This window comes from Paenibacillus monticola (genome assembly GCF_009664975.1).
Taxonomy (GTDB): Bacteria; Bacillota; Bacilli; order Paenibacillales; family Paenibacillaceae; genus Paenibacillus_AQ; species Paenibacillus_AQ monticola.
Genome location: NZ_WJXB01000014.1, coordinates 1 through 57,671, shown reverse-complemented (window position 1 = coordinate 57,671; position 57,671 = coordinate 1). Strand labels below are relative to the sequence as shown.

The window sequence follows — 57,671 nt, the reverse complement described above, 5'->3', positions numbered from 1 at the left end:
AACAGTAGATACGCCGACGGCCCACCCTGGATTACAAATTGGATGGAAAGCTGTTTGCCACGAATAAGAAACATGGATTGCGGATCTAAGCGGCATAATTCCTCAAGGTTTCTTAGAACCGCATAGAGATTGATTGCTGCTTTGGTGTAGCTGACCGACACATAGATTCCTCCCTTTTCAACCCAACATTTTATAACGAGGTATCAAGATAACCCCATTCCGGAACCTGTGTGAACACGCGGGTCTTGATGACCAAGAAGAGCAGTCCCGCTCCGAACCATATCCCTCCCACAAGGAACGCTTGATGGCTCAGGTTAGCGAGCAGCCAGGCGTTGCAGAGTATTCCGCAAAGGGGCAGCAGCAGATTCAGCAGCGTGGCCTTCGGTGAACGAAGCTTGTTTTTGAAATAGTAATGAACAATAACGGATAAATTCACAAAAGCAAAGGCCACAAAAGCGCCAAGGTTAACCAGCGAAGCCAGTGTGACTAAATCAAACAGCATCGAAGCAGCAACGGTCAACACGCCGATGAATACAATCCCACCTACAGGGGTCGCATATCGTGGATGCATATAACAGAATAGCTTCTGCGGGAAGACACGATCTCTACCCATCACAAACAATAGACGCGATATTCCGGCTTGCTGCGAGACGATAAGTGTAAAGATAGAAGCTGCAGTAACTACCAGAAACAGGGTCTGAAAGACCGACCCACCCAGAAATCCAACAAGCTCTAGCGCCGCCGTCTCCGAAGTGGTAAAAGCATGGCCTTGGTACGCAAGCCCGCCTAAATAAGCAATCAATATAAACACAATACCGTTCAGCAGCGTCACGATGATCAGCGTTCGAGGGATGGTCTTCTCCGGCTTCACCGATTCTTCAGCAATGGTAGTCACTGCATCAAAGCCGAGAAAGGATTGGCAGACCAAAGCTGTACCGGCAATGACGCTGATTAAAGTGAAATCCGAGTTCCAAAAAGGGGTTGCTGAGATTAACGAACCTGCCGATGAATGATTGACAATCTTATAAATACATACGCCGAAAAATACCAGTATCACGGAAAACTGCAGGCCGACCATAATCTGATTGACTTTGATCGCCATTTGCATGCCTCTGATATTAATAAAGGTGCTAAGTGTAATAAATAGAGCAACCCAGACTACAATGGGTATCGCCGGAATCATCTCATGCAGAGCTAAACCCAGAAACAAAACCGATAACATCGGCACAAAAGCATAATCAAGCAACAGCATCCAGCCCACTAAAAATCCGGCGTAGGGGTGAATCGTCTTTTGAACATAACCATAGGCAGAACCTGAGGTCGGGTATACCTTAACCATTTTGCCGTAGCTGTAAGCCGTAATCAGCATGACTAGAAAAGCTAATAAATAAGCGGTAGGCAACATCCCTTTGGAGATTTCGGTGGCAATGCCATACGTCCCAAAGATGGCGATCGGCGCCATCAAAGAAATACCAAAGATGATTTGTTTGCCTTGCGTCATGACTCTAAGCGGAACCCTCACTTCTTCTGCCTTCTCCAAACGGAATCACTCCTCTTCAGCACGATGGTTTAATGGCATTAATTCTAACATGATTATTATAATACAGAGTAAACCTTACTGGAATCTTACCGATTTAGATCTAAACAGGGGAATATAGATAAATTTCCACATATGCCTTACACAAAAAGGTCTAAATGTCACTAGTTGTGTACATATATATAACATGAAATCAGAAGAAATACTCTTCATCAAAAAAGACCAGTAACCCAGTGAGGAACATCCCCAACAGGTACCAGTCTCTTTTTTCCAAATACACTACTACTTCTTTTTCGATTTGGCTTCTGCTTTCTTGATATTCTCAGCCACTCTAAATTGAACGATCCTGCTAATTAATTCAAAGGGAAGCGGCTGGTCTAAAGGAAACTGCACGGACCCTTTTGCTCCCTTATATACCGATAATTCTTCTTTAAAAGCATCGATTCCTCGAGGAGCCGGATAAAATCCGATGTGTTTCTTAAAGGCTGCAAAATGCACCAAATTTCCATGCATAGCGAAAGTGGGCATTTGATAGCTTATCTTTTCTTCCGCATCTGGGGCCGCTTCTTTTATAACGGTTCTTATCATTTTCAGTTTGTCCTGAACCTCAGGAGAGAATTGTGAAATGTATTCATCGATTGATTCAAAGGTTATTTTGTTGTCTTCCATGAGTCCTCCTTTCGATGTTCTGCATCCTATCATAGTTTATTCGAGCTCCATGATGAAAAATCCTACCTGCTATTTGCCCGATAAATAATCCGCTATTTTCTGGATATCTATAGTAATTTCTGATTGTTTGGCGCCTTGTAAATAACTGAAATACGAAAAGGTTAACAGGTCACCCTTTACTGATAGTAAATGAAGAATTGGTATTCGTATCCAGAATCGCTGCTTGGCAGCTTATTATCTCAGCTCGGTCATCCTACGTTACCTCAACGCTCGCAGAGCGGAACTTCCTCCAGCGCGCGGGACGAGGAATGCACACGGAACGTCTTAAACTCAAATCCGTTCAGGCTGACTTCATGGCGAATGCCGAGCGCCGGGAGGCTGACCATAGTTGTGCCGCCGTTGCCAGTCGGCTCGAACAGGCGCAGGATGTAACCGCCGTCCTCTTCCTCCTTCTTGAAGGCGCTAAGCTGAATACTGTCATCCTCCAGAATTACACATGGGCCAGGCTGCTCGCCTTCCCCTGAGGGGAAGAAGGACAAGGCATAAGGCCGCTCATTATGAATAAGCGCTTCGCGGTCCACCCGCGTTCTTCGCTCTGCCAGCCTGCCCGCGTTCAGCCAGAAGGTATAGCTTCGCTCTCCTTGGTCCATGCGTGGCAGGAAGCGGTCCTGGGCCATAATCGGACGATCGCTAATCGGATGCGCGCAATATCCGGCGCTCCGCAAAAGTGATAAGCGCACCTCACCAGCGTGGAAATCCCCACCGTAGATCCCGTTATTGATGCAAGTGATCGCGAGATGCTGTGCAGCATCCTCCACCGAAATCCATTTCTGCGCCACCGTCTCCTGGCCTTCCCGGTTCAGCGGGTTCACGCCGAAGGCGGTTTGGCCCATGTAATCACCCTGCTCCAGAACAGTAGGGATGGACAACTTGAGCAGCTTATCCTTCTCATTCCAGTACACACGCAGTTCTATCTCAATCTCCGTCCCCTGCTTGGGCAGCTTATAGACCTGGCATATACTGGAGCTGCCATACTTCAGGACCGCTTCGATCACAGTGCGGACCTCGCCGTCCTCGATCACCCGCACAGCCGCAAGCGGATGCTTAACGCCGGAGAACACAGCGCTTTCTTCAGCATTCATCAGTGTGAACCTGCCTTCGACTTCATCGAAAGCCGTAACGTCCATTCGCCATGGATCTTCGTTATCCTTCAGCACAAGCGGTGCAAAGGCATTCGGACGCAGGCAACTAGTCCCGCCCACAGTGTACTCGTCCATAAGTCCGGTCTGAGCGTTAATGACCACCAACAGCTCTGCGGTCTCAAACCGGAAGCAGCCGTTCTGCTCCGTAAGCAGAGGCAGCGGTTTAGCGGGCAGCATTTCAATCCGGCAATCGAAGCGGTTCATGGAGGAGGGGGCCAGCTCAGCTGTAAAGGCCACTCTTTTTCTCCAATCCAGCGGGATATTGCTGCGCTCCTTCTCTGACTGGCAGGCGAGGCGTTCTTCACCTTGATAGACCACAGGCATAGAGAACCCTTCATTCCAGTTCTGATCCTCCAGCATGAATTCGCATTCAAAAATACCCTGCACCGCAAATGGATGCGGATTATAGATCAGGACCGGGTATTCTTTCAGCGCGGCCTTTGCTTGCCCTGTGGACAGAGCAAAGAAGGCTCTGGCCTTCAGCCGTGCGAGGATTTCAAGCCCATGGTCGATCTGGCGAAGCGAAGCTTCTTCGGCATTTTGCACCGAGGACCCCGGCAGGATATCGTGAAATTGGGCGGTCAGCAGATCACGCAGAGCTTCATGCAGATCACGGGCAGGATATACCAGAAGACCGTGAAGGGCAGCGGTGGAGAGCATTTTTTCCGTCAAAAATAATTCATTCTCCAGCTGGCGGTGCTTCTGTTTGATGCGGATCATGGAAGTATAGCAGCCGACAAACCGGGGGTTCAAGTCTCCCGCATAGGAGGGTAATTCCTTTGTCCGTATCTCTGCAAAATAAGCTTCCACTGTGGAATGCACGATCTCCATATCCTGCCGCTCCTGCATCAGCTCCTTGATCTGCGTAAGATCGATCCGCGAAGGGCCTCCGCCGTGATTGCCCACGCCCCACAGCAGTAGACCCGTTTCTTCATCCGGATGATCTGTCAGCCACTGCTCGATCTTCCCACGGGTTTTGCCCATGAGCGTGTTATATCCGCCCTCAATTTTGTGCGCCATCACTTTGCTACCATTGTAGCCTTCCCACTGGAACACCCCCGCAGGCAAGCCCTCCATCTCGTCAGGACGCATAAAAATATAGGAATCATACCCCGCCTGTTGGAGAATCTGCACTAGCCCTCGGGTATGGCCGAAGGAATCGAAATTGATCGCCGTCGTTGGTTCCACCCCGAACTTCTCGCGGAAATAGGCCTTGCCCAACAGAATCTGGCGGACAAAAGACTCGCCGGATATCATATTGCAATCGGGCTGTAAATACCAGCCGCCCATGATCCTCCATTTACCTTCCTGAACGAGCCGCTGGATGCGCTTAAACAACGCAGGCTCATATTCTTCGATCCACTGATAGAGAATAACCTCATTATGATTAAAAATGTAACCCTCATACTCCTCGCAAAATTCTGCCGCCGCGCGGAAGGTCGATACCGCTGCCGCCGCCCCTTCCTCCCATTCCCACTGCCATACCGGGTCCAGATGGGCGTTGCTGAGCAAATGCAGTTTTTTCATGTATTGTGGCCTCCTCTTACCTATAGGAATCGTGACTCTTCTTCCTATATTGTGAGGCAGGACATCAGCGGAGTACATTTCTAATTCACGCGTTTATTTGTCCGATTATGATATAATGAGCAGAATCAAACGAAAAGACGCGCGGAAGGGAAGAGCCACGAGAAGATGGAAATCAATGAATGGAAAACCATTCTGCCTCCCGTATTCAATACATTATGCCATGAAGTCCGTATTCAGGATGCTGTCATTGAATGGGTCGATATCATTTTTGAACAAATCGGCACGGCTAGCAAATGCCCGCCCCATGCCCATACCTGGTTTGAGTTCAACTATGTGCTGGCCGGACAGATGGAGACGCGGTTTAGCGGGGATTCCATCACAGTGCAGGAGGGGGAATTCTTTCTCATTCCTCCGGGTATGGTGCATTCCCATGTCTATACCCGCGGCAATCCGCATGAGGGCATGTGCTTCCGCTGGCGGCTAGCCTGCGCGGAACTGGAGGATGAGAAGGCGGAAGATTCATTGTATGCCCGGCTGCACCGGCTGCATAACTGGCGGCCCGGATCGTACCGGGATGAAGATGGCTTCGGAAGATTGCTGATACAGTTCCTGGAAGAGGCAACCGTGAGCCGCTCGGAGCTGGGACTGCAGCTTCTGCTCGTCCGGTTGCTGGACCAACTGAGTCTCCTACAGCAAGACATGGAGGGAGATGCTAAATCCACCCGAATCACACAAGATCCAATCGTCCGCAAAGTAGAAATCTACCTGGAGGACTTTCAGGGCAGCCACTTGAATGTAACCGAGCTGGCGGCTTCGCTGCATATGAGCTACGGGCATTTGTCCCGCCAGTACAAGAAGCTCAGCGACAACACCATCGTCGAACGGATGAACCAGATCCGCCTGGAAAAAGCCCGGGATCTCCTCCTCCTCCCCGGCTCTCTCATCTCCGAGGTGGCAGAGCAGGCCGGATTTGCGGATTTAAGCTATTTCAGCAGGGCCTTCAAGAAACATTATGGACAAGGGCCGCAGAGTTACCGGCGGGAGTATGACGGAAAAGAATAATGAAATAATACAGCAAAGAAAAAAGGCGCTATTCCTAAGTCATTTTACTTCGACTTAAGATAGCGCCTTTTTACTGAATATGCGTGATATTATATTACCTACGAACAAGCGAACGGTACATGAGAAACAGGAAATACGGAGCGCCGATCAGCATAATAATTAGACCTGACGGAATTTCTGTCGGTGCCATGATGGTTCTTCCGATCGTATCGGCAATGACGAGCATCAATCCGCCAAGCAATCCTGACAAAATAATGGAGCGTCTCGTATGATGTCCAATCATCATCCGCACCGCATGTGGCGCCATGAGTCCGAGAAAACCAATCGTCCCTACGCTCGCAACAGCTCCTGCGGCCAGCAAAACGCCGAGAATCATAGCCCAGAGCCGCGTCCCCCGAACCGGTAAGCCAAAACCTGTGGAACTCTCGTCGCCAAAGGCCAACAAATCAAATTTCCGCCCCAAATAATAAGCTAACGGCACCAGTACAAGCAGAAAGATAAATAGGCTATAAAATTGATCCCAGCCCCGTCCATAGGTCGAACCTGTTAACCAAATAAAGGAACTACTGCTCCATAGACTAGCCTTGACGATCATGACCTGTATGCCCGCAGAGAAGATTGCCGATATTGCGATTCCGAGCAGGATAAGCACAGACGGATTTAAAGATTTGCGCCACGCTAGAAAAAATACAAAAGCCGCTGCAACAACCCCACCCGCAATCGCGGCAAACGGAAGTGCAAATATCGTTAACCCTGGCCATGCGACAAGCACGATCATCGCCCCAAACCCGGCTCCCGAGGTCACGCCGATAATGGAGGCGTCTGCCAGCGGATTTCGGACAGCACTTTGAATTAAGACACCGCTGATCGCAAGCGCAATACCGCCTTCAGCCGCAACGAGTGTACGCGGAAGCCGTAAATTCAGCAGAACCGAATACGATTGATCTCCTCCGTGGACAAGGCTGCCCAGCAAGTCAGCAATCGGTATTCTCGTCCCCCCAAGCGACAGGCTCACAAGGATAATAACGATAAGCAGTATGGTCATGAATATCGCAGTTGGAGCAAAACGCATTCTCAGCGCTGCTCCCCCAATACTCATGGAGGACTGCCCAGAGCCTGAACCGGATATATTTTTCATCTTGGTGAGCACCAGCCAAATGAGCCAAGGCGCTCCAATAATCGCCATGACCGCACCAACCGGCATCTCCCCCACATTGCTCCGCACCATACGCGCAAGCGTATCCGCAGCCGTAATGAGCAGGGCTCCCCACAACGCGCTCGCGGGAATGAGCAGACGGTGCTTGCGGATACCGCTAAGCCGGACAAGATGGGGGGCGACCAGACCCACAAAGCCGATCGGTCCAACTACGCTGACCACGACCGCAGCCATTAACACCGATATGCCAAGGCCCACCGCCCGAGTTAAGCCTACACGCTGTCCGAGTGAGCGGGAGGTTGACTCATCAAGCTCAAGCGCATCGAATTGCCGTCCTGCGAACACCGCTACCCCAAGGAGTGCAACGACGAAAGGCCAAGCATACTTAACACCATCCCAGTCAAGCTGAATCAGGGAACCCGCGCCCCATAGGAATAAATTTTGCGTTTCTGTTTTATAGAAAATATGAAGGGCCGATGTAAATGCTCCAAGCACCATAGACACGATCATACCTGATAAAGCCAGTCGCACGGGCGTAGCGGTCTTGCCTCCGCTCAGGAAATAAGCAGCTAGTGCGGCCAGCAAACCTCCTGCTGCGGACAGCAACAATGGGTACTGATGCTGCATAGCCGGGAAAGCAACCATACCAAGGACAACCATAAAGTAAGCCCCGGCATTGATCCCCAGTGTATCTGAGGAAGCTAGCGGGTTCTTCGTTATCGTTTGCAGCAAGGCGCCAGCCGCAGCAAGAGCAGCCCCGGCCAGAATGCCAATAACCGTACGTGGCATCCGGATATCCCACAACAGATTATGCTCCATCACATCTTGGCGGCGGTGAAGTAACCCCTCCAATACGGTAGTTGCCGGGATCTTGGCTTCTCCGAAGCAGAGGCTAAGAATGAATAGAACAAAGAGGACGGCTATGCCGCCCCCAAATATTCCAATTATCCGCCAGGTCATTCCGATTGAGGCTTCTTTGTTGCTCTTGATGTTCATCGAAGTACTCATTTCGTTAATGTTTTTACAACTTCATCAACGATAACTTTGGAGGAGACCGGACCGCCGAACACCCAAGTTGCACTGTCCAATCCGAAGGTACGTTTCTCCTTAACGAAGGTAAGACCATTCCAAACAGAGTTATCCTTTAGCTCTTTCGTGAAAATATTATCATCCTTTTGGACGATATAGAGCAGATTAGTATCTTGAACCGCAGGCAAGGATTCAACTGTCGATGTACTAAATCCGTAAATCTCGAATTTTTCAGGGTTCCAGTCATTCTTCAGGCCAATCCGATCCAACGTTTGTACGGCCAGTGAATTGTTAGTAAAAAGACGCATCGTCGCAGCATTCTGATAACTGTATGCTTGCGTCAGTACATAATTCAAGCCTTCCTTGCCTGCTGCGGCCAGCTTCACTTTCGCATCCGCATAATGCGTATCCAAATCAGCGAGGACCTTGTCGCCTTCTGCTGTTTTGCCAACAGCAGCTGCAATTGTTTTGAACATTTCTTCCATCTGCGTGTATTGATCCCCTTGCCCTTCAAGCGGATACAGACTAAAAATCAGCGTTGGCGCAATACCCTTCAATTGTTCATAAATCGCTTCGTGGCTATCGGTATTAGCAATAATCAGATCTGGCTTTAAAGCAGCAATCGTCTCCAGATTCGGTTCGTCGCGAGCACCGACATCAGTCACGCCTGCATCGAGTGGTGCTTCAGAAGTCACATACAGCTTATAGTTTTCGTTATCGGCATTGCCCACCGGCTGTACACCGAGTGCAATAACATCTTCCGTAAAGGTCCACTCCAGTACCACAACCTTTAGCGCTGGCTTATCTAACTTCAACTCGCCTTTAGCATCCTTTAGTATAATAGGACCGCTTGCAGCTTCAGTGCCTGCATTTGTAGCCGTTGCATTTGCAGCAGCAGTTGCGTTGCTAGTTGCTTCTCCGTTAGCGGCCGAATTATTCGTGTTGTTAGATCCACAGCCTGCTGCAATCAGCATGACGACGATAACCATAATTAAACCCATTAACCTTTTGTTCATTTTGTATATCCCCCTATTATGTATAAACTAATATTAATTATGTGATAATCATTATCGTTCAATTGATAATGATTATCATTTTTAACTCTATTAGCTATAATATAATCGATTTCCTTAAAAGTCAAAGTTAAAATTTAATATTTCATTTACTAGACCCAGATAATTGAATAATAAGGGGGCAGCTAGCCTTGGAACTCTCACGCCACTGTATGTGCCGTTCATCCTAACTTTCAGGAGAACTGCATACGATCTGATTACATCCTGGCTTGCTAGATTACTACGATTAGAAATGAAAAACAACTTATAAAGCACCCTATTTGAGGGAGATTTATAAGTTGTTTAATTAGCATGAATTCCTTGATCATCAGGACTGATTATCGTCTAGCAATACCAGCTTATCCGGCCTGTAATATTGAATGTAATATCAGACAGAGTTCTACGCTTCTTCGAATATACTAATATATTCTTTGTATTTTTTTAAATCCTCTATGGCCTTATCTTTTAAAGTATCCAGATCGCCATATATACCTTCAGTAGCCAAATAATAACCGTCATCCAATCGATCTATTGCGTGATGTAATTCTTCGTTAATTGTAAATACACTTCCCTCTGACAGTATTCTATTAAGGTATGTAAAAAAATCATCATTAGTGATTTGATCATCTTCTAGATTCTGTACTAAAAGCCCTAATAGTTTATATAAGGGTTCATTCAAGACATCTTTTGCGTAAATTGATTTTAGAATAGATGCTATATAATTAAGGGATCTCCCTTTGGATAGAGATAATTCAATGAGCTCATATGGGAATTGAAACTCAGCTATACACCTATCAGCCCATTCAATAATATCTTGTTTTGAGTAATATCCAGTAATCAAACAAAGATAGTAAAACGCAGATATTTCTTTAATGTTTTTCATGTCTTCTCCTAATCTTAGAATATCGTCTAACGCTCTTAGGTAGCCTGCATAGTTCTTATAATTAAACATAAATAAACCCGATGTATCAAAGATTCCAGACACATCGGGTTTGGCTCTATTGTGACAAATATACGATTCTGAGATAAAAATTCGCGTCTCAATAATACTGAGAAAAAGCCCTGAAAACTTGAAAGAAACTGGTTCAATTGTGAACGAAAACGACTAATAATTCGTGTCCCTGAAAGGATAGAGAAGTGCCTGAGAAAAGCAAGGATCGGCATTTAAAACTCCTGAATAAGTGCCTGGGAAATGCCTGAGTAAAACCGTCTCTGCTTACCCCGAAATCCTTGATTTGCCTGGGTTTCTGCTTGAGTAGTAATTCGGTATTTGGATGAGGAATCCCTGCTGTAGTGCTTTAAGAGGAGAGAAAAAGACTGTAGAAATGGTTGGGTCAATCGTCAACCAGGCTCCAGTCTTTGGTGGTTTGGGGACAGTTAATTTTAGTTAGGGACAGTTATTTTGAAATTGGACAGGAATTTTTTATTTGTTAAACCCCCGCTGCCGCATCCCCTCAAACAATAAAATCGTCGCCGCCATCGCCGCGTTCAGTGACTCAGCGCGGCCGGCCATCGGGATGATGATGCTCTTGTCGACGAGTCGGGCCGTTTCTGGCGAGATTCCCTTACCTTCGCTGCCGATGAGCAGCCACTGACTGCCATGGAAATCATGGCTGTAGCACGTTTCTTCTCCCTGCAGCGAGGTGCTGACCAGCAGCGCACCACGTTCTCGCGCCTGCGGCAGGATTTCACTTAAATCCCCCTCCACTACGGGGAGGTGGAACATCGAGCCCATCGTGGAGCGGATGGTCTTCGGATTATAGAGGTCGGCGCAGCCAAGGCCGAGGATCACTCCGTCCGCACCCGCGGCATCTGCACTGCGGATGATGGTACCAACATTACCGGGGTCCTGGACTCCGTCCAGAACAACGACAAGGGAATCTTTTTTCGACAGGATAGCCTCCGCTCCCTGCTGCTCTTTACGCACAATAGCAAAGACCGGCTGCGGCGTATTAGTGCTGCTGCACTTGGAAATTACCGCCGCCGAGACCCCGATAACCTCCATACCCTGAACCGACTGCAGCAGTTTTTTCAGTTCACTGGGCATTCCTCTTTCCAGGTCATAAGCCAGACATTCTACCTCAGCCTCGGCAAGTAATGCTTCCTGTACCAGATGAACTCCTTCGAGTATATATTTTTGGGCTTTGTCGCGATGCTTCTTCTCCTGCAGCCCAGCCCATTCTTTAACCCGTGTATTTTGCGGAGATATAATTTCCATAAGGTATCCTCTCGTCATATCTTGTCTATTTATTAAGGCTCAGAACCAAAATCAGCGGTTGACCGTTTGTGAATCAAGCTGCTACGGGTTCGGAGGGTTCTTACGATCGCTGTTAAAGCCCGATTTTTTGATTAAAGATATTTATTGGTTGAAATCGGGCTTTAAAGGCGAACACTTCCGTTTCTCCAGAATCCCCCCCGACCCTTCGCTTACGTTAGCACGTAAAGCCAACCTCTGATTTTGCGAAGGAGCCTTTATTGATAAGCCCTTTCGAGCTTGGTTAGATTGTCCTTATGGCCAACGATAACGAGAATATCCCCATCGACCAGACGATCCTCGGCCCGGGGAGAGATGTTCATCTCTGCATCCTTCCGAATTGCCATTACGTTGCAACCATACTTCGCCCGGATATCGAGCTCCTGCAGATTCTTGCCCAGCATTGAACCCGACACCTTCATATCCAGAATGCTGTAATCCGGTGACAGCTCAATATAATCAAGAATATTAGGTGAGGCCAGATGATGGGCAACCCGCAGTCCCATATCCCGTTCAGGGTAAATCACTTTATCTGCGCCAATCTTGCTTAGTACTTTACCATGCAGCTCACTTTTGGCCTTGACTATAATAGAGGGCACCCCAAGATCCTTCAATATAAGGGTTGTCAAGATACTCGCTTGAATATCCTCACCGATGGCTACCACCACTACGTCAAAATTACGGACACCCAGTGCGCGCAGCGCCTCTTCATCCGTAGAATCTGCGGATACGGCGTGGGTTACAATGTTCGATATTTCCTGTGTCCGTTGCTCATCCGTATCAATTGCCAAGACATCAAACCCCATGCCGCTGAGCGCTTTAGCTACACTGGACCCGAAACGCCCCATTCCAATGACGGCATATTGTTTTTTAGCCATGTCTATGTACCTCCCAAAAGCATTTCTATAACTCCAACAAGTATATCATAAGGTCTGAAAAACTTGAATTTTCCGATCTTCTCCAGGGCATCTTATAACGAAGTGTTTCAAGAAGAAACGGCTTCGCCGTCCTTTTATGGACGGTACCCGCTTCTTCGAGAAATATAAGGATAATTTATCGTGTGAAAATTCTTATATTTCACCAAAATATCAAGGAGGTGTGTAATGCCAGTTACAATTGATTTACGCCAGGCGATCATTCATAAAGTGCATGGTCAGTCTGAGGCCGATCTACGGCATATGATTGAGGGCTCCGTGGATGGGCCAGAAGCAGCGCTTCCAGGGCTTGGGGCTGTATTTGAAATCATGTGGAAGAACCTCGACACGGCCAAGCAGGATAAACTTGTTACTTTGCTGCATGAGCATCTGAAGACGATCACTTTAGGCTCCATAACATCCTAGGAAGCCATAACTAGCACAAAACCTCCGTAACTCAAGGTGCAGCTGCACACATGAGGCGGAGGTTTTTGGTAGTGAGCTATCGTTTCAAAGTCTTGAGTGTAGTCTATATTGCAGCTAACCTAGCGATCCCTGCTCAAGGAGCTGTTTCCAGGAACTTAGCCGTCGGGTTCTTCTCCATCGCGGTGCGCATGGCATATTCGTTCTCAAACAGCACAACGTAGTTGCCCTTCTTATCCGTCACCAGCGTTGAGTTAATGCGGAATTTACCTGGATCAGGCTTATTCACATCATCTACAATCCAGCGTGCGAACTGGTAGGTCATCCGTTGCAGCTGGACATCCACGCCATATTCACCCTTCATGCGGTATTCGAACACCTCGAATTGCAGCTGTCCAACTACACCCAGAATCGTATCATCAAAGCTGGTCGTGCGGAACACCTGAATCGTGCCTTCTTCGGTCAGTTGGTCAATGCCCTTCTGATACTGCTTCTGCTTCAGGGCATTCTTGACGGTTACCTTGGCAAAAATCTCCGGTGAGAAGGTTGGCAGCTCATCGAACTGAATATCTCCGGCTTGACTCAGTGAATCTCCAATACGGAAAATCCCTGGATCAAACAAACCAATAATGTCGCCTGGATAGGCTTCTTCAACGATGTCGCGGTCTTGAGCCAGAAATTGCTGGGGTTGGGACAGCTTGATGTCCTTGCCGATACGGACATGCTTAACGCTCATCCCGCGCTCGAACTTACCCGATACAATACGCAGGAACGCAATCCGGTCACGGTGAGCGGGGTTCATGTTGGCTTGAATTTTGAACACATAACCGGTGAATTTCTCATTCGTCGGCTCGATCGTACCCGCTGAGCTGCGACGTGGTTCCGGCTTCGGAGCAAGTTCCAGGAAATTGTCCAAGAATGTCTGTACGCCAAAATTATTGATCGCACTGCCGAAGAACACTGGTGTGATCTCTCCCCGCAGCACTTTCTCATAGTCAAAAGGATCGCCAGCTACGTCAAGCAGCTCTAAATCCTGGCATAGCTGGTCATGCAGATAATCTCCGGCCATTTCGCGAATAATCGGATCGCGGTAGCCCTCAACCTTCTGGACTTTGATCACCGAGTGATCATCTCCCTGGAACAGTTCTACCTGACTCTTCATCCGATCATATACGCCGCATAACTCACGGCCTCCACCTATCGGCCAGTTCATCGGCACCGCACGAATACCCAGCACCTGTTCCAGCTCTTCCATCAGATCAAACGGGCTGCGACCTTCGCGGTCCAGCTTGTTAATGAAAGTGAAGATCGGAATGCCCCGCTTGGCGCAGACCTGAAACAGCTTGATCGTCTGTGTTTCCACACCCTTAGCCACGTCAATCAGCATGACGGCGCTATCCGCAGCAGTCAACGTACGGTAGGTGTCCTCACTGAAATCCTGGTGACCTGGTGTATCCAAAATATTAACTCTGTGGTCCAGGTAGTCGAACTGCATCACTGAGGAAGTAACGGAGATCCCACGCTGTTTCTCAATCTCCATCCAGTCACTGGTCGCATGCTTGCTTGCCTTGCGGGCTTTAACCGAACCCGCGAGCCGGATGGCTCCGCCGAACAGCAGCAGCTTTTCCGTCAAAGTTGTTTTACCCGCATCCGGGTGGGAAATGATCGCAAAGGTTCTGCGTCGATCCACTTCCATCTGCAGTTTCTGATCCGGTGCTTTGTTCATTACACATATCCCTTCATCTATAAATTCCTGCTTCTGCTTCAATTAGACTACAGTTCTCATCAAATCGGCGCTTTGCTCATTGTACATATCCCTTCATTTCTGAATTAATATCTATTTTAAATTTCGCTACAGGCCGCTTCAAGTGCATCCTTTAAAGTATACCAAAATCCGGCAAGCATTATCTACAAAAAAGGCCGTAGCGTAAAAATTTAATGTCAGCAATAGGTCATTTGGCCTTTTGGCTCCCTTATTCCTCAAAAAAAACTCCCTGCAGCCTCTGCAGGGAGTTGGTAATTTACGTGTGCTGGTTAGTATTAGCTATTAACCTGCCATACTACATTATCTTCTTCCTGGCCGTTTACTGGCCACCAATGGAATCCATCCTCAGCGAGCATTTGATCCGCTTCAACTGGACCCCATGAACCTGCCGGATAAGAAGCCAAATCACTGGATTCTTCCTTCCACGCCTTAGCAATACGATCCACGAATGACCAAGCTGAGGATACCTCATCCCAGCGGGTGAAATAAGTGGAATCGCCACGCGCTGCATCATGCAGCAAGCGTTCATAGGCTTCCGGCGAGTTAATGCCGACCATACAGCTCTGGCAGAAATCCATCGCTAGCGGCTGAATTTCCGATTCTGAACCTGGCTTCTTGGCATTAATCTTAACGTAGATGCCTTCCATCGGATTGACGCGAATAACGAGCAGGTTCGGTTCCAGTTTATGCTTTTGACCCAAATAGACATTGGTTGGCATACCCTTAAACTCCACTACCACTTCCGTCGTCTTCACAGGAAGACGCTTGCCGGTACGAATGTAGAAAGGAATCCCCGCCCAGCGGAAATTGTCCACAAACACACGTGCAGCAAAATATGTCTCTGTATTGGATTCCGGATCTACTTTTTCCTCCTGGCGGTACGCCGGAAGGGTCTTGCCTTTGTGAAGTCCCTGAGTATATTGTCCACGCACTACATGGCTACGAACTTCATCTGGTGAAGCGTATGGACGCAACGAACGTAATACCTTCACCTTCTCATCACGAATATCTTCAGCCAACAGACGGCTAGGCGGCTCCATAGCAATCATCGTCAGCAGTTGCAAAATATGGTTCTGTCCCATATCCCGCAGAGCTCCGGCATGATCGTAGTAGCCCCCGCGCTCTTCTACACCTACAGTTTCACCAAGTGTAATCTGAATATTGGCAATATGCTTATTGTTCCATAGCGGTTCAAAGAAAGCATTCGCAAAACGGATAACTTCAATGTTCTGCACCATTTCCTTACCCAGATAATGGTCGATCCGGTAGACTTCCTCTTCCTTGAACACCTCACGAATTTGTCCGTTCAGCGTCTCCGCCGACTCCAGATTGTATCCGAAGGGTTTCTCAATAACAAGGCGTTTCCAACCTTTACTATCCAGCATGCCACCAGCCTTAAGGTTGAACGATACACTCCCGAACAATTCAGGAGCAAGTGCAAGGTAGAACATACGGTTGCCCGGAATATGAAATTTCTCTTCAAGTGCCTCCGTTTGAGCTCTCAGCTCACGGAAACCATCAATATTGTTGATGTCCAGCGATTTATATTCAAAATGCTGCACGAATTCGTTCCATTCACTCTCGTCCCCTGCCTGATAACGACAGAACTCAAGGATAGATTCCTTCACATCAATTCTGAACTCTTCCTGAGTACGCGGGCGTCGCGCCACGCCAATTACCGCAAAATCATGTGTCAGCTTACCTTCACGGTACAAGCTGTAAATCGCCGGGAAAAGCTTACGCCGGGCTAAATCTCCGGTTGCCCCAAAGATAAAAAATACAGCACCGGGTGTATGCAGTGTATCAAGGGTTTGATTTTCAGCCATGGCTCCTCATCTTTCTCTATGTAATATAGTTGTCATTTATTCTCAACGTCGACTACATCATAAAATTTTACGACGACGTTATGTCATTTTATCATATTCATAAAAAGGATGCTATCACATTCCTGACAAATACCCTCGGGATTTCGTAAAGTTTGATTACTCTTTCTTATTAGAAACCATATCTAAGCTTATATTAAGCACTATGTGCTAATATTCGATGGTTATTAAAGGAAAACCAAGCGTGATCCGATTACGTTCGTCATTGCCATTCTTATGAACGGCTACCTGTAAGGCGATGGAATGATCACCGCTGCTAACGTAGCGTTCAAGGCCAGGTACAGTATAAGATCTGCTAGACGTAGTCTCATCTTCATAGCTTTCTACTGCCATGATCCCAGACATCAGACCGACCATGGACTCCTCTGAATGATTCAAAGCTGTTTGGGGAGTTCCTTGCGCTTTGGCTATACCTTGCAGGGAAACATTCCACTCAGCTGCAATTCCATCTTTGTGCATAGTTACTCCGGCTTCTTCTGCCGCAGTCTGAAGCCCGGTTGCCTGGAGCAAATCTGCAGTCTCCAAAGTCACGATAATATAACTGCTGCCATTCCCAAGCTCACTCCAGAACATCGAAGTCTGGTAGGATGAAATCGGAGCAGCGACAGCGCGGTAGGTCATATGGCCATCCTCTTCGGCATGGCTGACTTCCCCGAGTCCTAGCTCCGCAGATAGCTTTCGTGCAGCTTCTGCAGTATCCGGGGTATCCTGACTGTATTCTCCTTGCCATTTCATGACCAGCCGGAGTGGGGTTCCGGACACTGTAACATCCTGGCCCAGAGAGCTTAGTAACGGAAGCGATTCCTTAAGTCCGGCATCAGCAGCTAGAGAAGCATTCGCCGCAGCCACTGTGGTCGATATACCGGCAGCGTAGCGGAATCCAACCAACATAGCTATTGTAATGAACATACACAGGAGCAGTTTACCTTTAGCACCTTTTCTAGTTCCATTTCTCTCTCTCACTATTAATCTCCCTCTCTAATCCGGTCTAGTAATCTACTAAACAGGATGTCCTAAGAGAGAGATTTTAAACCTTACATTTACGGATTATTCCGCCAGTCCATTTTTATATGCATAAATTGCCGCTTGGGTCCGGTCATCCACACCCAGCTTGGCGAGAATATTCGTCACATGGAATTTCACTGTTTTGATACCAATAATTAATTGATCGGCGATATCCTGATTCGATTTGCCCTTTGCGAGCAATTTTAGCACTTCCATCTCACGCTCTGTAAGCTCTTTATATGCCGGTGTCTCGCCATTAGCATTCGTACGGAAGCGATTCATCATTTTGGAAGCTACCTGGGATTCGAGTACTGATTGTCCTCTCGCCGCAGCACGGATCGCATCCGCCACTTCAATTGCGCGTGAGGTCTTCAGCAGATAGCTAAAAGCGCCGGCTTCAATGACCGGATACATCTTTTCATCATCCAAATAACTGGTCAGCACAATCACTCGACATTCCGGGTACAGCTTCATCAGCTGTCTCGTTGTTTCAATACCATCCATCCCGTCCATCACGAGATCCATCAGCACAACATCAGGATTATATTCCTTAGCCAGACGTATGCCTTCTTCTCCGCTTCCCGCCTCGCCCACCACTTCAATTCCGTCCTCGGTACCGAGGACTGCAGCCAGTCCGATCCGCACCATTTCATGATCATCTACCAGCAGCACTTTAATCGGTCCTTCCATCCCCATGGTTGCCCTTTCCTCCTATTCATTGATTAATTCATTCACTAACGGAACCGTAATCTCAATCCGCATACCTTTACCTGGAGCGGTGATAAACTGAATTGAACCTCCGGTTTCAGTAATACGCTCCTTCATGTTCGATAAGCCATAGGATGTCTGCTTGCTGTCATCCATTTCAAAGCCGATCCCATCATCACGCAGCGTTAACCGAACGGTATCCCCTCTACGATGCAAGCGGATCTCCATCTTCTCTGCCTTGGCATGCCGGAGCGTGTTGGAAATAGCCTCCTGCACTATGCGAAACAAATGGTTCTCGATACCTTTTAACATCTGCACGTCAGGGTCCATCTCAAACACAATTTCAATCGGAACCTTAACCTTCAGCTCCCTAATCAATTCTTGCAGACCTTGTGCCAGCCCTTTACCTTCCAGATATACCGGTCTTAAATGTAGCAGTAGCGCTCTCATCTCTGATTGAGCTACGGCGGACATTTCCTCAATAAGCGCTATCTGCCGCTGGGCTTTATCGAAATCTTTATCGAGCGTCCGTCCTACCGCTGTTGCGGTCATGGAGATGGCGAACAGCTGCTGGGAGACAGCATCATGCAACTCGCGGGCCAGCCGCTGCCGTTCCTCAATGATGGCTGTGACACGCGCCTGCTCAGCGAGCTTCGCGTTATTCGTGGACAGCCGCTGCAGCGTAGACACCTGATTCTCCCATTTCTCGCTGATTCGTCCCAACTGCTCTCCGAGCCGACCCAGCTCATCGTTGCCAAGCTCCGGCATGGATAACGTCAGATTGCCCTTTTCCCACAGCACCAGCGTTTCTCGCAGCCGCTCCAGCTTTAGCTTTACACGGAAGCTCTGATGGAATCCAAAACCGATCCCAAAAGCCATAGGCAGCAGAATTAACGTAACTGCCGTCCGAACGCCTATCTTCCAGTCCTCAAAGGGCTGCAAATAACCATATGTATACATGATGTACAATATTACGAGCAGCATGACTAAAGAGAAAAGAGCCCCCTCACCCATGCTGCGCGCTACCATATTTGTATGTTTTTTTTCCACCTGGGGGGCCCCCCTTCATATATTAAGCAGTTTAGGACAACCTTACATCCAAATCTCCCATCAGGTAAGAGATGCTTATTTTCAATTTCTGTTCGCAGCTTTCGTAATTGGCTGATTTCCAATTCAATCGGTTCAGCATGCCTGTATCGCGCTGATTGCCGAATTCAATCGAACCAAATAGGACAAATGCCTCAATCTCCACAGCATACTCGTCAGATAAGTGGATATCCATATCACCAAATATCCCCTGAAACAGCATCACTGTCTCCTTATCCTCCGCCATAGCGAGTGAAAGATCAAGATTAGCCTCACCAAGCACATGCCATGCGCTGAGACTGTGCATTACCCAAGGTGCACGATCCCAGTCAAATCTGGACGAGAAGTTTTGCTTCTGCATAAACCCTTCTCTGCGCTGCACTCTTTTGGATTTGGTAAAAAACATTCCCAATGAGATTAAACAAATTCCGAGCACGAGCAGCAAATGATCCAGCAGGAGCAGCACTGCACCAATACCAAGCAGCTTATACCCTTGCTTCACTTTGCCTGACGTCGTACGGTAAATCCCCAGCAGCAGGAATAGAAGCGCGATAATGGAGAAAGAACCGATCCATCTACCAAAAATCATCACGCAGCCAATCCCAATTAGTCCGATGGCAATCAAACGGTTTCGTTTATCCATTTCGCACCTCCTAAAAGTTTTGCGTAGCAAAACTGACTTCGTAAGCATTAACTTTAAGTTTTGCGGAGCAAAACTACTTCGTAAGCATTAGATATCCGGTGCAATAGCCGTTACTGCGAGGAATGTTTGGACTTCCGGTCGCTGTTGTCCCCAGATTTTGTGATTTAGACCGCTTATAGCGGATAAAATCCAGGGACAAAGGCGAACGCTAACGCTCCTACAGTTCCAAAATTCCTCTCCGTGACTTTTTCACCGATTATAGCATTGAAAATCCTAACTTCCGTACACTTCAACGAGAAGTGATGTATAAAATACAATATTTCTAGTTCTGTCCACTCTGCAACGACTAAATGATGTAGTAAATACAACATCCGCACGTTTAAAAGTCCTTATCTTAATGCAATGTTGTATTTAATACATTACTTTCGCTTTAACGGACTATTAGGGGATGGAATGTTGGGAAAAATACAGGATTTAACCGATTCTGTTGTAATAATAGCTCCGCGGCACCCATCATCCTATACCGCTGGAAAAGCCATACCGGTATGGGAATCCCCTACCGTATGGCTTTACCTTGTTCAGCATATCATATTCACTTAAGTTTTAGAAACAAGCAATTACTTTTCTTCTTTATTTAAAGAAGGTGCTGCGGCACTATCATTCAGCTTGCTTTTGAGAGCAGCGAGTTGTTCTTCCACTTTCAGCTGTTTCTCGGCATCAATCGGTTTGCTGTAGGCAGCAGCCGAAGGGCTGTAAGGGGCACGCATAACATCGGCTTCTGCTTCAAGCTGCATGATCTTTTCTTCCATCCGATGGAAGCCAAGCGATGCACTACCGCTCTCAATAGCATGCACACTGCTGATCTGTGACATTTGCTTCTTGGCTTTAGCCATTTGGGCACGGGACACTAGCTCATTACGCTTGTTGCGCAGCTTGTAGAACTCATCTTTCATTTCATGCAACTGAGCTACCAATTCCTTAGCTTGCGCTTCGGCTTGGCCGTGCAGCTCGCTGTATTCGGCATGCTTTTGGTCGAAATAGATTTTTTCCTCCAACAGCTTGCGTGTAACTTCCTCTTGACCATTCTTCAATGCCAGTTCAGCTTGTGCCGCACGTTGTCCGGATACTTTGGCAGCCTCATCTACACGCTGCTTCATCCGGCGTTCGTTCGCCATTTGCTTCGCTACAGTGACTTCAGCTTCGTGAATTTCGGCCTCCATATCGCGCAGATATTGGTTCAGCATTACGATTGGGTCCTCTACTTTATCCAACAAGTCATTTACCGACGCTTTAGTCATATCCTTAATTCTCTGAAATACTCCCATGATTACATTTCTCCCTTCTCGTATTTAGACAGTTTTTGTTTGAGTTGTTCTACTTCTTTTTGCAGTGCTTTTTTCTCAATATCCTTCATCATGGCATCCAGACCGGAATCTGGAGCTGAATATGCGTTGTTCGGGTCAAAACCGGGATTCTGGTTAGGCTGACGTCCATAAGGGCCGTATCCTCCATGTCCCTGCGGTCCGCGTCCATGCTCAGGTCTGCCGGAGAAATGACCGCCATAAGGGCCGCCCGGCGCACCGGGACCAGGACCGAAGGGATTATACTGAGTAGGCTCTTTGGGAATAATAAGCGCGGCGATAAGGTACACGAAGATCGTGGTACCGCCTGTAAAAGGGATGCTGACCAACAACAGAATCCGGAACAGCGTAGAATCAATCCCTAATGTTTCTGATAATCCTCCAGCCAGCCCTGTCATTACCCGGTTACGGGTAGAACGATACAATCGGGTCATTGTGCTACTCCTTTCCGCCATTGTTCAATTTCTCCTTTAGGCGAGCCATTTCTCTTTCGAGTATAGTTGCTACTGTCTCTCCAGCCTGCACTACATATTCCTGCCCCATCCGGCGCAGGTCGCTCAGACTCTTCGCTTCAAGCTCCCAGTCAGTCAACCGGTCTTCCAGCCGTCCGAACATTTTGGGAACGTCACCGCTGTTGCCGTATGCTGTAGCTCTTTGATTCATGCGCTGCTGCAATCGCAGCGACTCCATTCGTGCTGCATAATACTGACGTTTGCTGTACACCGTCTGATACTCTAGTTTCAGCTCATTCAGCTGACCTTCAAGATCAAAAAGTGATTGTTGACTCTGCTCCAAAAGCCCGCTGTACTGCTCCAGCTTTTCCTCGTGAATGATCTTTTCCTGCAAAGCCAGCTTCGCCAGATTATCCTCACCGGCCTTCAATGCCAGCAGTGCCTGCTCTTCACGTTTGTTTCTCATGGCTGTCGCCTGATTCACCTGCTGCTGCAATTGCTTCGTATGGGAAGCGTATTGCTGATACAATCTCTCAGCCTCACCAATTTCCTCACGGGTTGAATGGAGAAACTGATCAATCAGCTTTACGGGGTCTTGGCTTTGTTCCAGACGTTCATTTAGATTAGCTACGGTAATATCCCTCATGCGGCGAAAAACACTCATGATTTCCTGCTCCCTCCCTGCTTCTAAGTTAAGTAAACTTCTACATTATTGATCTTCTTAATAAGTACCGCGTCTCTTGCCCTTCAATACTGAGATCCCCCAAACCACCAGCGCTATACCGAGCAGTGGTCCGATGATCCAGGAAAGCTTCGAGATCAGAGTCATGATACCAATGAACAGCACCACCCAGCCGATAATTTTGTGTCCGCTCTTAATTCCGTAATATCCGAGAGCCACCATCAATACCGGGAACAGGATTCCGAAGATTCCGTGAATTAGATGAGGTAATACTCCCATCAGCATAATTGCTCCGATTGCAATCAGCACAATCGCCAATCCGTTTCCATTTCTTCTTTGCATTTTTCTCACCGCCTTTCGTTGTCCTCAACCTTATAACCTTATTCTAGAGCAATCCATTGATTTTCAAAACAGACCACAGACGGTTTTTAGTACTGGACCTTAGTCGGGGAGGCTATGAGACTGCAGACCACATGGGAGCATTAAATAGCATTTCCGAAGAAATATTTGGAAGTGTATACTTACTTTAGATATCTGATGCAATAGGATTTACGTATTACGAAGGAGAGCCGCCTATGAAGACAATACTGATTGTTGAAGACGACCGAAGTTTGAATAAGGGAATCGCCTTAACGCTTTCTCAGAATGATCTAGTTATAGAACAAGCCTATTCTTTAGCTATGACGGAGCAATTCCTCTCATCCATTAAGATTGATTTGATCATTCTGGATATCAACCTTCCTGACGGTAGTGGTCTGGATTACTGCGAGACTATCCGCAAAACATCAAAGGTACCGATTATTTTTCTGACCGCTAATGATATGGAGTCGGATATTGTCATGGGATTTGAACTGGGGGGTGATGATTATATCACTAAACCGTTCAGCCTGATGATCCTGCGCGCCAGAGTATTGGCTGTTCTCAGAAGAACAGATCTGCACAGTGAGAATAAAGCTGCGATAGGTCCTCTAACCTTTGACTTCGCAAAGATGGAATATTACAAGCACAACCGCCAGTTGGTACTGAGCAAAACCGAGCAGAAGCTGCTAAAGATTCTGGTGGTTAACTCCGGAAACATTCTAACTAGAGAACAACTGATCGACAAGATCTGGAGCCAAGAAGCGGAATTTGTGGATGAGAATGCCCTGACGGTAGCCATTAAACGGCTGCGGGCCAAAATTGAAGACGAACCCTCTACTCCAAAATATATAAAAACCATCTATGGCTTGGGTTATATGTGGGCAGAGGGGCAAAATTAATGAACAAAGATGGGCAAGTACGTCACTCCAAACAGGTCAACTTTATATTTTCGCTGCTTTTAATGTTGCTTGTCTTCATTTACACAGGCACTATCATTATTCTTATTGGATTCAATCTCAGAATTTTATGGATATCCTCCCTGTTTATAGCTTGCATCATAGCAGCCGGAGCCACATGGGTCTGGTCACTCAGACGACAGATTAACGCCTTCACGGAGAGTATGGATGATTTGGTTGATAGTGCTATCAATGGCCGGAAAATAAGTAACCATTATGAAGAGACAAACCTGTCCTTAATGGAACATAAACTAATGCGGTACATAGACATTTCAAGATCCAATGAACAGAACATAATCATAGAAAAGAACAAAATCAAAGGACTTATCTCCGATATCTCTCATCAGACCAAAACACCTCTGTCCAACATTATGGTATACAGCCAGCTCTTAGCGGAGAAACCTGGACTAGATGAGGAAAATAGGCACTTCATAAACAGTATTCAAGCTCAATCCCAAAAGCTGGATTGGCTGATTGCGTCCTTGATTAAGCTCTCCCGTCTGGAGACGGGGATGATTTCGTTTGAAATTGCTTTACATCCCATAAATCAGATGATTACCAAGAGCGTAGCCCAAGTCTTTAGCCAAGCGGAAAGTAAATGTATCAACATTAGCATAACCTGTGACGCTCTAATCTCAGCCTGTTATGATCTCAAATGGACAAGTGAAGCGTTATTCAATGTACTGGAGAATGCGGTGAAGTACACACCGCAAGGCGGCAAAATCCATCTCTCAGCTGAGAGCAATGAAATGTTCACACGCATTGATATCTCGGATACGGGCATAGGAATCGAGCCTGAGGAGCTCAAACATATATTCAAGCGGTTTTACAGAGGAAATAATGTGTGTGAAATCGACGGTGTAGGTATTGGTTTATTTCTAGCTCGGGAGATTATCACCGCACAAGGTGGCCACATTAAAGTTGACTCTGTCCTTGGCAGGGGCACGGTATTCTCTATTTTCTTGTCTAACCTCTGAATGTGACCAAACCGACAGATTTCAGACATGATCCTGTCAGTTTTATTTGCTACCTTTAGTGGTAAATAAGGACCATCATTGGAGGGGAAAGCTTATGCCTATTTTAAAAGTAGAAAATCTAAAGAAGTATTATGGGAAAGGTGAACAAACGGTTAAGGCTCTAGATGACGTGTCGCTATCGGTGGAGAAGGGTGAATTCCTGGCCATTGTCGGCACTAGCGGCAGTGGGAAAAGTACACTTCTGCATATGCTCGGCGGTCTCGATCGAGCTACAGAAGGCAAGGTTTATGTGGATGAGCATGATATTTATAAGATGAGCGATGAGAAGTTAACCATTTTCAGGCGCAGATCGGTCGGATTCGTATTTCAGAGCTACAATCTAGTTCCAATACTTAATGTACAAGAGAATATTGTACTTCCCATCGAACTGGATGGAGGCAAGATAGACAAGGAGTATCTCGATACAGTTATCCGAACCTTGGGTCTTCAAGAAAAAGTACATAACCTGCCTTCCAACCTCTCGGGAGGACAGCAGCAGCGGGTAGCGATAGCCAGAGCTCTGGCTACTAAACCGTCCATTATCCTGGCGGATGAACCCACAGGTAATCTGGACAACAAGACTAGCCAAGAAGTGCTTATTCTATTGAAGCAGATGAGTGAGAAATTCAACCAAACCATTGTAATGATCACGCATAACGAGAGTATTGCACAGAGTGCGGACCGGATTATCCGGATTGAGGATGGAAAGATAGTTTCTGGCAACGCGCTAGCCAGTGAGGTACCTCCATTATGATCGAAACGAATAACCGTAAGATCGTGCGGCGCCTTGCCTTCAAAAGCATAAAGGCCAATAAGTCACGAAGTCTTGCTATTGTTAGTGCCATTGTACTGACGACGCTTTTGATTACCAGTATGTTCACTTTATCCTTCAGCCTCAGCAAATCGTCAGAATATACTCAGATGAGAACCGTCGGGACTGATTTTCATGGAGGATTCAAATATCTGACCCCATCTGAGGTAGCGACGCTGAAGAAACACTCCTCTATCCGGCAATATGGGATTTCTCTCAGCGTTGGAACGGTTAGCAACCCTATCTTCAAGGATACACGGATAGAGGTTCATCAGATTGATAAAAGCTATGCTAAACATTCGTTTGTTAACTTCATTGCCGGCGGACTGCCTTCCGGAGAGAACGAAATCGTTCTGAATACTTGGGAGTTGGACAAATTAGGCGTGAAGCATGAGCTGGGTCAGCGGCTACATCTGGATATTGAGATTGGAAAGCAGATCATAAGTCAGGACTTTATACTGTCAGGGTACTACGAAGCGGATGAGCATTTGGCTCTGGCGGGAATGGCTTTCGTCTCTGAGGCTTTTGCTAAGAAAAACTTAGCCCACATCGATCCGCTAATCTCCAAGATCGACGGTACTAATATTAATACCTCAGATTTAAGTGTGATGTTTAACAATTCCATCAACATTGAGAAGAAGCTGAACAAAGTGTTGGCTGATACGGGATTGGATGCCCCCATTGGAGTGAATTGGGCCTACTCCACTGCTTATCTATCCGACAATATCATGAACTTGATCCCTTATGCGGCTGTCGTCTTTATCATTATGCTTAGTGGATATTTACTTATTTATAATATTTTTTATATCTCTGTGGTGCGGGACGTCAAGTTCTATGGCTTGCTGAAGACAATCGGAACCACGCCGCGACAACTAAAGAGAATTATATCTATTCAGGCCAAGCTGCTATACGTAATCGCCCTCCCGATCGGAATGGTGATTGGATATGTCATTGGGCAGTTGATTACCCCTATGGCAAACTCTCTCTCCAGTGAGACTGTAGAAACTTCTTATTCGGCTAATCCATTCATTTTCCTAGGGGCAGCCCTATTCTCTTATCTTACAGTATGGATTGCCGCCAGTAAGCCGAGCAGGATCGCTGCACGGATTTCCCCAGTGGAAGCTGTGAAGTTCGTTGGGGTAACCCGCAACGGCAGGAGGATTTCGAAAAAAACCAAACATGGAGCCAGAATATACAGCATGGCGTTCTCCAATCTTTTTAGAAACAAAAAAAAGCTGCTGCTTATGCTGTCCTCTCTCTCTCTAAGTATTATCTTGTTCAGCATAATCTTTACGGTGATTTCCTCATTGGATATTAACAAGTACTTAAGTTCATTTATATCTGGAGATTTTGTGGTGAACAATGAGGCGATGATCCTTCATGAAGGAGAACGAGGTGATCCGCTTGCCCTCTCCGAACCATTCTGCAGCACCCTAAGCAAAATACCCGATGTGAAGAGTGTTGACAAGGTATATTTCAATTACGAGTTCTATCCATTAGATGAAGCTATTCGTTCTGTATTACAACCGTTTGTTGCTTCACCAGATCCTGGTATTATCTATACACTTAAAAACGGAGCTATTTTCATTAATTTTTATGGACTAGATACAGGTTGGCTTGACTGGGTAAAGAAGGACCTCCTCGAAGGCACATTCAACAAGCAAAAATTTATGTCTGGAGATTACGCAATGATTACCGAAAGCAATTTACCAGAGGATAGAAACGCAACCTATTATCATCCTGGTGACAAAATCACCTACGAAACCTTAGGTAAAAGCTATGAAGTAATGGCAGTGTTACCTTATAATGGCCTATATGCTGCAACTACAAAATCTTATTCAGCAAACGGTTATAATGTATTTCTTCCTTCTTCAGAACTGAACAAGAAACTACCTATAGGGAAAAATCCTTCCAAGATCCTCTCGGCCACTATCCACGCCGATCCGACCAAGCTGGGCGAGGTGGAAGAAGCGGCCAAAGCTCTTACTGATCCTATCGATGAGCTGAGTTTTAAATCCAGAGAAGATTATAAGCAGGAACTCGGTGGATTCATCCGCATTTTCCAAACGGTAGGTTACGGTCTCAGTTTTGTTATTGCGCTCATCGGTGTGCTAAATTATATTAATACCGTCCTAACGGGAGTCATCTCTCGCAGAAATGAATTTGCCATACTGGAAAGTATTGGCATGACCAAGAAACAACTTAAAAAAATGCTGGTATACGAAGGACTGTACAACGTACTCTTGACCGTGGCTATCACTTCTACCTTGGGCGTGCTGATTACCTATAGTATTTCTAAAAATATAACTGGGATCTTGGCTTTTACGGTATTTCATATGAGCTGGTTGCCGTTTATCTTGGTCATACCTATTCTATTAGCCATTGCATACACGGTAACTCTGAGTGCCTACAAGACATTGAACAAGGCCACTATTGTCGAAAGGCTTAGAGAAGTCGACTAGCATACCCTTAAGCTAAATTTAATTGAATACACAAAAGGACAGGCCCGCGATAATATTTGGGCCTGTCCTTTTGTGTATTAAGTATTTTAAATCTGTAATTCACTCCAGCTCTACTCCAAGGTTATATCATCCACATAAACCGTAAGAGGGGAGCTCGGTCCGCTCGGTGCAGAGATTTGAAGCCCCATCGCTTGAATCAACGTTTTGTCGATCGTGTTCTGGTTGACGTCCTTGCCGTCCAAATTAAGGGTAATCCACTGATAATCGGTCGTCAGCGCAAATTCACCTGAATCGGCCCATGCCCAGCTGCCACCCGTTTTGATGAACAGCTTAGCCTTAGCTGAACCGGCTGCGATCCGGACTTTCAGCTTCAGGATATTCCCGCTACTCAGATCCTTATTGCCAATGTAATTCAGCTCAAAGTTGGCATCCATTGGAAAAAAGTTCGGAAAATCAACGCTGAGTACCTTGCTGCTGCCATCTGTAGAGTTGGCAAGGTTTGTTGCCCCTACGGTGTTTTGGCCAAATGTCCAATCCTGTAGGGAATCGTCAAAGTTAAACAGCGTGCCAAGGGTAATTCCACCGCCGACACTGCCGTTCGGTACAGTTCCAGCATCAGGATCATTCACCGCTTTGATATCGTCAAAATACATCTCTGATGTCAGTGTTGTACCGTTTGGTACAGCATTCGTATAAATCGAAAACGCCTGAATCGCATTTAGATTCAACTTGGTTAAAGTACCTGTGGCCCCATTAGCCGGTTTAAAATCACTGAATTTGGCGGTTACGAATTGTGCTGTTGTTGTCGTAGTATCTGGATAATACTCATAGGTTTTGCCATTGGCGTTGATCTGAATCACCAGCTTCTGACCTAGAGCATCCGGTTGGTACCAGAACTGAAGAGCATTGAATCCAGACCAGTCTGCACCGCCCATCGCTTTGGTAATACCCGTGTATCCATTGCCACCCAGAGTGTACGTGTATTTCATTCCATAGCTTCCGCTATATTTATGACCCACATCCAGCGAAGCTGCAGCAATATCGCCACCAGCATGAACAAACTTGGTCTGAAGTGCGAGCGTACTTCCCAGATAGTCTTCGAAATTGTCAACGACAGCTGGATCAGAGCTAGCTTCTACATACGTGCTATAGAGTTGAATGTTATCAATATACATGGGGAAGGAAATATTCCCGCTGTCCAACCCACTTCCTACCAGGGAGAGCGCAATATCGCTTGCCGCTTCGCGTTTGGCAACATCCGGCAAATCTATAGTTGCTGAGTACTTCACATACTCCACGCCGTTAATCGTCACTTTCGGCATAGCTGAGAATGCAACCTGTGATTCCATTCCATATTTAGTATCCCAATCTGGCGGCAGTTGAACAACGGCACGTAGACTTGGGGTTGCTTCTGGACTGCCTGCAGCTACCGGAACCCATGCATCGAATTTGACGCGGGAAACATCCGTGAGTGTGTCGCTGTTGACGACCGATTTGGCGTTGGTCAGCTCCAGCTTCATCTCCTGCCAGGTATCACTATAAACGGCATTGGTAACACTCAAAGCAAGCACCCCATTGCCATCCAGTGTCTGGTGCGCGATAGAGGAAATATTTGCTTGATAACCTCCATTATTTTGGATACCTGCAATATCTTCGTCAAACGTGTAGGAGTGCAGTAATACTTCAGCGATTTTCACAAAAACCGTATTCGTTTGTTCCTGCAGAATCGTATTGTCTGCATCATACACTTTTACAGTAATCGTGGTCATCTTCCCATTCAAGCTGGCTGCCGGCGACCAGTCTGCCGTATAGTAGAAGCCCTCCGCGTCGAGCGTCATCGGCGTTTCGGTTGTAGAGCCGTACACAGAGTACGCAACCCTTGCCGCTGTTTCATTCAAAATACGTACCCGAATCTTCGTGGTACTCGTACTGATCGTACCTTGGTTCGTAGGGGAGGCGATGTGCATGAATGGTTTTTCGACTGCCGCATTTACATTGCGGTTATAAGCGCCGGTTACACCGTCACTGAACAGCGAATAATCATCGTTGTAGTACGCTTTGAAATCCGCCAGCATTTCATGTTCCTTCGTGGGGTCACCTGTTGGATACGGCACATAGATGGAGGCCGCACCAAAGTTCGCCCAAGTCAGCATGTAAGCCATACGTTTGGAGTCTGGATCGCTCTTCAAAGCAGCGGCCAAGCGGGTATAGAAGTCAGGCGTTGTATTTCCGCTTACCTGCATCTTCTGATATCCGAACTCGGTGAGCGCTGCTACCTTATTTTTCCGATCGGCAATGTTAGAGACAAGCTTGGTTTCCTTAACGACGCTGTCGAACCAACCTTGGCCTTCGCCGTTGTAATAGCTGTCGAAGCCAAGTATATCTACATAGTCATCGCCTGGATAAGTCTCCAGATATTTCTCTTCATTATCTCCGAAGCCGCCCCCTGGCGAGTAGGCATACAGGAAGTTGTGTACACCTTTTTGATCACGCAGATATTCCACCGTATATCGGTAGAGTTCTTTGTATTGGTCTTTGGTCGTGAAAGCAGCACCCCACCAGAACCAGCTACCGCTCTGCTCATGGAATGGACGGAAAATAACCGGAATCGGCTGACCATCGTCAGTCTTAAGATGATTGGCGAAATCCGCAATGTTGTCTAAAAAGAGATTAAACTTCTCATTATTGGAGCCACCTGGCAGAATAGTCGAAACTACGCTTCCTTTAAGATCGTAGAAATCTCCACCCGTTACAAAGTTTGGCATATGCGAACTCAGGTTCAGCACGCCATTTTGGGCATAAGCCTTTTTCATAACATCGATCAGATTATCGCGGCTTTGCTCAAAGTTACCAGACACTCCTGGCTTCTCATGCCCTTCGAGACTTAGGGTATCCCAACCGAAAACGGCAGGATAAGCACCAACAGCATTGTACGCGTCAGATTGGGTGCCATTCTTTTCTGTGATCGACATCCCTTCTGTCGTAGCATGTTGCTGTCCAAATAAAATATGCTTCCCACGGATATCCTCCAGATAAGCAAAAAGAGATCTAGTCTCGGCTGTAGCATTCATATCGACGAAGTCGACGATAGGTGTTGGTGCCGGAGTTACAGTTCCAGAGCCGTTATTCGTCGTAGGCGTTGGTGTTTGCACGCCCGCCGTAATCGGCGCCGATACACCATTTACCACAGCAATTGTTCCTACAGATATAACTGCACCGTTTACCGTAATGCCCGCAGCCTTAATAATTGCGTTCGTGATATTGCCTTGACCGGCGATCGTCGTACCCGCTGCCTCTTGGTTGACCGTCAAGTTTGAAATTGAGGCCCCATCTGCGATAAGCAAAGCGACTGCATTATTTGCTAAGACACTATCAACCTTGGTGCCTGCGCCAAGCTCTAGGCGCGACTTGCTCTCAATTGAGATACTATCAATCTGCGTTGCACCCGTTGTCAGCACACGGACTAAACCATCTGGACGATTAACTTCTACCTTACCAAGCTTGGCATTATTAAAAGTAATCGTATGCTCACCACCACCCCATACGAAAGTGGTTCCTTTTACAGTTATACCATCAAGCTTGACCTCACCGTTGCCGATGCCGGGAGCGAGATACAAGTTGCCGTTGATAGTCGCTCCCTTAAGGTTTGCCCCATCCTGATTAATGATAACGCTCCCATCAATCGTCGCTGCTTCACTACTACCCGTCGTTGTATAATAGCCTGCTACTAGCTGATCCAGCAGCGTAACGGCTTCGGCACGTGTCATTTCACCTTTTGGTTTGAACGAACCATCTGGATAACCGCTGATCTTACCCGCGAAGGCATTCACGGCATCCAACGCATACTTTTGAATATCGCCTGAATCTTTAAAGGAGGAGGCAAACGTCGCATTCTCTCCACTCCCCAGGCTAAAGGCCCTCGCAAGCAGAGTTACTGCATCCTGACGGGAAATCTCTGTTGTTGCCCGTGCTTGACCCTTCTCAAAGCCTTCGTAGTAGCCAGCTTCTTTAGCGATAGCAAATTGCTGTGCATACCAGGTACTGGCTGAGACATCAGTGAAATTGACTGCCGATGCAGCAGTGAAACCAAAGATTTGATTAATGATCGTTACGAATTCAGCGCGGTTGATACTCTTATTGGGCTGGAAGGTTCCATCAGGGTATCCGCTAATGACGCCGTTATTCATCCATTTACCAATGTCCGCAGCCGCCCAGTGTCCCTGCAAATCTGAAACAGAAGAGGTGATGTTTCCTGTTCCGGTTGTTGCCGCATAGGCCGGGGCCAGCGAGGTTCCAATCATGGCCGCCGCCATGAATGAAGCTAGCCATTTTGTTGAAACTTTCATAAATAACCTCCCAAGTATATTTTAATGGTGTTTATGCGTCTTAAATAACAAAATAATATTTTGTTATCGCCCTCTTTCTTCGTATTTTTAGTAATACTTGTAATAAAGCAGTAACAATTACTAATTAATTATAATGTAAGCGCTTAATAATATATTATACAGAGCGAAATATCATATGGATATGTTTCCAATTTACTTTTCTAGTTTTGCATTGTGTTTTTGTTATTTATATTTTAGTTAAATACACAAACAAAATACGACAAAAAAGTATTAAATCTACTTTGCATCTACCTCCCACTGGATTTCCCTATGCTCTAAAAAAAAAAAAACAAGCTCCCCATAAATCGGAAAGCTTGCATGTTTTATTACATAAGCCTGACTAGCTAATATTTATATCTTTATTTAAAAGCCGGCAGCGCGATATCCGCGTAATTGTCCTTCAGGAATTTTTTCACTTCTGGGCCACTGATCCGCTCGGCCAGCTTCTTAATAGCAATGGTATCCTTGTTATCGCTGCGGGCAACCAATGTAATCGCGAATTTGGCATCCTCGGATTCCGTAATCAAGGCATTCTTCTTGGGTGTTAACCCAAGCGGACTGGCGTAAGCAGGTGTCATCGCCACTAGGTCAGCATCATCCAGCATACGGGCCAGCATTAGCAAATCGACTTCCGCAAATTTAAATTTCCTTGGATTGTCAGTGATGTCTGCCTGCGTAGCCTTGATGCCTACGCCCTCCTTCAGGGTAATCAATCCAGCTGCTTCGAACATTTCCAGCGAACGCCCAATGTTCGACGGATCATTCGCCATCACTAGCGTGGCTCCATCCGGCAGAACAGCTATGTCCTTAAAACGTTTGGAGTACCCGCCGTAAATGGCATTATAAACGGGCTGAATGGATACTAGTTCCGAACCTTTGCTGGCATTAAATTGCTCCATATAAGGCACATGCTGAAAAAAGTTAGCGTCGACTTCCTTATTTGCCAAAGCTTCATTAGGCTGCACATTGTCAGACAGTACAACAACTTCAAGCTCGATGCCGTCTTCCTTCAGCAGTGGCTTCACAATATCCAGAATATCCGTCATTGGCGGAATCAGTGTGGCTACCTTTAGTTTGATAGGCTCCCCGCTATTTTCAGCTGTACTATTTGTATTCGTATTCGATGCCGTGTTCGCTCCACAGCCTGCAACGAGGATCACCATTAGTGTCAGTACCAATATCATTGATTTTTTCATAAGTAAGGCTAACCTCCATTTTATATTCTAAATAGTTTCTGCTTACCGTTTATCCAGCAGTCTGGACAGGGTGCCGCCTGTGAACTGCACAAGCTGCACCAGTACTATCATTACAACAATGGCATAAGCCATTACCTCAGTCTCGAAACGCTGATAACCATAACGAATGGCGAAATCACCAACTCCGCCCCCGCCGACGACCCCCATCACGGTCGAGAAGGAAATAAAGCTGATCGTGGAGGTTGTCAGACCAAGCACCAGTCCCGAACGAGCCTCCACATACAGGAATTTAAAGACAAGTCCCAGCTTCGAAGCGCCCATAGATAAGGCCGCCTCAATCGTTCCTTTGGGAACCTCCAGCAAAGATTGTTCCACCAGACGTGAGTAATACGCAATCGCAACAATACATAATGGAACCGTTGCAGCCATGGTACCAATCGCCGTCCCTACGATGAACCGGGTCACTGGAATCAATGCAACGACCAGCAGTAGAAATGGAAATGAACGGACAATGTTGACAATACTATTGAGCACCAAGGACAAGAACCTATTCTCATAGAGCTGGCCTTTCCGGTAAAAAAACAGCAGCGTCCCAAGCGGAAGGCCCAGCAATAGCGCTGCTCCAACCGACATTCCCACCATCACAAAGGTTTCGCCGATGGCTTGCCACATCTGTGCCTGATATTGAATGGCGCTCTCAAACATGAGCTTCCCCCGCTTTGCCGAGAATCTGATCCCGATACGAGCCAGAGCTGACCGCAGCGGGCTGGAAGCCACCGTCTTCCCGGGAGAATGAATCAATGATCTTTCCGCTTTCCATCACGGATATGTGACTGCATAAGGTTTTGACCACATCCATCTCATGCGTAACAATCACTACCGTTACACCAAAGCTCTCATTGATGTGCCTCAGCACATTCAGTATATCTGCCGTTGTCACCGGATCGAGCGAAGAAGTTGGTTCATCACAGAGCAGCAGCTTGGGGTTGTTCGCTAACGCGCGGGCTATAGCTACTCTCTGACGTTGGCCTCCGCTCAGTTGGGCAGGATATTGTTCTGCCTTATCCGTTAGACCGACGAAATCGAGGCACTCCTGCACACGATTGATCCGTTCACGTTTCGGTAGACCAGCGAGTTCAAGCGGGATAGCGACATTTCTACTGACCGTCACGTTATATACAAGATTGAATTGCTGAAAGATCATCCCGATCTTTTGCCGCTCCTTACGCAACCTTTTGTCCGACATCTCTGTCAGAATGTGTCCGTCTACAGTAACCGTACCCGAATCCGGCACTTCCAGCAGGTTAATCATCCGCAGCAGCGTAGACTTTCCAGCTCCGCTTGCACCGATAATGCCATAAATTGCCCCCGCCTTAACCTCTATAGATACATCGTCAACCGCCTGATATATGCCAGCCTTCAGCTTAAAGCTTTTGCTTACCCGACTCAGTTCTAGGATGCCAAAGCCCCCTTCCTGTCCTGACTGTAATGAGCCCCTATTCTGCCCAATTATTGTATTACAATTATTTAAAAACTGTTTTATCAAAAATCTCTTTAAATAATAAGGCATTTTCCTCACTGTGTCATCATTTTTCTGAAATTGAGTAACGAGCTCAACATCCCAGAGCTCAGTCTAGTGTGATATTGATGTATATAATCCAACAATACTTCCCATATCTACTCCACAGAAAGCAAATGCTGTATCAAATCCAACTTTGACTCGCTGTGGAGTCCATTTTGGAACGAAATGTTGTACTTTAAACAGTAATGCAACTATAGTGGGCTATTTTCGGAAGAAATGTTGTAAAAAACACATGATTTAGCTCCTAAAAGTGGTGTCCAGAGTTGACCGAATGGAGCACAGGCATAAATCTTCCCTCTAATACAATAAGAAGGATGCCCCTCAGCCCACATGGCTTTGGAACATCCCTCTTATTATTCCGAACTTTTATCCTACCAGCTAACTTTTATAACTTCCCACTTAGCTCCCCACGAATCTTCAGGAACACCTGATAGCTCCGCTCCGCACATTCCGAAATCGCAATCGGATGGAATCCGGGCAGATCAGCATACAGCGTATCATGCAGCGGTTCGATCCAAGATTGCGGTAGGCTGCTTGCGCCAAGCTTCGCGCCCATAATAGAGCCGACTGTAGCTCCGTTGCAGTCCGTATCCATTCCTCCATATACTGAGGTGACAATGGCTTTCTCGAAATCATCGCCGCCATAGATAAGCGCTGCGGCAACGAGTGCAGCATTATTATTCGTATGTACCGCATCATAATGGCTGAAGGAATCCCAAATCTTGCTGACCAACTCACGCTCACTCTTGGCCTTCTTCGCGATTTCCACTCCCTGCCGCACATCACTCGCCAGTCGACTGGTACTCGGAATCTCGCTGAGCCCGATCTCTATGATCCGCTCGTTATCCTTCTCCGCAAAAGCGGCGGAAATCATCGCCGCATTAAACATCTCGCCATAGATGCCATTCTTCACGTGCGAGAAGGAAGCGTCGCGCCAGCCAAGCTCAGCCGCAAGCTCAGGATGGCCGGCCGCTCCATAGGCCAGGCCGTCGGCGCGGATGGCTGCACCAATCCACTCGCGGTAAGGATTCAAATACATTCGCATCTGCTCCAGACGATGCGGCCAATCCGCAGGCTTGTCGCCATGCAGATGAGAGGTCTCCTGCGCGAAGTTCATATAGACCTGCGTTTCCGCCGTGCACACCTGGCTGTAAGTCAGATGCTGGTGCCACAGCTTACCTACATCCCACGAATCCCAATCCAGACCTTTTTGCTCCAATAGCAGAAGTCCTAGGAGGGTGTAACGGATATCATCATCGCTCTCCATAAACTGGATGCTCTCCCGGGTACTCATTAGAGTAGGTGACCAGTCATTCAATCCGAGGCCGTATTCCGCCTCAGCCCGTGAATGCTCCGGCGTATAGCCGGTAATCGGCCAGGCATCGGCACCGCGGAACCACAGTTCTACATTCTCCCAGCCCGGGCGGCCCTCTTTACCATACAGATAGTCCAAATACTCCAGTGGTTTCCCGAGCGCACAACCCGCGCTCCGCCCTAGCCAAGCGCCGTAGAACTTATCGCGCCACTCCGCAGCAGTCCATTCCGCCGTCAGCTTACGCGGCCCTTCCGGGCGCAGGCGCCGAATCTCCTCCAGCGCCGAAGGCTCCTGGTATCGGAAATCCGCCGCCACGGACAGCGCCTTCAGCTCTCTATACACCTGCATCAGCTGCGCTTCATCCTCTCCGGCGGCAGCGAGCTTTTCCGCAAAGCCGTTGATGCGGCAGCCTTCTTCCCCACGCTGAACCATCTCCAGCCGGACGGTCTCCTGAAGCCTTTCCCAGCCAGCCATGGCTAGTTCCCCTCAGCGGAGTGCAGTTGCTGCTGGTCAAGTCTTTCCAACGCGTCAAAGATCAGCTTTATGAAGGCTTGACGGTCCACATCCAGAAGTACCTCCGTATTCGCTGCGTACTCCGGTTTCTTCCTTCTGTCTGCAACTGTCATTCCCCGCGTCAGCTTGCCTTCGGTCTCCACCGTGACATAAAGCTGCTCTGATTGGAACAGTTCGGGGTGCAACAACCAAGCAATGGCACAAGGATCATGCAGCGCGTTGCCGACATATCCCATTTTTCTACCATAGATTGAATAGAAATCAAGCAGCTCACCTACCATGACCGATACAGGACCACGGCGTTTCAGCTCCACAATATCATCCTCAAAAATAGCCGCCTTATCCGTTACATCCAGGCCGCTCATAACGATCGGTATACCGGACTCGAACACGATCCGGGCCGCCTCCGGGTCCACATAGATATTAAACTCCGCGGTCGCAGTCACATTTCCGTGAGAAAGTCCGCCACCCATCAGCGATATTTTCTCAATTCTATCCTTAACCTCGGGATAAGCGGTGATGAGCAGAGCGATATTAGTCAAAGGTGCGGTCGGCACTAATGTAATTTTTTCCTGCGAAGAACGGATAATATTAAGCATGAACTCCACAGCACCCTGCTCCACCGGCCGGAATTTACTTGCCGGAAGATTGGGTCCATCCATCCCGGATTCTCCGTGTGCAACTTCACCGGTAACCAACTTTCCAAGCAGCGGCGCCGCTGCTCCTTTGGCTACAGGAATATCTGCATTCACAAAGCTGAGCACCTTGAGTGCATTATCTGTTATTTTGTCGAGAATCTGGTTCCCGCCAACCGTTGTAATCCCCCGGATATCCAGTTGCTCAGGATGCGCAAGCGCCAGCAATATAGCAATCGCGTCATCATGCCCCGGATCGCAGTCGATAATAATGGGTATAGGCATAGTTGTCGCTCCTTTTATGTTTATCTATAAGCTGCTCTCCACTATTTCGCCAGCGGACTTTTGAGCTTTCTATTCTTTTTGCGTGTCTCAGATACAGCATAAATGACTAGTCCAACCACCGTCGCTACATAAGGAAGTGTTGCAATGAGCTCCGCCGGAATATTGAGCACCTGCAGTGCATTCGAGAGCGCATCAGCCGCACCGAACAACAGCGAAGTCAGCGCCGTACCGAGTGTCGTCCCCCGGCCCATCGACTCCGCCGCAATAGCAATCCAACCCCGGCCAGCGATCATGTCACGGGTGAACAGGGACAAATAACCCATCGACATATAGGCACCGCCCAATCCGGCAAAAAATCCACTCAGCAGCAGGGCGGTATACTGAATCTTAATAACACTGACACCTACCGACTGCGCCGCATGCGGGTTCTCTCCTACGGATCGAATACGCAAGCCAAGCGACATACGATTGAGCAGATAATACACCACAAATACAGACAGAATAGAGACATACGTCAAGATGTGATGCCCCGAAAAAATAGGTCCAAGCACCGGAATATCCTTCAACAATGGAATCTCCACACTAGGCAGCACTTTACTTGCCAAAGAAGTGGAAGAGCCTTTGTCTCCACTAAGCAGATACAGGATAAAGACCGTACCACCTGACGCGAACATATTAATCGCTACACCGCCGAGAATGATATGAGTCTTGAACTTCAAGGTGAAAAAAGCGAGAATCCCCGCGATCATCGTTCCAGCCAGCACTGCACCCAGCAGCCCTATCCATGCACTGTGCGTATATGCACTCAGAATCACTCCGGCCAATGCCGAGACTAACATAATGCCTTCCAGCCCGATGTTAATAATTCCAGCCCGGTTGGAGATTAGTGCACCCAGCGCGGCAAACAGAATCGGTGTAGTTACCCGAAGCAAGGAGAACGCAAAGTCTGTCGTCAGAATGACACTCAGCAGGCTGTTCATGCTTCCTTCGCCTCCTTCAGCAGCATCCGGTTCTTCCAGAACTTCAGGAATTGCTCCGCCGAAATGAGCAGAATAATGACTGCCTGTATGATGGAGATCATCTCGGATGGTACATCAGACAGGCGTGCCATCAGATCGGCACCAATCCGGATATAGGCCAGGAACAACGCGGAAGCGATAACCGCCAGTGGATTGTTCTTCGCCAGCATGGCTACAAGCGCGCCATCCAAGCCATAGCCGGGAAGCGATGACCATTGGAAACGGTTATACATCCCCAGCACTTCAACCGATCCGCCCATGCCAGCCATAAAACCGGCGATCAAGTGAACCAGAATTATAACCTTTGCCGTCTTTATTCCTGAATAACGGGCAAACTCGCGGTTTGCACCCGTCATCCGCAGCTCATAGCCCCATTTGGTTTTGTAGAGAAACAGATGGGCCACAACGATAAGAACCAATACAATGATAAGTCCGGTGTGGATACGTGTGCCTGGAACTATTTTGCTTAAATGAGCCGTTTCCTGAAATTTAAAAGATACATTAGCAAAAGCCTTGGCATCACGCAGATGGTAATTCAGCAAATATAGACCTACTCCAAACAGAATATTATTGAACATTAAGGAAGTCACAAGTTCATTCGCATTCCACTTTGCCTTGAGTATCCCAGGTATGGCAGACAACAGTGCGCCTACAATGGAACCGCCAGCAATAGCCACAAGCGGATGCATCCAGCCATTTAGAGTCAAATGAATGGCCAGTACTGAAGCTACAACACCAGAGAAATAGAAAATCCCCTCAGCACCCAGGTTGAACATATTTGCCCGAAACAGCAGGGATACAGATAGACCCGTGAACATGAGCGGAATTGCCATTTCAATAACATTACCAATATGCCCCTTCGTCGATAGAGGCTCTAATAGGAAAATACCGATCGTTGTTACCGGCTGATCACTAACCAGCGAGATGATCAGAAAGGCAATAGCAAGTGCAATCACGATAACTGCCGAAGTCCGGATGACCTCGAAATATTTGACTTTAAACATGATTCACCGCCCTCCTGATGTCCTGCTCGTCCTGCCGCTGAATTCCCAGCATATAGAGCCCCAGCTCCTCTTCGCTAACCGCAGCTGGATTCTCGAAATAGGCTACAATCTGCCCTTCATACATCACCAGCAGACTATCACTAATTTCCAGAATTTCATTCAAATCCGCTGACACCAGCAATATAGCGCACTGGGCAGCACGCAGCTCCAGCAGCTTCTGGTGAATGAACTGGGCTGCACCGATATCAACACCCCGGGTAGGCTGCTCAGCAATAAGCAGCTCCGGGCTGGTAGAGCATTCTCTGGCTACAACTACCTTCTGCATATTGCCCCCGGACAGCATCCCAATTGGCTGTGCAGTTCCTGAGCAGCGCACTTTGAATTCCTCCACGAGCGAGGCTGTTAGGCTGGAAATTTTGGAACCCTTCAGAAATATTCCCTTATTCATGTCTTTGGAGCGGTAACGGGTGGAGATCAGGTTATCGGCAATGCTGGCATCTCCCGCGGAGCCTTGCCGCATCCGATCCTCCGGGATATAGGAAACGCCAAGATTACGAATCTCCAACAGGTCCGAATCGCGAATATCCGCACCTTTTACTGTAACAACTCCGTTACTGGAGACTCCTTTTAGCCCGCCTGTAAGAGCTTCAATGAGCTGCGTCTGCCCGTTTCCCTCAACGCCGGCAATGCCGACAATCTGTCCGGCACGTACCGTGAAGCTCAAATCTGACAGCAACGCTTTTCCCTGCGGGTCATTCACACTCAGTCCTTGAACAGTGAGCATCGGCTCCCCAAAAGACGGACTATCTTTGTCATATTTCAAGACGACGTCCCGGCCCACCATCAAGCGTGAGATCTCCTGCTCCGTTACATCCGCTGTCTGAAAGACACCTTCGGTCCGGCCGCCGCGCATGATCGTAATCCGATCGCAAATCGCTTTGACTTCCTTCAATTTATGCGAGATAAAAACAATTGTATGTCCTTGCTCCTTCAGCTGCTTCAGTTCACGGAATAACTCTTCCGTCTCCTGCGGGGTCAGCACCGCTGTTGGCTCGTCCAGAATCAGAATCTTGGCGCCGCGCAGCAGAGCCTTCAGAATCTCCACCTTCTGCTTCATGCCGACCGTGAGATCCTCTACTTTAGCCTTCGGATTCACAGTCAAATTATATTTTCGCGCGGTTTCTTCGGTCATACGGATGGCTTCAGCCTCATTAAATCCCAAGCCCCTACGCGGCTCCATACCAAGCACCATATTCTCTGCTACAGTAAAAGAGGGCACCAGCATAAAATGCTGATGAACCATGCCGATCCCTCTATCGATAGCATCCTGTGCCGATTGCAGCTTCACTTTTTCTCCCCTAATATAGATCTCACCGTCGCTTGGCTCTTCCATACCAAACATGATTTTCATAAGAGTCGATTTGCCGGCACCATTCTCACCCGCAATGGCGTGAATCTCCCCTTCGCACAAAGAAAAATGAACAGCTTTGTTGGCAACGACGCCATTAGGATACACTTTGGTTATTGCCCGCATTTCCAGGAGTGCATTCTGCATGAGTCTTCAACACCTTCCCTACTTGGGTCTCCCTCCAACTGCTGCTTATAGCCAGAGCATGTGTGATTGGCTTGTCTATGATATAAGAGACTTAAGGTTTAACCGCATTGCGGATAGCTTCTACCTCTGAGGTTTCCATGCCCATGGCATTGTCGACTGTAATTTCTTTGCTGATCAGCTTTTGCTTCACTTCTTCTATCTTGGCTTGCAGATCCGCCGGGAACACCGTCTTATAAATCTCATTGTCCGCAATACCTACTCCGTCTTCAACAAAGCCCAATACATCACGTTTGCCCATCGTCAGGGAACCGTCCTGTATTCCCTTCACTGCACCAAGAATCGCCATATCAATCTTTTTGATGGCCGAAGTGACGATCAGATTAGCTTTTTCACTATCCGTATCCTTAATCAGCATCGCTTGGTCAGAATCGACCCCGATCGCATATTCATTCTTCTCTTTAGCTGCATCAAAAATCCCAAGTCCTGTACCACCCGCAACGTTGAAAATAACATCTACCCCGGAGTTATATTGAATGAGGGACAGTTCCTTGCCTTTCGCCGGATTCACAAAATCGCCTGCATAAGATACCGCTACTTTCACCTCAGGATCAACATATTGTGCACCTTGGATATATCCTACCAAGAAGGCGTTAATCCCGGGGATATCCATACCACCTACAAAACCGATCACATTTTCAGCATTCGCATTAGGCATATCCGATTGCGTAGTCAATGCTGCTACAGCTCCAGCTAGAAAAGAGACCTCATTTGTCGAATAAGACATGTTGTACATATTGGCTGGTGCTTCCTCAATATCAGTATCATAATTGATAAATTTTTTGTCCGGATTCGCTTCGGCTGTCAGGTTAAACATCTCGGTAATTTCCGATCCACCGGAAATAATAACATCCCAATCCTCGGCAGCAATATCGTTAAAGGTAGGTTCCCATTTTGTCTTGTCGGTTCCCATCTCTATAACCTTCGTTTCTGCACCCAGCTCGTCCTTTACCTTTTGCAAACCACTGTTGGCTGCATCAAAAAATGATTTGTCGCCCAATGTGCCGGGAATAAGCAAGATGACCTTCAGTGCTCCAGCGGCAGCTTCTCCGCCATCTGCCGTATTGTTGCCAGCGTTCGCTGCTGAATTTGCCTCGTTATTCGACGCATTGTTCCCACATGCAGTGACCAAGACCATTACCACCAATAACAATAAAGCTAGAACCTTCTTTTTCATTATTCTCTTCACACCCCTATTTGTTAGTTGGTTATGTGCTTTGGATATTACAGCTTGAGCTTATTAAATAGATGCAGAATCAGTAAGAACATAAGTATTGGTCAGTTTCTTTCAAAATCGGACATCATGATGTTATATTTCCAGATAAACCGCTTAATTCCCGAACGAGATGGCCAGTCAGGTTGCGAACCTTCGGTTTAATTGTTAAGATCATAACAAATATCATTGCAAAAAATTATATATTTTCGGTCATATTTTTGTACGATTCGGCTAAATCATGAAAATGAGGGAGGATCAATATGGATCGTGTTCTATATATTGTAAGTGCAGTGCATGAACCTAACACATATATCCCACCGCATCAGCATGAATGCTATGAGCTGGTTTACTATATACAGGGATTGGGAACCTCAAACGTGGGTCCGCGAAATTATCATTTCCGGGCATCCTCATTTGCCCTTATCCCTCCCAATTATAAGCATGACGAAAACCATCAGCCGGAAGCAGAGGTTCTGTTTGTAGGCTTTCACTGCGATAATCCGAATATGAATACATTGTCCGGCGTCTACGAGGATGACAAGGAGCAGACCGTGTTGCAGACACTCCTGCGGATGAAAGAAGAGTTCATGCGCAAGCGTGAGGGATTTGCTGAGCTATTGAACCTGCAGATGAGCGAGATTACCGTTCATTTACAGCGGCTGCTCGGTGCAGCAGGTTTCCGCTCTCCCTCTGAAGACCGGGTACAATATGTGTTGAACTACATGAATGAGCATTACCGTTATAAACTGTCGGTCACCACACTATCTGAAATGTCAGGGTATAGCTATGACCGGTTCCGGCATATCTTTAAAGAGCGGTTTGGCTCTTCCCCAGTCCGTTATCTTCTGATAAAACGCCTTGATTATGCCAAGTCACTGCTACGACACACTCAGATGCACATCTCTGAAGTATCTGCTGCAGCCGGCTTTGTGAATGACGCCCAATTCTGCAATATGTTCAAACGCGAGATCGGTCTCTCCCCACGCGCTTTTCGAATTCACAGCAAAGTTATATAATGTAACATATATCATTTACTTTTCAGGAATTTGACTTATAATAAGGATTAAATTTAACATCCATTAACTTTTTGCCACTAATCACTCTCCAATGCGTAAGTTTTAGTAACACGCTTGTTGCCTGATCGAGATTTCACCAGAGGGAAGTGAAGTTCTTGTCGATTGTTGTGCTTCTCTCCTCTAATGAAATTAAGAAGAAGCTCTCCCGCTGCTACAATGAAGTTCACAAGGAGTTGTACGGTGTTGGAGTGACACAGCTTAAGATTGATGCCGTTAATGAAACGATGATTATGTTTCTGGTGAAGCATCAGCGGGTTACCGCACTGCGTGCTCTTGAGGAGCATTATCCGGAGCTGAAGCAATCTGTAGATGCCGCGCTGCATCAGGAATTCAAACGTAGAATCCAGAAGAAGCTGTCCGAGGAAATGAACCTGCCCGTCACTGGCGTATTACGGGACTATGATCCACAAACTGCATGGGCTTGTACTTTAGTTATCACGGATGCCGAGAACGGATAAATGAACCGGGATTTATCTCGCGGATTTTAATATAGCCTACTTCTCGTCATGTTAACCCGCCTATTTACCCGCAAGTAATTGTTATTCAGAATAGTCGGCTACATCTCGATTTCATCCTGATGAGCTGCCACATAAATAAGGTTCGCCCGATTTCTGTTTACAGACTGAAGGAAGCCGTTGATTAGAGAACATCTCTATGTCAACGGCTTCCTTTTTGTTTTTTTATGCAGAATCCCGACCATTACCTTTTCTAAAGGAGGGCTACACTCATGAGAATTATAGTCGCTCTTACAGGAGCAAGCGGAGCCATATACAGCTATTCCCTGATTCGCAGCCTGCATCAATTGGGCATTGACACCTATGTTATCGCCACTAGCGCTGGTGAGAATGTGCTCAAATATGAATGTGGCATCGACATGGCCGAAATTGCAGAGTATGCGACGGTGCTGCCAAACAACGATTTGTTCGCACCTGTGGCCAGCGGTTCATTCAAAACTGACGGAATGGTCATTATCCCCTGTTCCATGAACACCCTTGGCGCCATCGCCAATGGGATGGGAGATACTCTCCTGAGCCGTGCGGCCAGTGTGGTGCTGAAGGAAAAACGCAGGCTTATTATCGTGCCCCGCGAAACACCACTCCATCAGATTCATTTGGAGAATATGCTTAGGGTTGCCCGTGCGGGAGCAGACATCATGCCCGCCTCACCGGGATTCTACAATCATCCCACAGAGATCTGGGAACTGGTGAATTTCATGAATGCCCGCGTGCTCGATGCTTTGGGAATCGAACATCAGTTAATGAAAAGATGGGGTGAAGCTTAAAGATGGCAGCGCTGAATATCAGACAATTGTTGGAGCATTGGGAGAGGAACGGAAAGCTGCTGCGGGTACGCAGAGAAGTAGATCCCCGCTTCGAGCTTGGGGCAGTAGTCAAAGCAGTAAAAGGTGCGCAGCCGCTGCTGTTTGAGAAGGTCAAGGGATATAACGTCCCTATGACTGTTGGGCTTGGCGGCTCCAAAGAATTGATGGCTGAGAGCATGGATATGCAGCCTGCTGAGCTGCTGCCCCGGCTTATCGAAGCCGTCGTCCATCCACTTTCGACCCGCAAAGTGGAGCACGCTCCAGTCCATGATAACGTTATTACCGGCCAGCTTAACTTGCAGGATCACTTTCCTGTATGCACTTATCATGCTTTGGACAGCGGTGCTTATTACGTTTCAGGAGTCATGGTCGTCAAGGGACGAGATGGACAGACGCGTTACACGTCCATCCGGCGGATGCAGCTGCTGAATGGCAACCGGACCAGCATTCTAATCTCTTCACCCGAATTATTTCAACAATACCAAGAGTTTGAAGAGCGAGGTGAGCCGCTGGAAGTCGCTTTTATGTTCGGCATCGTTCCGGCTGTTGTTCTGGCTTCCCAGGTCAGCACACATCTGTTTCATGTAGATAAGCTAGATGTTGCCTCCGCCCTGCTCGGTGAGGCACTTACCGTGGTTCCCTGCAAGACGGTTAATCTTGAGGTTCTGGCCGAAGCAGAGGTTGTCTTCGAGGGGCGGATTCTTCCTGGGATTCGCGTGCCCGAAGGACCGTTCGGAGAGCTTGGCGGATACTATGGACCGCGTTCGGAACAGCCAGTGGTAGAGTTCTCCGCCGTCACCTACCGGAACCATGCCATATGGCAGACTATCCTCCCCGCCAGCTATGAAGAGAAACTGCCGATGGCTATTGCCCGCGAGGTAGCCTTAATCAGCTCCATCCGGCAGGTTGTACCTACCGTTCAGGATGTTCATATCACAATGGGTGGCGTAGGACGTTACCATGCGGTTGTTAGGATTCGCAAAGTCAGCGAAGGTGATGGTAAAACCGCTCTGCTGGCTGCCTTCGCCGGTGACAAGGATCTGAAGCATGTCGTAGTCGTCGATGAAGATGTTGATCTCTTGAATCCGCTGGATGTCGAGTGGGCCATCGCCACCCGGGTTCAAGCCGATCTGGATCTGTTCATTGTCCCTGGCGCCAAGGGTTCTCCGCTGGAACCTTCCCACAATCTTCGCGGGGTCACTGCCAAGATGGGCATCGATGCTACCTACCCTTTATCGCAAGTGGAGCACTACCTCAGGACTCATATTCCTGGACAGGATGAGATTGAGCTGGCGAACTATTTATAAGATTAAGCAACTGCTCATAAAACTAAGTTTATGCTTTCGATGTAGTTTTGTACGAAGATGATTCGATGAAGTGATGCTCACAAATCTAAGCTTATGCTTTCGAAGCAGTTTTGCTGCACAGTCCTACTCGAAGATGTAAAGTTCCGCAAAACTTTAAGCTTATGCTTTCGAAGCCAGCTTTGCTGCGCAAAGCTTTTAAGGAGGTGGATTATGCAAGCAATCGGATTGATTGAGACACGGGGGCTGACACCAGCATTAGAAGCGCTCGATGCCATGTGCAAAGCAGCAAATGTTAAGCTGGTGGATTTCAAACGGATTGGCTCCGGCTTGGTGACAGTTATCGTCGAAGGCGATGTCGCCTCTGTCGCAGCAGCGGTTGAAGCTGGCGTTGCTGCTTATGCGCGAACCGGCGGGGAGCTCATTTCGTCAAATGTCATTCCGCGCCCGCATCCGGATCTGGCCAAAATGCTTTACTAAACAAAATTAAACAAAAGGTTCTCTAAGGAGGTGATTTCACTTGTCCGATTTTATGAGAAATATTGTTTCCGAGGTATTGCAAAGAAACCATACTATTCCTATTTCCGGTATTACTCCGGCCCATCCTGCGGATTATAGCAAGCCAGAGCTGACAGTCAAACGGACCAATTACCAGAAAGAGCAAGCTGCGAAACGGCTGGCCTTAATTGCCGGTACTATTGCTGCATCAAGCTCCAGCAGTTCCAACCATTCCAACAAATCTGGCAATTCCAGTAGCCTAGGTAACTCTATAAGCAGTGGTAGCAACACTATTTCTACCAACTCCGGCAGTCCTACGAGCTCAACTAGTGGAGCACTCCATACTCAAGATTTTGTCGAACGCTGTTTTTCTCCATTGCTACTGCGCACCCTGTCGCACAAGAACGTGGAGGTTAGTTCACCTGGAAGTTCACCTATAAGGGCTGAACTCAATACACCCGAGACCTCTAAACCTTTCCGGCTCTCAACTGTGGGGGATATTGACGCCTGGATCTTTCCGGATATCCGTACTGCGCTTCGTCCTCTACTGGGAATCACCAGCCGAAATTACAGTGCAGCTGGTGTCATCAGTGCACGATCCTGTCAACCGGGACAGCTATTTGCTGCAGAGAAGATTTTAGCAGATGATCCTGAGCTGGAGGCTGAGATTCACTGGGGAGAAGCTGATCTTCGTTTCGAGCTGAAGCTGTTCAGCAATGAGTTTCGCAAAGTATCTGCCAAGCTCAAGGAAATGGTTGATTTTTTACAGGCCGCTTCTACTCGCAGAGTACAGTTATTCGTCAGCCTGGCCCCCTCCGCTCTCCTTCGTCAGCATTTGGGAGCAGGACAACAAGAAGCTATTGTGGTCGTAGATGCCGCTTCACGCTGGAACAGCATCGGGCTGGTGCAGCAACTACTCTATCGTTGTCCAGATGCTGGACTGAAAATCCGGGCAGAGCAAAGCTATGTAACTGTAACCGGAACTTCTGCCCAGATAACCGCTGTAGAGGCAGAGCTTAAGACCCTGATGAAGGAGGACTGAACATGCAAGCGCTAGGATTAATCGAGACCCTTGGGTTCACAACCGCCGTTTCTGCAGCAGATGCTGCACTTAAGGCCGCAAATGTGCGGCTGGTTGCCGTAGAGAAAGTTATCGGTGTTGGCGGTTCATTGGGTGTAACCATTCATCTTAGCGGTGATGTTGCTGCAGTGAACGCATCCGTTGAGGCTGGAAAGACAGAAGCACAACGAGTCGGCAAGGTCATCTCCGCCCATGTCATCGCTAAAGCTCACGAGGATGTAACTCTCAAGATATTATCCAAGTATTTACTAAAAAAAGAAAACACCGCCTCCGAGTCCGTTATTGTCTCCTCTACCGTTGACCCGCTCACTAAGGGCAACGAGCATATGTCTGATACCTCACCAGCTTCACCTGGCACAACAGATTCAACAGAATCAAACGATTCAAACGACAAACCAAACTAAATTAATGGAGGTTTTTATAATGGGAGAATCACTGGGATTAATCGAAACAAAAGGTCTGGTAGGGGCAATTGAAGCTGCAGATGCAATGGTAAAGGCGGCAAACGTAGAAATCTGCGGTTATGAAAAAATTGGCTTTGGTCTCGTCACAGTTATGGTTCGTGGGGATGTAGGTGCTGTAAAGGCAGCAACCGATGCAGGCGCAGCAGCAGCCAAACGGGTCGGGGAGCTGGTATCGGTACATGTCATTCCAAGACCACATAGTGAAGTTGAACGCGCCTTGCTGTCCAAAGGCATTGAATAGGAATACTAGTTACCATGGACAGCCGGCATAGCACGGTTGCTGCAAATATCCTGTTAGGGTTGTCTTACGGCTCCAGAACAGCAGAGTTAAAAAAAGACTATCCCCAAGTCTTAACGCTGCTGGCTAATCATTTCATCGGTATGGAGGAAGGGTTCGCGGCTATTCGAAAGCTGGGAGCAAGCAATGTTAGATTGCGGTTATGGGTAGAAGATCATTTGCTCCACACGATGACCCTCGAAGAGATTGTAGCGCAGTCAGGAGTTGACGATATTATACATCCGACCAACTCCCCACTCCTCTCTCCCACCGAGGCAGATGTCCTATTCATACCCGTGCTTTCGCTATCCCTGTTGTCCCGTCTCACCCAATTGGATACCGGACATCCATTCGTACAATTAATAGTATCGGCCCTTTGTGCAGGAATACCAGTCGGTGCATTAACGCTAGGGGCAGAACCAGGACATTATCGCTGGGGTGAGCAGGGTCTCTCGCAGGCCAGTCCGTTTTTGAAAGAGCAGATGTTGGCTATGGTTAGCAAAATAGAAAGCTTCGGCATTAAGCTGCTCGAACCGGATAAAGTCGGGAACTGGCTGTCCTCTGCGAAAGCGCCACTCAAGAAACAGGTACTAACCGCAGAGGATATCCGCTCCGCACTGAAGCTGGACAGAACAAGTATTGTATTGAGCAGACATGCCGTAATCACTCCACTTGCCGCAGATATGGCCAGAGAATACGGAATAGAGCTTCAATTTAAATAGAAGAGGTGACAATCACATGCAGCTGGGACTAATTATCGGATACGTCGTCGCAACTAGAAAGGATGAGACACTGGTTGGCGCCAAACTACTGGTCGTTCAGCCTATTCACCCGGACAATACACCTTCTGGAGCAACAATCATTGCGGTCGATACGGTGGGTGCCGGAATTGGCGAAACGATCATCTTCGTAGTCGGCAGCGTGGCTTCACGGGCGACGTCACATCTGAATGCCCCTATTGATGCCGCTATTGTCGGTATTGTAGACAGTGTGGATTGCGCCAAGGCGGGAGGTTCATAACATATGCTAACGACAGATATCAAAGATGCGATTCAGCGGCGGCGGATGATCGATGTTCTGCTCTCCGACACGGTACATGCCGATCTCGTACTTAAAGGCGGCTATATCATAAATGTAGTGACACGGGAAATATACGAAGGCGATGTGGCTATAAAAGGCGACCGGATTCTACTTGTAGGCCAAGCAGAGAAGCTGATTGGCCCTGCTACCGTTATTGAAGATATGCGTGGTAAATTTATTAGTCCGGGCTTTATTGATTCTCATATGCATTTCGAAAGCGCGATGCTCACCGTAACTGAATTTTCCAAATTGTCCATTCCAACAGGAACAACCACATTGGTGGCAGATCCGCATGAAATAGGGAATGTACTGGGAGTCCCGGGAATGAAAGCGATGATTGAAGAAGCCAAAACCTTGCCGAACCGTGTTCTATTCACCGTCCCCTGTCTCACGCCGGATGTACCTGGTCTGGAGACTGCCGGTGCGGATATTAGCTCCAAGGATATGCAGGAACTGCTGAATGATGACCATGTGCAGGGAATCGGCGAGCTGCAAGGCTTCAGCAATGTCCATCCGGTATACCGCAATGCGCCCTATCTTATCGATGATCTGCTTGCCTCCGTCTCTTACGCCAAAGCTATTGGCAAAAGCATAGAAGGTAACGCGCCCGGATTATTCGGACGTGAGCTTGCTGCCCATATCATCTGTGGGGGCGGCCATATCTCCTGCCATGAGACGACAACGAAAGAAGAAATGATGGAAAAGCTGCGTTACGGGGTCAGTGTATTTATGCGTGAAGGCTCTTCTCAGCGCAATATGGCTGAATGCATTCGGGCCATAACCGAGGAAGGAATGGATTCACGGCGGGCCATCCTCGTCTCCGATGATATGGTTCCCGAGGATCTACTGAAATACGGTCACATGAATGACATCGTTCGTAGAACGATAGCCGTAGGCATTGATCCAGTAGAGGCTATCCAAATGGTCACCATTAACCCAGCTACACATTTTGGCTTTGATGATATTGGCCTGCTAGCCCCAGGCAAAAAAGCCGACATCGCCGTGATCAGCGATTTAACCCAGATGAAGATAGCGCAAGTGTATATTAGCGGAGTCAAAATCGCCGAGAACGGCGAGCTCACTCGGGATATCCCCTCTTATATTTATCCCGCTTCTGTCAAAAAGTCCGTTAAGCGTAAACCTGTCAAGCTGGAGGATCTGCAAATCTCTGCTGAAGGCGCTCATAGCACCGTACAGATTCGGACCATTGAGGTTATTCCAGATCAAAACCTGACCGGAGCTGGAATCTATACCGCTTCCGTCAAGGATAATATCGTATTGCCTTCAGTCGCAGACGACCTTCTCCCCCTGCTCGTAGTCGAACGTCATGGACGCAGCGGTAAGATCGGTAAAACCTTTGTTCGCGGGATGACGCTTAAAGTAGGCGCGATCGCCGAGAGCGTAGCACATGATACGCACAACATCATCGTCACAGGCACGAACTATGCTGATATGGTAACCGCCGTAAACCGGGTTATCGCCATGGATGGAGGCATCGCCATGATTGCGGACGGTAAAGTTGTGGGAGATCTACCGCTGCGTATCGGTGGGCTAATGACCGACGAACTGACTGGCAAGGAAATGAGCAGCCGGATTACCGAGCTGCATCGGCTAGCCCGTGAGGAGCTAGGCTGCAGTCTGCATGTACCATTTATGCATCTTTCTTTCCTCTCACTAGTCACCAGCCCAGCTTGGAAAATAACCGACATCGGCCTGATCGATGCCGATGCCTTCACCGTGCTGCCAACACTCGCCTAAATCTGTGCTTATGCTACCTAAACTAAGTGTATGCTTTCGAGGTAGTTTTGCGAAGTTATCTCCAGAAGCTTATGCTACCAAAACTTTTAAGAGGTGATAAAATGGGCATTCAGGTTGTCGATCTCTCGCAGGAAATCTATCAGGGGATGCCGGTCTTCCCTCCACATCAGAAGACGATGATCTTCCCCAACATGAGCCATGAGGAGAGCAAACACAAACTCGGCTTCGAATTTGCAACGAACAATCTGCTCATTAATGAGCACGGCCCCACCCATAGCGATGCCATCTACGAATATGATCCACAGGGACAGACGATTGATGAAATGTCACTGGAGTATTTTTATGGACCGGCCGTCTGTTTGGATGTCTCCCATATCTCACCGGACAGTTACATTACCCGCCAGGATCTAGAACAGGCCTTACAAAAGGGTTATCTTCATCTCGACAAAGGGGATATCGTACTGCTGTACACCGGACATTATAATCGGGCTTACGGCACAGAGGCATGGTTGACCCGCTACACCGGTCTAGATTATGAGGCTGCGGAATGGTTAGCCAAGCAAGGTATCGTAAATATCGGCGTAGATGCCCCTTCCATCGATAATCCGGATGATCCACGATTCTCCGGACATTTAATCTGCAGGGAATATGCAATGACCAATACCGAAAATTTATGCAACCTCGATAAAATAGCACAGAAGCGTTTCCTGTATTTCGGACTTCCGCTCAAAATCCGCAAAGGCACAGGCTCCCCTATCCGAGCTGTAGCTGTGTTCATAGAATAAGGAAATCAGGTGAATGACAGTGAGAAATGAGACTGTAATTGAGGAAATCATCGTACCTGCTTATGAAGGAAGAAGTGCGCGGGTTCGCAAAGGGCAGACGCTCTATATCATAGATGTGGAAGGCAAGCAGGTAGGTGATTTCGTCTGCTTTAATGCGGAGAATCCCGAGGAGCATGTATCGCCAATTCATATGAGATCGTCGCTCAGCAGCATCAGACTTAAACAAGGTGACGGCCTTTACAGCAATTACCGAAGACCCCTAATGCAGCTGGCTCATGATACCGTAGGACGGCATGATTTCTTTTTTCCAGCCTGCGACTATTATCGCTATAAGGTTGATTTCGGACTAGAAGAGCATCCCAACTGCCACGACAATTTACAAAAAGCGCTCGGTAAATATCAGCTTGGCCACAAAGAAATCCCTGACCCCATCAACTGGTTCATGAATAACGCCCTCGACGAGAACCTGGATTATGTGATTGAAGAGCCTTTATCCAAGCCAGGGGATTATGTCGCTTTACTTGCCCTCACAGATGTTATCGTAGCCCTCTCCTCCTGTTCTCAGGACCTAGCCCCTGTTAATGCTTACAACGTAACGTCGCTCAAAATGCAGATCATAGAATCAAAGCCCGTATAACTTAGAAAAAGCTCCTGCAACACGGGATAACCCGTTGTCGCAGGAGCTTTCTTTAAACCCCTCATATACAATATGAATGCTTAGCCCCTGACGACAGTGTTCCTTGCTTTATATTCTTCAAGCGTTAAGACTTCTCCAAAGATACCAATATCCCGCAGACCGGATACGTGCATATCTTCATCCTTTGAAGCGCAGCAGTCGCTGATACACATCACCTTATACGTATGGTACATCGCATCTGACGCTGTTGAACGGACACATACATTTGTCCATACACCAGTGACAACTACAGTATCAATGCCCTCTTCACGGAGGAACAGGTCCATATCCGTGTAGCTGAAGGCACTGTGGCGTCTTTTTTGCACAATGTAATCGCCCTTATCGAGCTGCGGAGTCAGACTTGGAATGAAATCGGAGCCCCAGGTTCCTTTGATCGCATGAATCGGTCTCACTCTGAAATCCGCATCGTTCTTCCGATGAGCCTCCTGCACAAAGATGATCTGGATATCATTCTCACGGCTAAATTCGATTAATTCCTGTATTGCCGGTACAATCTTCTCGCCATTCGGACAACAAAGTGCACCCTCTGGGCTAATAAAATCATTTAACATATCAATAATAACTACGGCGTGTTTGCCCATAGCAGTCACGTTCCTCTCAAGTGCATATCTAAATGTTCTAACTAGAACTACTTAATATTTCAACAGACGCGGAAGCTCACTAATGGTCTGGCGTTTCACAAACTCCCCGTAGCCTGGTTTACCTACCACACCAAGTTCATCATCATAAACCAACGTGCCTCTGACAATCGTTTTATCGACTTTACCTTTAAGCTTCATCCCGTGAAAAGGAGTATATTTCGGCTTGCAGTGCATTTTTTCCTTATCCAGGGTCCATTCCTTCTCCAGATCAACAATTGTAAAGTCGGCGTCTGCTCCAATTTCGATAGCACCTTTTTTCGGATACAGACCGTAATGAACCGCCGGATTGGTGCAGAGCACCTCTACCAGCCGGGAAAGGCTCAATCTGCCCTTGTTGAAGCCTTCGCTGATCATGATTGGAACCAAAGTTTCAACACCTGGTATCCCTGGAAAAGAGGTCCAGACATCCATGCCCGGAGCATCCTTTTCAGTGGCGATCTCATACGGTGCATGGTCAGTAGCCATGAAGTCGACGGTTCCATCAACCAATCCCTGCCACAAAGCTTCGTTATCTTCCGTACGGCGCAGCGGAGGCGCAATCTTCGCAAATGCCTCGAACTCGGTCATCGCGTCAACTGCATTCAGCGTCAAGTAATGCGGGCAAGTCTCCGCTGTCACTTTAAGCCCCTTTATCTTTGCTGCCTTGATCAGTTCATTACCTGCAGCAGTACTCATATGCACAATATGCAGGCGGGCTCCTGACTCCTCAGAGAAGCTGATACCGAGCTGAATTGCTGCTTTTTCTGCCAGAATTTTACGCGCTTCCGCCCAAGCAGGGTAGTCCATACGTCCTTCTTTTTTCAACTTGTTCGTGTAGAAATCACAAATCGCAAAATTCTCGGCATGAATGCCGATTGGCATTCCAGTTTCAGCCACAGCATAGAAGGCTTCCAGCATTTCCGGATCAGTTACACGCGGGTAGGTCGGAACGGAAGGGGTCATGTATACCTTAAATGCTACTACACCCTCTGCCGCCTGCTCCTTGACGATGTTCAGTACATCGTTCCGCACATCCTCACCAGTGACGCCACCCCACATCGCATAGTCGATAACTCCTTTACCCTCCAAGGCATTGAGCTTATTATGCAAATTATCCACCGAACGGACCGAAGGCACGCTACAGCAAGGCATGTCGATAATGAGCGTAACTCCACCCGCTGCGGCGCTGCTTGTTCCAGTAACAAAGTCTTCCCGATGTGTAAATCCAGGGTCATTAAAATGTGTATGTGAGTCAATAACACCCGGCAGCACAAGCATTCCTTTAGCGTCGATAACCTCTGCTGTCCCAGCGTCAATATCTTTGGCAAACCCAACGATAATACCTTTATCCACTAGAATGTCGGTCAATACCTGTCTGTCACCTTGGGGAATACTTGCATTCTTAATAATCAATTCATAACTCATCAATACACACCTCTTCTTTTATATTTTGATTTTAAGCACAACAAAAAAACCCGGGTCACAAAAGGCATACGACAGAAGCTATACGTTCTAAAAGCAAAAAATCTGCAGTTTGAACAGCAAACTATCCTATACCTCTTGTAGCCTGGGGCAATTTACGGTCGCCTGGTCGAAACGCTCAAACCGATCTCTGAGCTTATACAAGAGCTTATTTTGTTAACCCATTTACTTGGGAGTAAATAAGTTTAATGTAATGTTTATTAACACAATTCAAGGATATAACTCCTTTTATTACTTACATCATACCATCTCAAGGCTTTGCGTCAATATCAAAAACCTATTTGTCAATGAATAGTCGAATTTATGTAATGTTATATAACTCAAATCTCTCATCTGACATTAATTGATAGAGCAATCTCCTCCATTAAGTTATTAGCAGAATATTAATTCAGTACACAAATCATTAATGTAGCAATAGAAATTACATCCAGTTCTTTTGTTTAGTTAGAAATTTCGTATTCCAGAATAGCTATGATGTGGAGACAGTAATTATTCATAAAAAAATGTTTATCGATCTGCAGCGACAATAGTCACTTCCACGCCCTCAACTAATTATCTAAATAGCTCTTCAAAAAGCCTGAAATGAGAAAAAGGTGTAAAAGATCGCTTTTACAAGCAAATCTTTTACACCTTTTTCATGATACCGGCGAGAGGACTCGAACCTCCACGGTCTCCCACTCGATTTTGAGTCGAGCGCGTCTGCCATTCCGCCACGCCGGCATATACATATAAAATAACTTGGAGGCGCCACCCAGAATCGAACTGGGGATAAAGCTTTTGCAGAGCTTTGCCTTACCGCTTGGCTATGGCGCCACAAATGGAGCGGACGACGGGAATCGAACCCGCGACCCTCGCCTTGGCAAGGCGATGCTCTACCGCTGAGCCACGTCCGCAAAAAAATGGCTGGGGATATAGGAATCGAACCTATGATGACGGAGTCAAAGTCCGTTGCCTTACCGCTTGGCTAAACCCCAATGTAAATTTAAAAGTAAAAAGGGCGACCGATGGGTCTCGAACCCACGAATGCCGGAACCACAATCCGGTGCGTTAACCACTTCGCCACGACCGCCATACAATACTTAATTAATCTCCAATAGTTCATTTTAAAGAAAATGGGGCGACCGATGGGTCTCGAACCCACGAATGCCGGAACCACAATCCGGTGCGTTAACCACTTCGCCACGACCGCCATATTTAACTTCAAAAATTGTATTGGCAGGGGCAGCAGGAATTGAACCCACACCAACGGTTTTGGAGACCGTTGTTCTACCCTTAAACTATGCCCCTAAAACTGGTGGAGGATGATGGATTCGAACCACCGAACACTCACGTGAGCAGATTTACAGTCTGATGCGTTTGGCCACTTCGCTAATCCTCCAAGGATGGTGCCGGCGAGAGGACTTGAACCCCCAACCTACTGATTACAAGTCAGTTGCTCTACCAGTTGAGCTACACCGGCGTATTGCTGTGTAAAAATATGGTGGCTCGGAACGGAATCGAACCGCTGACACGAGGATTTTCAGTCCTCTGCTCTACCGACTGAGCTACCGAGCCATAAAAAATTAAAAATGGCGGAACCGACGGGATTCGAACCCGCGATCTCCTGCGTGACAGGCAGGCATGTTAGGCCAACTACACCACGGTTCCAAATTGGTTGCGGGGGCAGGATTTGAACCTGCGGCCTTCGGGTTATGAGCCCGACGAGCTACCGGGCTGCTCCACCCCGCGTCATTAGCTATACAACTAGATTGTTATAAAAATATGGTGGAGGCTGAGGGGTTCGAACCCCCGACCCTCTGCTTGTAAGGCAGATGCTCTCCCAGCTGAGCTAAGCCTCCATAATAGAACAATTGTTATCATACCAAATTTCACGAAGTAAAATCAAGTGAAAAATGGTGACCCGTATGGGATTCGAACCCATGTTACCTCCGTGAAAGGGAGGTGTCTTAACCCCTTGACCAACGGGCCTTAGTCTTAATAAATATATGGCGGAGAGAGAGGGATTCGAACCCTCGAGACGCTTGTGGCGCCTACACGATTTCCAATCGTGCTCCTTCGGCCAAACTCGGACACCTCTCCATATGTGGCTCCCCGAACAGGGCTCGAACCTGTGACAACTCGATTAACAGTCGAGTGCTCTACCAACTGAGCTATCAGGGAAAATTCATTTCAAGCTTGAATCGCCTGAAAACTGAATCCGAATCGAATCTGCGTTCTTGCTTGTTTAGGATAAGCCCTCGACCGATTAGTATTGGTCAGCTCCATGCATTGCTGCACTTCCACCTCCAACCTATCTACCTCGTCGTCTTCAAGGGGTCTTACTAAATTGGGAAATCTCATCTCGAGGGGGGCTTCACGCTTAGATGCTTTCAGCGCTTATCCCGTCCGTACGTAGCTACTCAGCCATGCTCCTGGCGGAACAACTGATGCACCAGCGGTACGTCCATCCCG

50 protein-coding genes, 16 tRNA genes, 1 rRNA gene and 1 riboswitch (1 of these 68 running past the window's edge) are annotated in these 57,671 nt (G+C 47.5%); of the genes, 19 read left to right on the top strand and 48 right to left on the bottom strand.

Features of this window, described 5'->3' with window-relative positions; all coding sequences use genetic code 11:
• From GJB61_RS26055 to GJB61_RS26040, 4 genes are all read right to left on the bottom strand, one after another.
• A protein-coding gene (locus GJB61_RS26055; protein WP_154121963.1) for a hypothetical protein crosses the window boundary here: on the bottom strand, positions 1-161 show its start. 595 nt of this gene lie to the left of the window's left edge; only the first 161 of its 756 coding nucleotides appear in the window; it begins with the start codon at positions 159-161; its stop codon lies off the left edge, out of view.
• A 29-nt stretch (positions 162-190) separates the two neighbouring features.
• Positions 191-1,540: an APC family permease gene (locus tag GJB61_RS26050; protein WP_154121962.1), complete on the bottom strand. Its 1,350-nt coding sequence runs from the start codon at positions 1,538-1,540 to the stop codon at positions 191-193.
• Between the two features lie 279 nt (positions 1,541-1,819).
• Positions 1,820-2,206: an iron chaperone gene (locus tag GJB61_RS26045; protein WP_154121961.1), complete on the bottom strand. Its 387-nt coding sequence runs from the start codon at positions 2,204-2,206 to the stop codon at positions 1,820-1,822.
• Positions 2,207-2,469: 263 nt separating this feature from the next.
• Positions 2,470-4,935: a glycoside hydrolase family 38 N-terminal domain-containing protein gene (locus tag GJB61_RS26040; protein ID WP_195724482.1), complete on the bottom strand. Its 2,466-nt coding sequence runs from the start codon at positions 4,933-4,935 to the stop codon at positions 2,470-2,472.
• A gap of 165 nt (positions 4,936-5,100) precedes the next feature.
• Here GJB61_RS26040 and GJB61_RS26035 point away from each other — a divergent pair, with 165 nt between their 5' ends.
• Positions 5,101-5,997: an AraC family transcriptional regulator gene (locus tag GJB61_RS26035; protein WP_154121959.1), complete on the top strand. Its 897-nt coding sequence runs from the start codon at positions 5,101-5,103 to the stop codon at positions 5,995-5,997.
• Between the two features lie 94 nt (positions 5,998-6,091).
• Here GJB61_RS26035 and GJB61_RS26030 read toward each other — a convergent pair whose 3' ends face one another.
• The 5 genes from GJB61_RS26030 to GJB61_RS26010 form a co-directional block, all read right to left on the bottom strand.
• Entirely contained in the window at positions 6,092-8,161 is a 2,070-nt protein-coding gene (locus GJB61_RS26030; protein WP_229522454.1) for an iron ABC transporter permease, read from the bottom strand.
• Positions 8,158-9,198 (bottom strand): ABC transporter substrate-binding protein, encoded by a 1,041-nt coding sequence (locus tag GJB61_RS26025; protein ID WP_154121957.1) that lies wholly within the window; start codon positions 9,196-9,198, stop codon positions 8,158-8,160. The genes GJB61_RS26030 and GJB61_RS26025 overlap by 4 nt, the downstream gene beginning before the upstream one ends.
• Before the next feature lie 436 nt (positions 9,199-9,634).
• Entirely contained in the window at positions 9,635-10,117 is a 483-nt protein-coding gene (locus tag GJB61_RS26020; protein WP_154121956.1) for a hypothetical protein, read from the bottom strand.
• Between the two features lie 540 nt (positions 10,118-10,657).
• Positions 10,658-11,452: a TrmH family RNA methyltransferase gene (locus tag GJB61_RS26015; protein WP_154121955.1), complete on the bottom strand. Its 795-nt coding sequence runs from the start codon at positions 11,450-11,452 to the stop codon at positions 10,658-10,660.
• 254 nt (positions 11,453-11,706) lie between these two features.
• Complete coding sequence (locus GJB61_RS26010) at positions 11,707-12,366, bottom strand: potassium channel family protein (RefSeq protein ID WP_154121954.1); 660 nt, start codon at positions 12,364-12,366, stop codon at positions 11,707-11,709.
• A 225-nt stretch (positions 12,367-12,591) separates the two neighbouring features.
• Here GJB61_RS26010 and GJB61_RS26005 point away from each other — a divergent pair, with 225 nt between their 5' ends.
• Complete coding sequence (locus tag GJB61_RS26005; protein ID WP_154121953.1) at positions 12,592-12,828, top strand: small acid-soluble spore protein SspI; 237 nt, start codon at positions 12,592-12,594, stop codon at positions 12,826-12,828.
• A 133-nt stretch (positions 12,829-12,961) separates the two neighbouring features.
• On the opposite strand, the gene GJB61_RS26000 is transcribed toward GJB61_RS26005, so the two are convergent.
• The 10 genes from GJB61_RS26000 to GJB61_RS25955 form a co-directional block, all read right to left on the bottom strand.
• Complete coding sequence (locus tag GJB61_RS26000; protein ID WP_154121952.1) at positions 12,962-14,551, bottom strand: peptide chain release factor 3; 1,590 nt, start codon at positions 14,549-14,551, stop codon at positions 12,962-12,964.
• Positions 14,552-14,865: 314 nt separating this feature from the next.
• On the bottom strand, positions 14,866-16,416 hold the full coding sequence (gene zwf, locus GJB61_RS25995) for a glucose-6-phosphate dehydrogenase (protein ID WP_154121951.1): 1,551 nt from the start codon (positions 16,414-16,416) through the stop codon (positions 14,866-14,868).
• Positions 16,417-16,623: 207 nt separating this feature from the next.
• A complete protein-coding gene (locus GJB61_RS25990) occupies positions 16,624-17,436 on the bottom strand; it encodes a YwmB family TATA-box binding protein (RefSeq protein ID WP_154121950.1) in 813 nt (270 codons plus the stop codon).
• An 84-nt stretch (positions 17,437-17,520) separates the two neighbouring features.
• Positions 17,521-18,174, bottom strand: coding sequence for a response regulator (locus GJB61_RS25985; protein ID WP_195724480.1), 654 nt, complete (start codon positions 18,172-18,174; stop codon positions 17,521-17,523).
• Positions 18,175-18,189: 15 nt separating this feature from the next.
• The gene (locus tag GJB61_RS25980) at positions 18,190-19,215 is read right to left on the bottom strand and encodes a sensor histidine kinase (protein ID WP_154122069.1); all 1,026 of its coding nucleotides are present in this window, start codon (positions 19,213-19,215) and stop codon (positions 18,190-18,192) included.
• A 52-nt stretch (positions 19,216-19,267) separates the two neighbouring features.
• On the bottom strand, positions 19,268-19,915 hold the full coding sequence (gene liaF / locus GJB61_RS25975) for a cell wall-active antibiotics response protein LiaF (protein WP_154121949.1): 648 nt from the start codon (positions 19,913-19,915) through the stop codon (positions 19,268-19,270).
• Between the two features lie 617 nt (positions 19,916-20,532).
• Positions 20,533-21,240 carry a PspA/IM30 family protein gene (locus tag GJB61_RS25970; protein ID WP_154121948.1) on the bottom strand — a complete coding sequence of 236 codons (708 nt, stop codon included), beginning with the start codon at positions 21,238-21,240 and terminating at the stop codon, positions 20,533-20,535.
• Positions 21,241-21,242: 2 nt separating this feature from the next.
• Complete coding sequence (locus GJB61_RS25965) at positions 21,243-21,710, bottom strand: PspC domain-containing protein (protein WP_154122068.1); 468 nt, start codon at positions 21,708-21,710, stop codon at positions 21,243-21,245.
• A gap of 4 nt (positions 21,711-21,714) precedes the next feature.
• A complete protein-coding gene (locus GJB61_RS25960; protein WP_154121947.1) occupies positions 21,715-22,392 on the bottom strand; it encodes a PspA/IM30 family protein in 678 nt (225 codons plus the stop codon).
• 57 nt (positions 22,393-22,449) lie between these two features.
• Complete coding sequence (locus GJB61_RS25955; protein WP_154121946.1) at positions 22,450-22,752, bottom strand: LiaF transmembrane domain-containing protein; 303 nt, start codon at positions 22,750-22,752, stop codon at positions 22,450-22,452.
• A 233-nt stretch (positions 22,753-22,985) separates the two neighbouring features.
• Here GJB61_RS25955 and GJB61_RS25950 point away from each other — a divergent pair, with 233 nt between their 5' ends.
• The 4 genes from GJB61_RS25950 (at position 22,986) to GJB61_RS25935 (ending at position 28,015) form a co-directional block, all read left to right on the top strand.
• Positions 22,986-23,669, top strand: a complete 684-nt coding sequence (locus GJB61_RS25950) for a response regulator transcription factor (RefSeq protein WP_154121945.1) — start codon at positions 22,986-22,988, stop codon at positions 23,667-23,669.
• Positions 23,669-24,703 (top strand): sensor histidine kinase, encoded by a 1,035-nt coding sequence (locus GJB61_RS25945; protein ID WP_154121944.1) that lies wholly within the window; start codon positions 23,669-23,671, stop codon positions 24,701-24,703. Before GJB61_RS25950 ends, GJB61_RS25945 begins: the two co-directional genes overlap by 1 nt.
• A gap of 94 nt (positions 24,704-24,797) precedes the next feature.
• Positions 24,798-25,496 (top strand): ABC transporter ATP-binding protein, encoded by a 699-nt coding sequence (locus tag GJB61_RS25940; RefSeq protein ID WP_154121943.1) that lies wholly within the window; start codon positions 24,798-24,800, stop codon positions 25,494-25,496.
• A complete protein-coding gene (locus GJB61_RS25935) occupies positions 25,493-28,015 on the top strand; it encodes an ABC transporter permease (RefSeq protein WP_154121942.1) in 2,523 nt (840 codons plus the stop codon). The genes GJB61_RS25940 and GJB61_RS25935 overlap by 4 nt, the downstream gene beginning before the upstream one ends.
• 110 nt (positions 28,016-28,125) lie before the next feature.
• Here the strand turns inward: GJB61_RS25935 and GJB61_RS25930 are convergent, their stop codons facing one another.
• The 10 genes from GJB61_RS25930 to GJB61_RS25885 form a co-directional block, all read right to left on the bottom strand.
• Positions 28,126-32,361, bottom strand: coding sequence for a glycosyl hydrolase (locus tag GJB61_RS25930; RefSeq protein WP_154121941.1), 4,236 nt, complete (start codon positions 32,359-32,361; stop codon positions 28,126-28,128).
• Between the two features lie 398 nt (positions 32,362-32,759).
• A complete protein-coding gene (locus tag GJB61_RS25925) occupies positions 32,760-33,596 on the bottom strand; it encodes a MetQ/NlpA family ABC transporter substrate-binding protein (RefSeq protein WP_154121940.1) in 837 nt (278 codons plus the stop codon).
• A 42-nt stretch (positions 33,597-33,638) separates the two neighbouring features.
• Positions 33,639-34,301 carry a methionine ABC transporter permease gene (locus tag GJB61_RS25920; RefSeq protein ID WP_154121939.1) on the bottom strand — a complete coding sequence of 221 codons (663 nt, stop codon included), beginning with the start codon at positions 34,299-34,301 and terminating at the stop codon, positions 33,639-33,641.
• Positions 34,294-35,055: a methionine ABC transporter ATP-binding protein gene (locus GJB61_RS25915; RefSeq protein ID WP_338116145.1), complete on the bottom strand. Its 762-nt coding sequence runs from the start codon at positions 35,053-35,055 to the stop codon at positions 34,294-34,296. The genes GJB61_RS25920 and GJB61_RS25915 overlap by 8 nt, the downstream gene beginning before the upstream one ends.
• Positions 35,056-35,563: 508 nt before the next feature.
• Positions 35,564-36,967 carry an ADP-ribosylglycohydrolase family protein gene (locus GJB61_RS25910; protein WP_154121937.1) on the bottom strand — a complete coding sequence of 468 codons (1,404 nt, stop codon included), beginning with the start codon at positions 36,965-36,967 and terminating at the stop codon, positions 35,564-35,566.
• Positions 36,968-36,969: 2 nt separating this feature from the next.
• Positions 36,970-37,926 carry a nucleoside hydrolase gene (locus GJB61_RS25905; RefSeq protein ID WP_154121936.1) on the bottom strand — a complete coding sequence of 319 codons (957 nt, stop codon included), beginning with the start codon at positions 37,924-37,926 and terminating at the stop codon, positions 36,970-36,972.
• A gap of 41 nt (positions 37,927-37,967) precedes the next feature.
• Complete coding sequence (locus GJB61_RS25900) at positions 37,968-38,906, bottom strand: ABC transporter permease (protein WP_154121935.1); 939 nt, start codon at positions 38,904-38,906, stop codon at positions 37,968-37,970.
• Entirely contained in the window at positions 38,903-39,949 is a 1,047-nt protein-coding gene (locus tag GJB61_RS25895) for an ABC transporter permease (RefSeq protein ID WP_154121932.1), read from the bottom strand. Before GJB61_RS25895 ends, GJB61_RS25900 begins: the two co-directional genes overlap by 4 nt.
• Positions 39,942-41,504 carry an ABC transporter ATP-binding protein gene (locus GJB61_RS25890; RefSeq protein WP_154121930.1) on the bottom strand — a complete coding sequence of 521 codons (1,563 nt, stop codon included), beginning with the start codon at positions 41,502-41,504 and terminating at the stop codon, positions 39,942-39,944. Before GJB61_RS25890 ends, GJB61_RS25895 begins: the two co-directional genes overlap by 8 nt.
• Positions 41,505-41,595: 91 nt before the next feature.
• Positions 41,596-42,738 (bottom strand): BMP family ABC transporter substrate-binding protein, encoded by a 1,143-nt coding sequence (locus GJB61_RS25885; protein WP_154121929.1) that lies wholly within the window; start codon positions 42,736-42,738, stop codon positions 41,596-41,598.
• A gap of 299 nt (positions 42,739-43,037) precedes the next feature.
• Here GJB61_RS25885 and GJB61_RS25880 point away from each other — a divergent pair, with 299 nt between their 5' ends.
• From GJB61_RS25880 to GJB61_RS25820, 13 genes are all read left to right on the top strand, one after another.
• A complete protein-coding gene (locus GJB61_RS25880; RefSeq protein ID WP_154121928.1) occupies positions 43,038-43,793 on the top strand; it encodes an AraC family transcriptional regulator in 756 nt (251 codons plus the stop codon).
• 155 nt (positions 43,794-43,948) lie between these two features.
• The gene (locus tag GJB61_RS25875; RefSeq protein WP_154121926.1) at positions 43,949-44,311 is read left to right on the top strand and encodes a Na-translocating system protein MpsC family protein; all 363 of its coding nucleotides are present in this window, start codon (positions 43,949-43,951) and stop codon (positions 44,309-44,311) included.
• Between the two features lie 269 nt (positions 44,312-44,580).
• Positions 44,581-45,135 carry a UbiX family flavin prenyltransferase gene (locus GJB61_RS25870; RefSeq protein WP_154121925.1) on the top strand — a complete coding sequence of 185 codons (555 nt, stop codon included), beginning with the start codon at positions 44,581-44,583 and terminating at the stop codon, positions 45,133-45,135.
• Between the two features lie 2 nt (positions 45,136-45,137).
• The gene (locus tag GJB61_RS25865) at positions 45,138-46,481 is read left to right on the top strand and encodes a UbiD family decarboxylase (RefSeq protein ID WP_154121924.1); all 1,344 of its coding nucleotides are present in this window, start codon (positions 45,138-45,140) and stop codon (positions 46,479-46,481) included.
• A 210-nt stretch (positions 46,482-46,691) separates the two neighbouring features.
• Complete coding sequence (locus tag GJB61_RS25860; RefSeq protein WP_154121923.1) at positions 46,692-46,958, top strand: BMC domain-containing protein; 267 nt, start codon at positions 46,692-46,694, stop codon at positions 46,956-46,958.
• Positions 46,959-46,998: 40 nt separating this feature from the next.
• Positions 46,999-48,018 carry a hypothetical protein gene (locus tag GJB61_RS25855; protein WP_154121922.1) on the top strand — a complete coding sequence of 340 codons (1,020 nt, stop codon included), beginning with the start codon at positions 46,999-47,001 and terminating at the stop codon, positions 48,016-48,018.
• A gap of 2 nt (positions 48,019-48,020) precedes the next feature.
• The gene (locus GJB61_RS32315; RefSeq protein WP_276568322.1) at positions 48,021-48,461 is read left to right on the top strand and encodes a BMC domain-containing protein; all 441 of its coding nucleotides are present in this window, start codon (positions 48,021-48,023) and stop codon (positions 48,459-48,461) included.
• Positions 48,462-48,480: 19 nt separating this feature from the next.
• Positions 48,481-48,762: a BMC domain-containing protein gene (locus GJB61_RS25845; protein ID WP_019908484.1), complete on the top strand. Its 282-nt coding sequence runs from the start codon at positions 48,481-48,483 to the stop codon at positions 48,760-48,762.
• 14 nt (positions 48,763-48,776) lie between these two features.
• A complete protein-coding gene (locus GJB61_RS25840) occupies positions 48,777-49,520 on the top strand; it encodes a hypothetical protein (RefSeq protein WP_154121920.1) in 744 nt (247 codons plus the stop codon).
• 16 nt (positions 49,521-49,536) lie between these two features.
• Positions 49,537-49,818, top strand: a complete 282-nt coding sequence (locus GJB61_RS25835) for a EutN/CcmL family microcompartment protein (RefSeq protein ID WP_154121919.1) — start codon at positions 49,537-49,539, stop codon at positions 49,816-49,818.
• 3 nt (positions 49,819-49,821) lie between these two features.
• A complete protein-coding gene (gene ade / locus GJB61_RS25830) occupies positions 49,822-51,636 on the top strand; it encodes an adenine deaminase (protein WP_154121917.1) in 1,815 nt (604 codons plus the stop codon).
• A gap of 101 nt (positions 51,637-51,737) precedes the next feature.
• Entirely contained in the window at positions 51,738-52,421 is a 684-nt protein-coding gene (locus tag GJB61_RS25825; protein ID WP_154121915.1) for a cyclase family protein, read from the top strand.
• Between the two features lie 13 nt (positions 52,422-52,434).
• Positions 52,435-53,058 carry a DUF1989 domain-containing protein gene (locus tag GJB61_RS25820; RefSeq protein ID WP_154121913.1) on the top strand — a complete coding sequence of 208 codons (624 nt, stop codon included), beginning with the start codon at positions 52,435-52,437 and terminating at the stop codon, positions 53,056-53,058.
• Positions 53,059-53,138: 80 nt separating this feature from the next.
• On the opposite strand, the gene GJB61_RS25815 is transcribed toward GJB61_RS25820, so the two are convergent.
• The 19 genes from GJB61_RS25815 to GJB61_RS25725 form a co-directional block, all read right to left on the bottom strand.
• Positions 53,139-53,699 carry a cysteine hydrolase family protein gene (locus GJB61_RS25815; RefSeq protein ID WP_154121911.1) on the bottom strand — a complete coding sequence of 187 codons (561 nt, stop codon included), beginning with the start codon at positions 53,697-53,699 and terminating at the stop codon, positions 53,139-53,141.
• A gap of 51 nt (positions 53,700-53,750) precedes the next feature.
• Positions 53,751-55,163 (bottom strand): allantoinase AllB, encoded by a 1,413-nt coding sequence (gene allB / locus GJB61_RS25810; RefSeq protein WP_154121909.1) that lies wholly within the window; start codon positions 55,161-55,163, stop codon positions 53,751-53,753.
• A gap of 118 nt (positions 55,164-55,281) precedes the next feature.
• Positions 55,282-55,384, bottom strand: a riboswitch (purine riboswitch).
• Positions 55,385-55,861: 477 nt separating this feature from the next.
• Positions 55,862-55,940, bottom strand: a tRNA-Leu gene (locus GJB61_RS25805).
• Positions 55,941-55,959: 19 nt separating this feature from the next.
• Positions 55,960-56,033, bottom strand: a tRNA-Cys gene (locus tag GJB61_RS25800).
• Between the two features lie 5 nt (positions 56,034-56,038).
• Positions 56,039-56,113: transfer RNA gene (locus tag GJB61_RS25795), tRNA-Gly, on the bottom strand.
• A gap of 7 nt (positions 56,114-56,120) precedes the next feature.
• A tRNA-Gln gene (locus GJB61_RS25790) sits at positions 56,121-56,194 on the bottom strand.
• A gap of 22 nt (positions 56,195-56,216) precedes the next feature.
• Positions 56,217-56,289 (bottom strand) — tRNA-His (locus GJB61_RS25785).
• A 44-nt stretch (positions 56,290-56,333) separates the two neighbouring features.
• Positions 56,334-56,409, bottom strand: a tRNA-His gene (locus tag GJB61_RS25780).
• A 24-nt stretch (positions 56,410-56,433) separates the two neighbouring features.
• Positions 56,434-56,507 (bottom strand) — tRNA-Trp (locus GJB61_RS25775).
• Positions 56,508-56,512: 5 nt separating this feature from the next.
• Positions 56,513-56,598, bottom strand: a tRNA-Tyr gene (locus GJB61_RS25770).
• Between the two features lie 5 nt (positions 56,599-56,603).
• Positions 56,604-56,679, bottom strand: a tRNA-Thr gene (locus GJB61_RS25765).
• 19 nt (positions 56,680-56,698) lie between these two features.
• Positions 56,699-56,774 (bottom strand) — tRNA-Phe (locus GJB61_RS25760).
• Between the two features lie 15 nt (positions 56,775-56,789).
• A tRNA-Asp gene (locus GJB61_RS25755) sits at positions 56,790-56,867 on the bottom strand.
• Positions 56,868-56,871: 4 nt separating this feature from the next.
• A tRNA-Met gene (locus GJB61_RS25750) sits at positions 56,872-56,948 on the bottom strand.
• 34 nt (positions 56,949-56,982) lie between these two features.
• Positions 56,983-57,058, bottom strand: a tRNA-Val gene (locus GJB61_RS25745).
• Between the two features lie 55 nt (positions 57,059-57,113).
• Positions 57,114-57,188: transfer RNA gene (locus tag GJB61_RS25740), tRNA-Glu, on the bottom strand.
• 18 nt (positions 57,189-57,206) lie between these two features.
• Positions 57,207-57,299, bottom strand: a tRNA-Ser gene (locus GJB61_RS25735).
• Positions 57,300-57,304: 5 nt separating this feature from the next.
• Positions 57,305-57,380: transfer RNA gene (locus GJB61_RS25730), tRNA-Asn, on the bottom strand.
• A gap of 65 nt (positions 57,381-57,445) precedes the next feature.
• A 23S ribosomal RNA gene (locus GJB61_RS25725) occupies positions 57,446-57,671 on the bottom strand; the annotation flags it as partial.

Coding starts and splice junctions, on each gene's coding strand:
- GJB61_RS26045 (WP_154121961.1), bottom strand. CDS start 2,206: ATGGAAGACAACAAAATAACCTTTGAATCAATCGATGAATACATTTCA.
- GJB61_RS26040 (WP_195724482.1), bottom strand. CDS start 4,935: ATGAAAAAACTGCATTTGCTCAGCAACGCCCATCTGGACCCGGTATGG.
- GJB61_RS26035 (WP_154121959.1), top strand. CDS start 5,101: ATGGAAATCAATGAATGGAAAACCATTCTGCCTCCCGTATTCAATACA.
- GJB61_RS26030 (WP_229522454.1), bottom strand. CDS start 8,161: ATGAGTACTTCGATGAACATCAAGAGCAACAAAGAAGCCTCAATCGGA.
- GJB61_RS26025 (WP_154121957.1), bottom strand. CDS start 9,198: ATGAACAAAAGGTTAATGGGTTTAATTATGGTTATCGTCGTCATGCTG.
- GJB61_RS26020 (WP_154121956.1), bottom strand. CDS start 10,117: ATGAAAAACATTAAAGAAATATCTGCGTTTTACTATCTTTGTTTGATT.
- GJB61_RS26015 (WP_154121955.1), bottom strand. CDS start 11,452: ATGGAAATTATATCTCCGCAAAATACACGGGTTAAAGAATGGGCTGGG.
- GJB61_RS26010 (WP_154121954.1), bottom strand. CDS start 12,366: ATGGCTAAAAAACAATATGCCGTCATTGGAATGGGGCGTTTCGGGTCC.
- GJB61_RS26005 (WP_154121953.1), top strand. CDS start 12,592: ATGCCAGTTACAATTGATTTACGCCAGGCGATCATTCATAAAGTGCAT.
- GJB61_RS26000 (WP_154121952.1), bottom strand. CDS start 14,551: ATGAACAAAGCACCGGATCAGAAACTGCAGATGGAAGTGGATCGACGC.
- zwf (WP_154121951.1), bottom strand. CDS start 16,416: ATGGCTGAAAATCAAACCCTTGATACACTGCATACACCCGGTGCTGTA.
- GJB61_RS25985 (WP_195724480.1), bottom strand. CDS start 18,174: ATGGGGATGGAAGGACCGATTAAAGTGCTGCTGGTAGATGATCATGAA.
- GJB61_RS25980 (WP_154122069.1), bottom strand. CDS start 19,215: ATGGTAGCGCGCAGCATGGGTGAGGGGGCTCTTTTCTCTTTAGTCATG.
- liaF (WP_154121949.1), bottom strand. CDS start 19,915: ATGGATAAACGAAACCGTTTGATTGCCATCGGACTAATTGGGATTGGC.
- GJB61_RS25970 (WP_154121948.1), bottom strand. CDS start 21,240: ATGGGAGTATTTCAGAGAATTAAGGATATGACTAAAGCGTCGGTAAAT.
- GJB61_RS25965 (WP_154122068.1), bottom strand. CDS start 21,710: ATGACCCGATTGTATCGTTCTACCCGTAACCGGGTAATGACAGGGCTG.
- GJB61_RS25960 (WP_154121947.1), bottom strand. CDS start 22,392: ATGAGTGTTTTTCGCCGCATGAGGGATATTACCGTAGCTAATCTAAAT.
- GJB61_RS25955 (WP_154121946.1), bottom strand. CDS start 22,752: ATGCAAAGAAGAAATGGAAACGGATTGGCGATTGTGCTGATTGCAATC.
- GJB61_RS25950 (WP_154121945.1), top strand. CDS start 22,986: ATGAAGACAATACTGATTGTTGAAGACGACCGAAGTTTGAATAAGGGA.
- GJB61_RS25945 (WP_154121944.1), top strand. CDS start 23,669: ATGAACAAAGATGGGCAAGTACGTCACTCCAAACAGGTCAACTTTATA.
- GJB61_RS25940 (WP_154121943.1), top strand. CDS start 24,798: ATGCCTATTTTAAAAGTAGAAAATCTAAAGAAGTATTATGGGAAAGGT.
- GJB61_RS25935 (WP_154121942.1), top strand. CDS start 25,493: ATGATCGAAACGAATAACCGTAAGATCGTGCGGCGCCTTGCCTTCAAA.
- GJB61_RS25930 (WP_154121941.1), bottom strand. CDS start 32,361: ATGAAAGTTTCAACAAAATGGCTAGCTTCATTCATGGCGGCGGCCATG.
- GJB61_RS25925 (WP_154121940.1), bottom strand. CDS start 33,596: ATGAAAAAATCAATGATATTGGTACTGACACTAATGGTGATCCTCGTT.
- GJB61_RS25920 (WP_154121939.1), bottom strand. CDS start 34,301: ATGTTTGAGAGCGCCATTCAATATCAGGCACAGATGTGGCAAGCCATC.
- GJB61_RS25910 (WP_154121937.1), bottom strand. CDS start 36,967: ATGGCTGGCTGGGAAAGGCTTCAGGAGACCGTCCGGCTGGAGATGGTT.
- GJB61_RS25905 (WP_154121936.1), bottom strand. CDS start 37,926: ATGCCTATACCCATTATTATCGACTGCGATCCGGGGCATGATGACGCG.
- GJB61_RS25900 (WP_154121935.1), bottom strand. CDS start 38,906: ATGAACAGCCTGCTGAGTGTCATTCTGACGACAGACTTTGCGTTCTCC.
- GJB61_RS25895 (WP_154121932.1), bottom strand. CDS start 39,949: ATGTTTAAAGTCAAATATTTCGAGGTCATCCGGACTTCGGCAGTTATC.
- GJB61_RS25890 (WP_154121930.1), bottom strand. CDS start 41,504: ATGCAGAATGCACTCCTGGAAATGCGGGCAATAACCAAAGTGTATCCT.
- GJB61_RS25885 (WP_154121929.1), bottom strand. CDS start 42,738: ATGAAAAAGAAGGTTCTAGCTTTATTGTTATTGGTGGTAATGGTCTTG.
- GJB61_RS25880 (WP_154121928.1), top strand. CDS start 43,038: ATGGATCGTGTTCTATATATTGTAAGTGCAGTGCATGAACCTAACACA.
- GJB61_RS25870 (WP_154121925.1), top strand. CDS start 44,581: ATGAGAATTATAGTCGCTCTTACAGGAGCAAGCGGAGCCATATACAGC.
- GJB61_RS25865 (WP_154121924.1), top strand. CDS start 45,138: ATGGCAGCGCTGAATATCAGACAATTGTTGGAGCATTGGGAGAGGAAC.
- GJB61_RS25860 (WP_154121923.1), top strand. CDS start 46,692: ATGCAAGCAATCGGATTGATTGAGACACGGGGGCTGACACCAGCATTA.
- GJB61_RS32315 (WP_276568322.1), top strand. CDS start 48,021: ATGCAAGCGCTAGGATTAATCGAGACCCTTGGGTTCACAACCGCCGTT.
- GJB61_RS25845 (WP_019908484.1), top strand. CDS start 48,481: ATGGGAGAATCACTGGGATTAATCGAAACAAAAGGTCTGGTAGGGGCA.
- GJB61_RS25840 (WP_154121920.1), top strand. CDS start 48,777: ATGGACAGCCGGCATAGCACGGTTGCTGCAAATATCCTGTTAGGGTTG.
- GJB61_RS25835 (WP_154121919.1), top strand. CDS start 49,537: ATGCAGCTGGGACTAATTATCGGATACGTCGTCGCAACTAGAAAGGAT.
- ade (WP_154121917.1), top strand. CDS start 49,822: ATGCTAACGACAGATATCAAAGATGCGATTCAGCGGCGGCGGATGATC.
- GJB61_RS25825 (WP_154121915.1), top strand. CDS start 51,738: ATGGGCATTCAGGTTGTCGATCTCTCGCAGGAAATCTATCAGGGGATG.
- GJB61_RS25820 (WP_154121913.1), top strand. CDS start 52,435: ATGACAGTGAGAAATGAGACTGTAATTGAGGAAATCATCGTACCTGCT.
- GJB61_RS25815 (WP_154121911.1), bottom strand. CDS start 53,699: ATGGGCAAACACGCCGTAGTTATTATTGATATGTTAAATGATTTTATT.
- allB (WP_154121909.1), bottom strand. CDS start 55,163: ATGAGTTATGAATTGATTATTAAGAATGCAAGTATTCCCCAAGGTGAC.